Below are 53,612 nucleotides of genomic sequence, written 5' to 3'. Positions count from 1 at the left end.
ACCGCCGCTTGAAACCGCCGAGGCGGGATACCGCCACGTCGGCGACCTGGAGTCGATCACGCCCTCGCCAGCGAAGGGTCGGGACACCGGTCGGGCCGCTTCGTCGACCGCCACGGCGAGATCGCTTGGTCCTGAGGGCGAAGCCGTTAGCCTGCCAGGGTGGCCCGCCTGCTGCTCATCGAGGATGACCTGACCATTCGTACCCCGCTGATCCGAGCATTGCGGGAACGCGGCCATGCGGTGGCTGCGGCCTCGACCGCGATGGCCGGGCTCCGCGACGCGCTCGACGACCGGCCCGACCTCGTGGTGCTCGACCTGGGCCTGCCCGACCTGGACGGACGCGAGCTGCTGCGGATGCTGCGCGCGGTCAGCTCGGTGCCGGTCATCGTGGCCACCGCCCGCGACGACGAGGCCGAGATCGTGCGCGTGCTCGATGCGGGCGCCGACGACTACGTGGTCAAGCCGTTCACCGCGGCGCAGCTCGACGCCCGGGCCCGGGCGGTGCTGCGGCGGGGACCCGCCGGCGCCGACGCGCCGGACCCGGCGCTCGTCGTGGGTGGGCTCCGGATCGACCCGAGGGCCCGACAGGTCGCCCTGGACGGGGTGGCGGTCGAGCTGACGCCACGGGAGTTCGACCTGCTGCACCACCTTGCCGGCCGGCCCGGCCAGGTGGTCACCAAACGTGAGTTGCTCACCGAGGTCTGGCAGATCCCGTACGGCGGCGCCGACAAGACCGTCGACGTGCACCTGTCCTGGTTACGCCGCAAGTTGGGGGAGAGCGCACAGCAGCCTCGCTACCTGCACACCGTGCGCGGTGTCGGGGTGCGGCTGGAGGCACCGGCGGCGCAGCCGTGAGGGCACGCCTCGCGCTGCTGGTCGCCGCGGTCAGCGTGCTCACCCTCATCGCGTTCCTGGTGCCGCTGGCGCTGCTGGTCCGCACCGTCGCCGAGGATCGGGCCACCGTTCGGGCCACCGCCGATGCGCAGAGTCTGGTACCGGTGGTCGGCACCGCCGACGCGGCGACAATCCGACTCACCGTCGAGCAGCTCGCCGCGGAGTCCGGACGACCGGTGAGCGTCTTCCTACCGGACGGCACGGTGCTCGGCGCCCAGACACCCCGTACGCCAGCGGTGGCCCTGGCCGCCCGTGGGCAGAGCCTCACCGGGGAGTCGGCGGCCGGCCGCGAGGTGGTCATCGCCGTGCAGGGACGGGCGGACGGGACCGGGGTGATCCGGATCGTGGTGCCGCAGCACGAGCTGACCGCCGGGGTGACCCGGGCCTGGTTGGTGCTGGCGCTACTCGGCGTGATCCTCGTGCTGATCGGGCTGCTGGTCGCCGACCGGCTGGCGCACACCCTGGTCCGGCCGATCAGCGACCTCTCCGCCGTCTCACACCGGCTGGCGAACGCCGAGCTGGACGCCCGGGTCACCCCAGCCGGCCCGGCCGAGCTGCGCGAAGTGGCTGGTGCGCTCAATCATCTCGCCACCCGGATCCAGGTGCTCCTGGTGCAGGAGCGTGAGCAGGTCGCCGACCTGTCGCACCAGCTGCGTACGCCGCTGACCGCGTTGCGGCTGGAAGCGGAGTCGTTGCGCGACCCGGACGACGCCGCCCGGATCACCGTCGCCGCAGATGGCCTCGAACGGGCGGTCACCGGGCTGATCCGGCAGGCGCGGTGGCGCAACTCGCCGGCGGGGGGCCCGGCCACCTCGGACGCGGCGGCGATCGTCGCCGACCGGGTCGCGTTCTGGTCGGTGCTGGCCGAGGACACGGGCCGGACCGTCACCCTCGACCTGGCTGCCGGCCCGATCCCGGTCGGTGTGGCCGCCGACAACCTGACGGCGGCCGTGGACGCACTGCTCGGCAACGTCTTCGCCCACACGCCCGACGGCACGCCGTTCGCCGTCCGGCTCGCCCGCGAGGTGGGGGAGGTGGTCCTCACGGTCGCCGACGAGGGCCCCGGAATGCCGGCGGGCGCGGTGCGGCGGGGCGCCAGCGCGGCCGGGTCGACAGGTCTCGGCCTGGACATCGCCCGGCGTGCCGCGCAGGCCGGCGGCGGTCGCCTGGAGTTGCGGACCGGCCCGGGCGGCGGGGCGCAGGTGCTGCTCCGGCTCAGGCCGTCGACGTCGCCCCGGGAGGCAGCGGCGCTGCGCCTCCGGGAGGCGTAGGCGCCTGCGCCCCCGGGAGGCATAGGCGCCGCGCCCACGGGTAGCTGCCAGTCATGGCGCGGTATACGAAACCCGAGCTCAGAGAGCAGATCAAGGAACAGATCAAGGCTTCCGACAAAGGCGGCCGGCCGGGGCAGTGGTCGGCGCGCAAGTCACAGCTGGTCACTCAGGAGTACAAGAAGCGCGGCGGGGGATTCCTGGGCGAAAAGGACGAGCGGCAGAAGTCGCTGCAGCGCTGGGGCAACGAGAAGTGGCAGACGAAAGAAGGCGACACCCGTGCGCGTAAGGGCGCCACGACGAGTCGTTACCTGCCCAAGAAGGCCTGGGACGAGATGTCGGAGAGCCAGAAGCGCGCGACCGACACCAAGAAGCGCGAAGCGTCCCGAATCGGCAAGCAGTACGTCGCCAACACCGGGCCCGCCAAACGCGCGCGTCGAGATGCCACCACGGCCGGTCGGATGTCGGAGATGTCGGTCGCCGAAGCCGCCAAGCTGGTTCGTGGCCTCGACACGCGGCAGCTCAGGACCGCTCTGCGTAACGAGCACGCCGGCAAGGACCGCAAGACGCTCGTCCAGCGGCTCGAGGCGGAACTCAACCGGCGTGGCTGACCCAGCCCTCGACCGCCTTAATACTGCAACGGCAGTAGGCGAATCGAGTTCGGCTCGCGTTCGTTGGTCTGCCTGTGACGGACGTTGATGTCGATCAGTGGCATGGGGAGTTGGACCGGTTGCATGCCCGGATCGGGCCTCGGTTTCGCCGCTCGGAGCCGCGGCGGCGGGCGCGGCAGTACCTGTGCGGGCTGGTCTCCGGCCTGGGCCGCAAGAACGGCTGGACCCTCGCGGAGCAGGCCGGGACATCCTGTGACATGAATTCCGCTCCTGTGAGCTATGACGCGGCCGCGGTTCGGGCGCCCCGGGCCGGCAGGCCTACCCTAGGCCGGGACGGAGTCGCGCGAGTTGAGAACACCAACCTCACCGGAACAACCGGCTTAGAGTCCCGCGTTCACGTCGGCGGTGGCGAGCGCCAGCGTTTGGCCGGGTGGTACCCCCTCGCGCAACGGCAATACGCCGTGGAGCGCAGTCAGAGATACGACGCCGATGCGACGTGGACGGATGACTCCGGCGGCATGCTCGCTCCGTGCATCAACATAGGAGCGCAACACACCCGACAGCCATCGTCGTCTATCCGGCGGGGAGGCCCCGCCGTGCGTGAGACACCATTCGTGGCCTCTCGGCTGTACGCCCTGAGTGGGTTGCTGTACGTCCTGTCGTTCGCCGCCGCGATGCTCCTCCCAGGGCTAATCAGTTCACCCGGCGAGCCGCTGGTTACGCCGTACTCGTCCGACGCCGATGTCCAACAGTTCCTCAACAGCGGCTCACCCAGTGCACCGGTTGGCGCGTTCTTCCAGGCGCTGGCAGCGGTCGCACTGCTGGTGTTCACCGCGTACGTCGCCGTCACGGTGCGCCGGCGGGGCGACATCGGCCGAGCCGCTGGGCTGGCGCATGCCTCCGGTGCGGTCGCCTCCGCGCTGCTGCTGTCGTCGGCGGCCGTTCAATGGATCATGTCTCGTCCCGGCAGCGGATCGGATCTGCGGGTCTTCCGGTTCGCCATGGACCTCGCCTTCATGACCGGCGGTCCCTTGCACATCGTGACGCTCGGCCTCTTTGTCGGCGCCGCCTCCGCCGCCATGCTGCGGACCAGGGCGCTGCCGAGCTGGCTCGGAAGGCTGGGGATCGGCATCGCGACGCTGTGCGTACTCGCGATCTTCTCGCTGCTGGCCTCCGCGGCGTCGGTCTTCATCCCGGCCGGAAGGTTCATCGGCTTCATCTGGTTCGCCGCCGCCAGCGTCCTGCTGGCACGACGCGGCCGACTCGCACCCGATCCGGTCGACCTGGCGAGCACGCGATGAGCGGACGAGCTCCTACCGCCCTGCTCGTCACGGCCCTGTTAGTGACCATGACTCTCACGCCAGGCAGCAGCGCAGCGGGCGCGTCGGTGGCGCCATCGGAGGTATCCACGGGTCCGGCGTGGGTCTCTGGGCCGAGCCCATTCGGCGCCTGCCCTTCGGCCGCTCTTGACGATCTCCTACCCGCCGGCGCGCTCGAACCGACCGTCGCCGCCAACCCCCTGAAACGTCAGCAGCTGGTGTCGGTGTGGACACAGGACCGGTTCAGAGGACTGGTCGCTGGGGTGAGCGCCGACGGCGGCCACAGTTGGCGGCGGGTGCTGATTCCGGGGACGAGCCGATGCACGGGCGGGACCTTCGACTACGTCGATGACGTGTGGCTGTCATTCGGCCCAACCGGCATGCTGCATCTGTCGGCGCATGTGTTCGACGCACCCGAGACCACACCCAGCGGACTCATCACGGCCCGATCCCTCGACGGCGGTCTCACCTGGAGTAAACCGGTCCTCGTGGTGGCGGAGCGCGATCCGGACGGCGGGACGTACGTCGGTGGGGCGGTCGTGGCTGATCCGAAGGACCCCGCACGCGTCTACACGGTCGTACCGAAGATCATGGAACCCGACCAGGAGGGCGAGCCGTTCCGCGGAGCGGTGGTCTTCGCCGCCAGCGGTGATGCCGGACGCACCTGGCGGGCGCGGCAGATCTATGAGCCGGGGGAGAACCGGCTGACCACCGGACACCAGATCGTGGTGCTCCCCAACGGGACCCTTGTCGACTCCTTCACCCTGTTCGACCTCACCGGCGAGCGGCCCACCCGGCACGTTGCCGTGATGCGGTCGCAGGACCGTGGCGCCACCTGGTCACCTCCCCACCTGGTAGCCGAGATGCGGTCGGCCGGCGTCAGCGATCCGCAGTCGCCGGGGGACCAGGTCTCCAGCGGCAGCGCCGCGCTCATCGACGCGGCGGTCGATCCGGCCAGCGGACGGATCTACCTGGTCTGGCAGGACGCCCGCTTCAGCGGCGGGCAGGCGGACGCAATCGCACTGTCCGTGTCGGACGACAGCGGGCGCCACTGGTCCACGCCGGTAAAGGTCAACCGCAGCCCGACGTACGTCCCGATCGGCAACCAACAGGCATTCACCGCATCGGTTGCAGTCGCCGCCGACCATACCGTCGCGGTCGACTACTCCGATTTTCGTCACGACGACCCCGCCGGGGCGCTATGGACCGATCGTTGGCTGGTGACCTGTCGCCCGACACCCAAGCTTGATTGCGCGACCGGGGTTGGGTTCGACACCGAGGTAAGACTCACCAACGAGCCATTCGACATGCGGCATGCCCCCTTCCTGAATGAAGTCGGCCCCCCGGGCTTTTTCCTCGGCGACTACGCCGGCCTGACCAGTGCCGGACCACACGACTTCGTCGCCACGTTCTCCCAACCCGACCCGGTGGCGTCCCCGCGCGTCGCCGCCGTACGGGTCCGGGACGCCAACCGATAGCCGCGTTGTGGCTGGCCGTGGGCCGGGCGGGACCGGAAACCGGTCCGGTCCGGTCCGGCCCTACCGGTTGATGCCCGGCCCGGCCGCTGGCCGAGGGCACTAGTACTGCGACGGCAGTAGGCGAATCGAGTTCGGCTCGCGTTCGTTGGTCTGCCTGTGACGGACGTTGATGTCGATCAGTGGCATGGGGAGTTGGACCGGTTGCATGCCCGGATCGGGCCTCGGTTTCGCCGCTCGGAGCCGCGGCGGCGGGCGCGGCAGTACCTGTGCGGGCTGGTCTCCGGCCTGGGCCGTAAGAACGGCTGGACCCTCGCGGAGCAGGCCGGGGACGTGTCGCCGGACGGGATGCAAAGGTTGTTGCGGTGGGCGGACTGGGACGTCGACGCGGTCCGTGACGACGTGCGGGACTACGTGGTCGAGCACCCCGGCGTCCCGGCCGGACTGCTGATCGTGGACGACACCGGGTTCCTGAAGAAGGGCACCCGGTCGGCCGGGGTGCAGCGCCAGTACTCCGGCACCGCCGGGCGGACGGAGAACTGCCAGGTCGGGACGTTCCTGGCCTTCCGCTCCGCGAAAGGCCACGCACTGATCGACCGGCAGCTCTACCTCCCGGCGTCGTGGACCGATGACCGGGACCGGTGCCGAGCGGCGGGGATCCCGGACGAGGTGCAGTTCGCCACGAAGGTCCAGATGGCCCGGGAGATGCTGGCCCGCGCCTTCGATGCCGGGGTGCCGGTCGGGTGGGTGACGGTGGACGAGGCCTACGGGCAGTCGAAATCCCTGCGGGTCTGGTTGGAACAGCGGGATGTGGGTTATGTGGTCGCGACCCGCCGCAACGACGACATGATCACCACCAGCATGGGCACCGCCCGCGCCGACCAGCTCATCGCTAACCTTCCGGCCCGCGCGTGGTGTCGGCTGTCCGCCGGCGCCGGGGCCCACGGCCCCCGCGAGTACTGGTGGGCGCGGGTGCCCGTGCGGATCTGCTGGCAGCCCGGCCGGGGGCACTGGCTACTCGCCCGGCGCAGCATGACGACCGGGGAGATCGCGTACTACGTCTGCTACGGACCCCGCCGCACCCGCCTGGTCGACCTGGCCCGCATCGCGGGGGCACGCTGGGCGATCGAGGAGTGCTTCCAGCAGGCCAAGAACGAAGCCGGCCTCGACGAATACCAGGTCCGCGACTGGCGAGCCTGGTACGCCCACATCACCCTGTCCATGGCCGCCCACACCTGGCTGTCTGTGGCCCGATCCCTTACCGCAAAAGGGGATCCAGCCCTGACGGCGACATGATGATCGGCTACACCGTACCGGAGATCCGAAGACTGCTCACCGCACTCATAGTGCGATCAACCCACCCATCAGAGCGTGTCTGGGCCTGGTCTCGATGGCGCCGACGACGCCAACACCAAGCCCGAACCTGCCACCACCGACGACACGGCTACCCCTGACCCAGCCCTCGACCGCCTTAACCCGCCCTTAGCGTCCGGACAGCGCGGTGCTATCCCGATCCGGACGATCCTCGGAGTCGACAACCGAGGAAAGGTGGACACCACGATGAAGCGCACCAATCTGCTCCTGGCGTCGGTCGGCGGGTCGGCGGTGCTGGCGGTGGCCGGGGTCGCGCTCGGCGTCAACGCCGCGAACGACTCGCGGACCGGCGGCACGGCACTCGCTGCGGCAACCGTCGCGCCGACGGTCACCGACGCGCCGGGAATCACCGGTTCGCCGTCGGCCGGCACCCCATCGGGTACGCCGTCGAGCGGTACGCCGTCCGGCACGCCGTCGACCGGCAGCGCGCCTGCGGGCAGCGCGGTCGACGAGAAGCGCGCCGGTGAGATCGCGCTCGCCAAGGCCGGTGGCGGTCAGATCGTCGAGGTCGAAGCCGAGCAGGAGAACGGCCGGCCGGTCTGGAGTGTCGAGATCGTCGCAGGAGACACCGAGCACGAGGTGGACGTCGACCGGGACAACGGGTCGGTGGTAAAGGCCGAGCAGGAGCCGGCCGACGACGATGACAACGATGACAACGACGACAACGACGCCGACGACAATGACGACGACGCCGACGATGACGACGACTGACCGTCGTCGCCGCCCACTCCGGTTGCTTCCATGGGGGTGGGCGGCGGCGCGCTGTGACGCGGTGGTCGGATCGTCCCTCGTGGACTGACCGACCACCGCGTCCGTCTGAGGTGCGCGCGGACCCTCAGATGCCGACCCGTTGCTCCCGCACCGTCGGCTGTTCCTGGTCGAACTGCGTGCGGTACAGCTCCTGGTACCGGCCGCCTGCGGCGAGCAGGTCGCTGTGTCGCCCGCGTTCGACGATGCGTCCGTCTTCGACGACGAGGATCTGATCTGCCGCCCGGATGGTGGAGAGCCGGTGCGCGATGACCACGCTTGTCCGGCCCGTCAGGGCTTCGGCGAGGGCCTCCTGCACCGCGGCCTCCGAGGTGGAGTCGAGGTGCGCGGTCGCTTCGTCGAGGATGACCACGCGCGGACGGGCCAGCAGCAGCCGCGCGATGGTGAGCCGCTGCCGTTCTCCGCCGGACAGGCGATAGCCGCGCTCACCAACGACGGTGTCGAGACCGTCCGGAAGTGAGCGGATCAGGCCGTCGAGCCGGGCCCGCCGCAGCACCTCCCACATCTCGTCCTCGGTCGCGTCCGGCTGAGCGAACGCCAGGTTGGCACGGATGCTCTCGTGGAAGAGGTGCCCGTCCTGGGTCACCACGCCCAGCGCGGTCCGGATCGACTCTGCCGCCAGATCGCGTACGTCGATGTCGGCGAGCTTCACCGCCCCGTCCTCGACGTCGTAGAGGCGTGGCACGAGCTGCGCGATCGTCGACTTGCCCGCTCCGGACGAGCCGACGAGGGCGACCATCTGCCCCGCTTCGGCGCGGAACGACACGCCGTGCAGTACCTCCTCGCCGCCGCGCGTGTCGAGCTTCGCCACATCCTCCAGAGACGCGAGCGACACCTTGTCCGCCGACGGGTAGCCGAACCGTACCCCGTCGAACTCCACCGCGACCGGCCCGTCGGGGAGCGGGCGGGCGGTGGACCTGTCGAGGATCAGTGGCTTGAGGTCGAGGACCTCGAACACCCGCTCGAAGCTCACCAGCGCGCTCATCACCTCGACGCGGGCGCTGGCCAGCGATGTCAATGGTGCGTAGAGACGCGACAGGAGCAGTGCGAGGGCGACCACGGTCCCGGCGTCGAGGCTGCCCCGCAGGGCGTAGACGCCGCCCAACCCGTACACCAGGGCCAGCGCCAGCGAGCCGACAACGGTGAGCGCGGTGATGAAGACCCACTGCAGCATGGCGGCTCGGATGCCGATGTCGCGTACCCGTCGCGCCCGCGCCGCGAACTCGGCGGACTCCTCGGCCGGACGTCCGTACAGCTTGACCAGCGTGGCGCCGGGTGCGGAAAACCGTTCCGTCATCCGGGTGCTCATGGCGGCGTTGTGCTCGGCCGCCTCACGCTGCAACTGGGCGAGCCTCGAACCCATCCGCCGGGCCGGGAGCACGAAGACAGGCAGCAGGACGAGAGCCAGCAGCGTGATCTGCCAGGAGAAGGTGAGCATCACGGCCAACGTCAGGATCAACGTGACCGCGTTGCCGACCACACTCGACAGGGTGTCGCTGAAGGCCCGCTGTGCGCCGATCACGTCGTTGTTCAGACGGCTGACCAAAGCACCCGTGCGGGTCCGGGTGAAGAACGCCACCGGCATCCGCTGCACATGGTCGAAGACCGCCGTCCGTAGCTGGACGATCAACCCCTCACCGATGCTTGCGGAGAGGAACCGCGTCACCAGACCCAGGCCGGCTTCGGCGAGGGCGATCAACGCGATCAACACCGCCAACCGGATCACGACGCCGCTGGCGGCGCCGTCGACGATCGCATCGACGACCCGACCGGCGAGGACGGGGGCCGCCACCGTGAGAACCGCGGTCACCACGCTCAGCAACAGGAACCTGATGATCAAAGACCGGTGTGGTCGCGCGAACTGGGCGATGCGCTTCAGGGTGGCCCGTGACAGCGGTCGCTCGTCCTGCGCGTTCATCGCGTGGTGCAGGGACATCCACGCGGTAACTTCCATGCTCATGCCGTACCTCCAATACCGGAGGCTAGGACCTCACCCGAGCTTGAGGTCAAGTCACCGCGCCGCCACGACCACACTGGACGGCACGGCGACGTTCAGGTGGTCGGCGGCGTCCTCAGCGTGGTGCTCTCCTGGTTCTGGCGGGCACACCGTGCTCACCGCCGTCGTTCAGGGCGGGGGAGCGCAGGGCGGCGTACGTTGCTGGTGGTGCAGATCTGCCCGCCTGATGTCATGCACGAGCGTCGCTGCCTCACCGCGATGCTGCTGGCGGGGATGACCGGCTACGGCGGATCCGAGGTCCTCGGCCAGCCCACCGCAGTACCTGTGGTGGGGTTCTCCTGAGGTCGTCGCTCGCCGGTCCCACGCGGGTGATCTCTGCTGGTCGTGTTTATCTGCGTCGGTGGTAGTGGTTGCGGCGGGGGAGTTGTTCGGGGTCGAGCCAGGCGGGTGGGGTGAATTCGGGGTGGCCGTCGTTGGCGAGGTGGACGGTCCAGTTGCTGTGGTGGAGGTGGCGGTGGTGGTGGCCGCAGAGTAGGACGGCGTTGTCGAGGCTGGTGGTGCCGCCGTCGGCCCAGTGGTGGATGTGGTGGGCGTCGCACCAGCGGGGTGGTCGGTCGCAGCCGGGGAACGCGCAGCCGCGGTCACGCAGGACGAGGGCGCGTCGTAGTGGGCCGGTGATGAGTCGGCGTTGCCGGCCGACGTCGAGTGGTTGGCCAGCTCCGCCGAGCACGGCGGGCAGGATGTTGGCGTCGCAGGCGAGGCGGCGCACGGTTTCCGGGGTGAGCTGGAGGCCGGTATCGAGGGTGCCCGCGTCGAGGGGGAGGCTGCTGTCGAGGGTGCCCGCGTCGAGGGGGAGGCCACTGTCGACGGTGTCGGCGTTGAGGTGTCCGACGAGGCCGTTGTAGCTGGTGGTGACGACGATCTGGGCTGGGTCGCCGCCGTGTTGGGGTAGTTCGCCGGTGCGCAGGGCGAGTCGGCACACGTCGGCGAGGGCGTCGTGCCGACGCTGCCCGGGGGAACGCGGGTCATCTGGGCCGGATGGTGCGGTCAGCGGGTCGAGAACCGCGCGCAGCAGGCCGGCGGTCTCGGTGTCGAGGGTGCCGGTGAAGCGCAAACGGCCGCCGGTCTGCTCGGACAGGGTGAGGTGGCGGTCGCGGGCTGCTCGGGCTGCCTCTGCTTCCAGGGCTGCTGCTGCGGCGGCGTCGGCGATGTCGGGGGCGACGTGGTCGAGGATCCGGGTGCCGAGTTTGCGCAACCCACCGGCGTCGAACTGGCCGGCCCAGTGGACGAGGACACCGACGGCCTTGTCGGCGGCCTGCGCCCCGGCGGCGGCGTGGACGGTCTCGATCGTCTCGGCGATGACCCGGACCTGCTCGACGTCGACCGACCCGCTGGCCAGGGCGTCCCGCACCGCGGCTGGGCCGGTGTCGAGTGTTGCGGCGAGCGCGACGAGTCGGCGGGCGGCGCCGACGCCGAGGCGTAGCCGGTCGCGTAGCCAGACGGCCGTGCAGGACGCGCCCTGGGCACGGGCGGTGCCGCGGCCGTCGAGCTCGCGGACCAGGGCGAGTTTCACGGCGGCGAGGCGTTGCTCCAGGTGGTGAGCGGCGTCGAGTGCCGCGATCAGGTCGTGCTCGGCCAGGGCCCAGGAGGCGGCGTCGACGCAGGCGGCGACAGCGTCGTCTGCCTGCGCCAACTCCTCAACCATGACCCGAGATTAGAACAGGCGTACGACAATCTCACTCGGCTTCCGCGATCGGGCGGCAGGTCTCTTCAGCGACGCCAGAACTGGCGTGGAGCGAATCCCTCACGTCGCAGCCAATGCTCGGTGTAGACAATCCGCTCCGCTTCGATGACCACGAGGGTGTCCTCGGGCGGCTCGGACAGCCGTCGCCCCCGCTCGGCGTGCTCATTCTCCCAGCGGAACGCCGCCCAGTAGTGCGCGTGGTCCGGATGCTGCGGGTCGAGCACCCTGGCCGATCCGAACAGTTGGGCACCGCGGCTGCTGGCCAGCCCGACCAGCGGCGCGAAGATGCCGACAGACACGCGGGCGTCGGCCGCGATGTTGCGCATCTTCGGCGAGCGTGGCGCGGCGGTGAAGAGCACCGCGAAGCCGAGCGGGTAGTACCGCACCGGTGTGGCCAGCGGCCCGTCCGGACCCGTGGTCGCGAGCACGCACATGTTCTGCGACGACAATAGGTTGAGAATGCGTTCTTCAAGCCGTTCACGATCGAGCCGCTTGACCGGCGTGGGCCCGGACAGCCACGGATTCGTCAACGGCATGCGACGGCCTCGATCATGGCGAGCACCCTACCCGGGTCACGGCCACCAAGATCGGCAGGACGCCCCGGCAACGGTCAGAGGCCGGCGTGCATGGTCAGGCTCTGCCGCAGGTGGAGTTTGGGCCTGGACCCGACGACCGAGCCGACGACCTGGCCCCCACGGAACACCAGCAGCGTCGGCAGGGGCATGACTCCGTAGCGCCGCGTGGTCTGCGGGTTGTCGTCGGAGTTGAGCTTGGCGATGACCATCCGGTCGCCGAACTCCTGTGCCAGCTCGACGAGGCTCTTCTCGATCATCTTGCACGGCGGGCACCACTCCGCCCAGAAATCGACCACGACGGGCCGGCCGCTGGCCAGCACCAGCTCGGCGAACGTGTCGTCGGTGACGGTGATCAGGGAGCTGACGCTCGTTTCCTGGGGCATGTTTCCTCCCGGTGCGCGATGGCGTGGGTGAGCTGGGTGTGCAGCTGCTGACGGACCGCTCCGAGCCGATCGAGGTAGTCGTCGACCTCGGCGAGCTTGCGTCGCAGCACCAGCACGGAATCCGGACAGACGCCACCGGAGGCGTTGCCCGCCCGCAGACAGGCGACGAACGGACGGACGTCGTCGAGGCCGAAGCCGACGTCGAGCAGCGCCCGGATCTCCTGGACGACCCGCAGCTCCGCCTCGTCGTAGACGCGGTAGCCGTTCGCCGAGCGCTGCGGGTGTACCAACCCGTGGGCTTCGTAGTAGCGCAGCGTCCGGGTGCTCGTGCCGGCCCGTTCCGCCAGCTCGCCGATCAGCATCAGACCTCCTCGACCAGCCTGTCGCGACCAGGCTAAACCTTGTCGTCAGCGTCAAGGCAAGGCAAAGGCAAGGCAAGGCAAGACAAAGGCAAAGGCAGGGGCAGGGGCAGGGGCAGGGCAAGACAAAGGCAGGGCAGGGCAGGGCTGCTCCCGGTCCCGAGCACGGCTCAGGGCGCCGCGAGGCGGCGCCCTGAGCGTGTGCGGGCTTCGGACTAGCTGATACGGAACTGTTCGCCGTAGACGGCGAACGCGAGCGGAGTGTTCAGGTTGAAGTTGCCGTTGTTGAGGAAGACCCGCTGGGCCGTGTCGACGCGGGAGGTGTCCGAGTGGGCCTCCTCCTTCTTCATCTCGATGACCCGCTCGTCGAGGAAGGCGTTGAGCCAGGTCCGCTCGTCGCCACCCTGCGCCGGGGGCTTGGCCCGATTCAGGGCGCGGTTGCGGATCTGGCGCATGCCCTCGTACCCGTGCATGACCGCCGCGTCGTAGTAGGCGAACTGCCCGAGCGCCCGGACCTGGTCGTTCTTGCCGTCGCGTACCGATGGGTTGAAGTAGACCCGGTCCCGCTCGGCCTCCTGGGCGGCCCGGAACACGGAGTCGTTGGCGGCGGTCCGCCAGTCGCGGGGGAAGTTCGGGTCGAGGCCCGCGTGCGAGGGGGTGCCGTTGACGGCGCGCAGCGCCGGCAGGTACGCGGCCAGCACGTTGCCCGGCTTGGTCCTCGTGTACGCCTCGACCAGTTCGAGCATGTCCCCGGTGCCGGAGCAGAAGCCGATGATGCCGGCGGTGTACCCCCGACCGTCGCCGATGTCCTCGATGTAGGAGAACTGCGCGCGCCAGTCGAGCGACGAGTTCTCCGCGGCCGAGACGAGCTGCATGGCGACGTCCTTCTTCGCCGGATCGTCGAGGTTGGTCCCGGTCGGGGTGGTGGGCGTGGGGGTGGTGGTGCCACCGCCGGGCAGGGTCCACCGCTGGTTGGTGGTGCCGCCGCAGGTCCAGATCTGCAGCCGGGCGCCGTTGGCGGTGCTCCGGTCGGTGACGTCGAGGCACTTGCCGGACCCGGTGTTGACGAGCGCGCCGTTGCTGGCGGTCCACTTCTGCGCGGCGGTGTTGTTGCAGTCGTACAGCTGCACCTTGGCCCCGTTGACTGTCGAGGCCGCGGTGACGTCGAGGCACTTGCCAAGCGCGCGGATCGAGGTGTCGGTGTTGCCGACCGTCCACGTCTGGGCCGCGCTGCCGTTGCAGTCGTAGAGCTGGACCGGCGTGCCGTTGGCCGGGTTGGCGCCGGCGACGTCGATGCACTTGCCGCCGAGGCCGGTGATCGGACCGGCTGTCGCGGCGCTCGCCGACGGCAGGCCGTAGCCGACGGCGGCGACGCCGATCAGCAGGGTGCCCACCACGTAGGCGGCTGTTCTCTTGTGAACCATGGTGTTCCTCGGGGAAGGGGCGGCATGCCGCCGGCCGGTCGGTGGCCCGGCGCGGCGGTTCAGCCCCGGCGGGCACCGCGAGCATCAGGAAACTGTATTAACAGATACCAGTACGTCGATGTGCCGTCAATCGGTGACCGCAGGGCGTGACGAAGCCTGTTCACCTCGTCGTTGGCGGGGCGTGCGGATGGGTGGCTATCGTCGGGCGGCAACGAATCAGCGGGCCGGTCCAGCGGAACCAGCGCCGCCCGACGGACAGAGAATGGTCATGGAGTCGAGTCTGCGTGCGCGGGTGCGAGCCGGTGATCCCGGCGCGTTCGCCGAGCTCTTCGACACGTACGCGCGCTCGGTGTACAACCACGCGTTCCGGCTCACCGCCGACTGGGCAACGGCGGAGGACGTCATGGCCGCCACCTACCTGCAGGCCTGGCGCTCGCGGGAGCGAGTCGGCGAGGAGGGCGGGTCGCTGCGGCCCTGGCTGCTCGGCATCGCCACCAACGAGGCCCGCAACCACATCCGCAGCAACCGCCGGTACCGCAGGGTGGCCGCCGCGCTGCTCGCCGCCGACGTCACGCTGCCCGATCACGCCGACGAGGTCGCCGGGCGACTCGACGACAGCCGACGCATCGCCGCCGCGATCGACGCGTTGACCCGGCTGCGCCGGCCCGAGCGTGAGGTGCTGACGTTGTGCCTGTGGGAGGGCCTCGACTACGAGTCGGCCGCCCAGGCGCTGGGTGTGCCGGTCGGCACCGTCCGGTCCCGGCTGTCGCGAGCCCGCGCCCGGCTTCGTACCCTCGTCGACGCCCCGCCGCGCGCCCCTCGCCCGCGGGTCGTGGACCCCTCGCTCGTGCGGGAGGGCCGCCAGTGAGCACGCCGGACCCGGCCGAGTGGGCGGACCTCGCCCCACATCCCGGTGACCACGACCTGCCGGCGGGCCGGCACGAGCTGCACCGGAGCCGCCTGCTGGCGGCGATCGCGCAGGAGACGCGTACCCGGGAACCGGCCCGTGCCTCCCGGCGTCCGGCGCTCGCGGTGGCGGCGCTGGTCCTGGTCGTGGCGGGGGTCGGTGCCGGGCTCGCCACCACGTCCGGCGACGAACCGTCGGCCGCGCTCCCGTCGGCCGCCGCGAGCAGCCCCGCCGCGAGCGGCCCGTCCGTGCGGTCCGCGCCGCCCGGCGCGGTCGGCAAGATCCGCGGGTACGGCACGGTGCGCCAACTCACCGACACGGCCGACCTGGTGGTCCGCGGCGAGGTGGTGTCGGTGGCCGATGGGCGGGCCGTCTACCGGGTGGCCGAGGTGCTCTACCGCGCGCCGGACGCCCCGACGTCCACCGACATCACCCTGGTGGCGGGGTCGGCCGGGATGCCCGGCCAGCCGACCGTCCTCTACCTGGCGCTCAACGACCCGGGGGCGCACGGCTACGCCCCGCTCGGCGGTGACTTCGGGATCTTCGACATCGCCGGGGACCGGGTCACCAGCCGGTCGCCGAGCAGTTCGGTGACCGGGCTGCGCACCGAGGACCCCACGTCGGCGGGTCGGGCGTTCGTGACCACGCTGGCGGAGCTTCGCCAACTCGCGCGAGAGCGGGGCTGAGCCCGAAAAAAAGATGGAACTCGGTGCCCGGACCGCACAGATAGATGGCGTAAGCAGTGCCACGGTCCGGGCGCGACGACCCGGGCGGCACCGAGACGCAAGGAGCGTTCCATGGCAGTCGACCTCCGCCGTACCCGGCCTCTGTGGGCCACGGCCGCCGCCGTGCTCGCCGTGGCGGCGTTGTCCGCCTGCGGCAGCACCGAGGCCGCCGACCCGGTCGCCGCACCCGCCACGAGCAGCGCCGCCACGCCCACCGACGCCACGCCCACCGACGCCACGCCCACCGACGCCGCGCCGACCGCCGCCGCGCCCCCGCCGGTCACGGGCAAGCTGCGTGGGTACGGCACCGTGCGGCAGCTCAGCGAAACCGCGGACCTGGTCGTACGCGGAGAGGTCGAGGCGGCCGGGTTCCGGGTCGACGAGGTGCTGCGCGCGGCGACCGGATCGTCCGTGCGGGCCGGGGAGCGGATCACGCTCGCCAGCCTCGACGGGGGTGTGGCGGACATGGCGCACATGTCCAAGCTCGAGACGGGGCAGGTCGTGGTGCTCTACCTCGCCCAGGACCCGGCGGCCTCGGCGTTCCGGACGCTCAGTGGCGACTTCGGCGTGTTCGACGTGACCGGATCCGGCGACGACGCGGTTGCGGCGAGCCGTTCGCAGGCGATGGCCGTCAGTGGCCTGCTCGCCGAGGACCCGGCCGCGTCCGGCCACGGTTTCCGCACCACCCTCGGCCAGTTGCGCGCCGTCGCCGCCCAGGTGAAGTAGCACGGTGGGAACGCGGACGGCACCCGGGCCGGGTGCCGTCCGCGCGGTCAGTGCTCCCGGTAGGTGGCGCGGTCGAAGTCGGCGTACACGCCGTCGCCGCCGAGATCCTGCACCCACAGGCCGACGAACGCCCCGGTGAAGCCCCAGGCCGCCGGTTCGCCGTCGATGATCAGCGCGGCGTGTTCGTCGGACAGGATGGTCGCGTCCAGGTCGACCGCCAGCCGCTGCCAACCGGCGCCGAGGTCGTACTCGAAGCGCACCACCGGCCCGTCGAACTCGGCCCGCAGACCAACCCGCGTGACACCGCTGGCGTCCACGGTCAGCTCGGGGTACGGGGTACGCCGTCCGTTGTCGGAGCTGAGCAGCTCCAGCACCGTCCGCCCGTCGTCGGCGCGGGTCAGGTAGAGGTGGTGCCAGTTCAGGGTGTTGTAGTAGGCGGTGATCCCGGCGAGCTGACGGTGGTCGGCCGGGTCGAACTCCACCACGGTCTCCAGCGAGCAGTGCGTTGCTTCGACGCGTCGCGCGACCAGGCTGGGGGCCTGTCGACCGACGGGTGACTGCCCGCCGTGGACGCGCAGGTGCGACGGGCGGGACCGCAGGTCGATCCAGTCCGGGGTGGCCGGCCGGCGCAGCGTCGACCAGCACAGACCCAGCTCGGCGTCGTCGAAGTCGTCGGTGGCGGGCTCCGCCGGCCACGGGTGCGCGGGCAGGTCGGGTGCGATGACCTCGTCTGCCGGCACCCCTCCGGCGATCAGGGGCCAACCACCCGACGGCCACTCGACCCGCTGGATCGCGGTCTCCCGGCCCAGCACGCAACTGCCCAGCGGCGAGTAGGGGCGGCCCACCAGGTGGGCCAGGTACCACTCGCCGTCCTGGGTACGAACCAGGCTGCCGTGACCGGCCTTCTGCAGGCGCAGGTCGGGCCGGCCGACGGAGGTGAGCAGCGGCCCGTCCGGGTCCACCTCGTACGGCCCGAAGAGCTCCCGGGACCGCGCCATGGTGACCTGGTGCTCCCAACTGGTGCCGCCCTCGGCGGTGATCAGCCAGTACCAGCCGTCGTGGCGGTACAGGTGCGGGCCCTCGGTGACCCCGACCGGTGTGCCGGTGAACAGGATGCGGGGCCGGCCGACCAGGCGGCGCGCGGCCCGGTCGTACTGCTGGATCTCGATACCGCCGAAGCGGTCCCGGCCGGGTCGCCAGTCCGCGCTCATGCTCAGCAGCCAACTCGTGCCGTCGTCGTCGTGGAACAGCGCGGCATCGAAACCGCGCCCGTGCAGTTTCACCGGGTCCGACCAGGGGCCGGCGATGTCGTCGGCGGTGACCAGGAAGTTCTGTGGGTCCCAGTAACCGCTGGCGAAGCTGGCCACGTCGCTGTAGACGAGGTGGAACTGGCCGTCGTGGTAGGTCAGGTCGGGTGCCCACACCCCGTTGGAGTCGCCGCAGCCGCGCAGGTCGAGCAGGCGGCGGTCGGTGATGATCCCGCCCAGGGTGCGCCAGTTCACGAGATCTCGCGAATGGTGCACGCGCACCCCCGGGTACCACTCGAAGGTCGAGGTGGCCAGGTAGTAGTCGTCGCCGACGCGCAGGATCGACGGATCCGGGTGGAACCCGGCGAGGACGGGATTGCGGATCGACCGGGCAGCGGTCGCCACGTTAGCGATGTCGGTCGACACGAGGTCTCCTCCGTGCGGCGTTCGGAACTTCCGGAAAATTGCGGTCCAGGATCACTGGAAGTGCTGCCTACGCTAGCCGGTCTTATCGCAATAGGACAGAGGTCTTGACCGTTGCGGCAGCAGCTCGTAGCGTGCCGGCCATCGATCGGTATTACCGGCGTTGTAGTGAAAGTTCCGGAGATCCACGTTCGCACCCTGCCAGCGTTACCGGCGTCCGCGCATCCCCGTGAGCCCCGACGGGATGACACCGCACCGCCGCGAGCAGACCGGAAGCTTCCAGCGAGACGAAGGGGGGACCGTGGGCGCCGAGAACGGCCGAAACGTCACCATCGCCATGATCGCGCGGCTGGCCGGTGTCTCCGTGCCCACGGTTTCCCGGGTCATCAACGGCCGCTCCGACGTCGCTCCCGACACCCGGGAACGCGTCGAGGCCCTGCTCAACCGGCACGGCTACCGCCGACGGTCACCGGCCCGGCGCACCGACGCGGCCCTCATCGACCTGGTCTTCAACGACCTGGACAGCCCGTGGGCCGTGGAGATCATCCGCGGGGTGGAGGACGTCGGTCAGACCAGCGGCGTCGGCACCGTCGTGTCGGCCATCCACTGGCGCATCTCCTCGGCCAAACAGTGGCTCGACAACATGCGTACCCGCTCCACCGAGGGGGTCATCTTCGTGACCTCGATGGTGAACCCACCGTTGCAGGCCGAGCTGCGCCGGCTCCACCTGCCCGTGGTCATCATCGACCCGGCCGGTGTCGACCCGCAGGAATCACCCACCATCGGCGCCACCAACTGGGCGGGCAGCCTGAGCGCCAACCAGTACCTGATCAGCCTCGGCCACCGCCGCATCGGCTTCATCGCCGGCCCACCGCACCTGATGTGCAGCCGGGCCCGGATGGACGGCTACCGGGCTGCCCTCGGCGCTGCCGACATTCCCATCGACGACGCCCTCATCCGCCCCGGCAACTTCTACCACGAGGCCGGTTTCAGCGCGGGTACGCAACTGTTGGCCCTGCCCGACCCGCCCACCGCCATCTTCGCCTCCAGTGACCAGATGGCGCTCGGCGTCTACGAGGCGGTCCGCAAACGCGGCCTACGGGTGCCCGACGACATCAGCGTGGTCGGCTTCGACGACCTGCCGGAGGTCCGGTGGTGCTCCCCGCCGCTGACCACCGTCCGTCAACCCCTGGCCGAGATGGGCATGCTGGCCGCGCGGACCGTGTTGCGCCTCGCCGGCGGCGAGAAGACCGAAAGCGCTCGGGTTGAGCTCGCCACCGAGCTCATCGTGCGCGACAGCGCCGCCCCACCCCGGCGACCGTCGGCGTCGTGACCGTCGTCAGGCGGCGCGGAGGGCGTCGTCGACGCCCGTCTCCCGGCGACCGAGGTGCGCCGGGTCCCGACCGGAGAGCAGGTCCAGTGCAGCCTTCAGGCAGGCGCCGTTCTCGCGGGACGAGCTGACCCGCCACGTCTGGGCGTAGCGCCTCGCGGTCTCGTCACCCACCCCGGTGGCATCGATGCCGAGACGCCTGCACAGTGCCACCGCGCGGGGGAGGTGGAAGGACTGGGTCACCACCGTCGCGCGTCGCACCCCGAAGATGCGCTCAGCCCGCGCGCACGAGTCGTACGTGTCGAAACCGGCGTGGTCGAGCACCACCTTGCGCGCCGGGACGCCCCGGTCCACCAGCCAGCCCTGCATCGCGGCGGGCTCGTTGTAGTCCGCGTTCATGTTGTCACCGGACACCAGGATCGCCCGCACCTTTCCGCTCACGAACAGCCGTCGGGCGATCTCCAGTCGGGCGGCGAGGAACGGCGACGGGGTGCCGTCCGTGTCCACCTTGGTCCCGAGCACCAGGGCGACCGGCGCGTCCGGCACGGCAGCCTCGCTGTAGATGTGGCCGTCCGCGGCGTCGCGGATCCACCGCACGCTGGCCAGCGTGCCGCCGGTCAGCAGCACCGCGCCGATCACCAGCGCGACGAGCGTGCGGCGAACGATCGGCCGGCGTCGCGCGTACCACCGTTTGAGCACACCGAATCGTCCCCGCATGTCCGTGAGACTAATCGGGCGTAGCCCCGAGGGGTACGACGCCGACGCGGGGGACTCAGCTTCGGGTCCACCGCTGGCTGTTTGCGCCGTTGCAGGTCGAGAGGATCACCTGGGTGCCGTTGGTGGTGCCGGCGGCGTTCGGCGTGAGGCACAGGCCGGACTGCACTCCGGTGACGGTGCCGTCGGAGTTGAGGTTCCACTGCTGGTTGGTGCCGCCGTTGCAGTCCCAGATGATCGCCCGGGTGCCCGGCGTGGTCCCCGCACGTTCGGCGTCCAGACACTTGGTGCCGTACACCTGGAGTTGCTTGGCCGCGGTCGGCGTCCACTGCTGGTTGGTGCCGCCGTTGCAGTCCCACAACGTCATCTGGGTGCCGTTCGTCTGCGACCGTGACGGGACGTCCAGGCACCGACCGGCGTTGGTGTTGCGCAGTGGTCCGGCCGTGCCGCTCGGCGGCGGAGTGGTCGGGGGTGGTGTGGTGGGGCTCGTGGTGTCGAAGCCGAGGAACCGGACGGCCTGAGCGGCGTCGAACGGGATGGAGTGGCCGTACCCCTGGAAGCTGATCGCCTCGACCGGCGCGGTGCCGCCGGTGCCGCCGTAGCGGGTGCGGGTGGCGCTGGTCTGCGGGGAGTCGGTGTAGCTGGGGGTCTGGGACACGCCCTGCACGTTGGTCCACTGCTTGACCTGTTCGCCAAAGTTGACGTAGCTCAACGTGGTGTCGGTGGTGCCGTGCCAGATCTGCACCCGGGGACGCTTGCCGGTGTAGCCGGGGTAGGCGTTGCGGACCAGGTCACCCCACTGTTGGGGGGTCTTGACGATCCGTCCGCCGGAGCACTCGCTGTTCCACTCCGCGCCGTTGGTGGTGGCGAAGCAGCCGAACGGGACCCCGGAGGAGCTGAATCCGGCATTGAACAGGTCCGGGTAGAGGCCGAGCATGACGTTGGTCATCATGGCGCCGGAGGAGAACCCACCCACGGCGATCCGGTTCGAATCGACCGGGTAACGGCTCCGGACGTAGTCGACCATGGACTTGAGGCCGATGGGGTCGCTGCCGCCGTCCCGCCGGAGCGCCTGCGGGGAGGAGACGTCCCAACACTTGCTGCTCCGGGTCACCGACGGGTAGATCACGATGAAGCCGTGCCGGTCGGCAAGGGAGCTGAGCCCGAAGCCGGTGTGCACCGCGGGGCCGCTGCCGGTGCAGTAGTGCAGGGCGAGCAGGAGGGCCGGCTGGGACGCGACCCGGTCCGGCACGTACAGGTGCATCTGCAGGTTCGTCGGGTTGGTGCCGAAGTTGGTCACCTGGGTGAGCGTCGCGGCCGAGGCCGGGGTGGCGACCGTGACGACGGCCGTCATCGTCGCCAGGGCCGTCGCCAGCGCGGCGGCCAGCAGTGCGATCCTTGATCTCATCGGCGCTCCCTCATCAAGCCGTAATTCGGAACGTTGCCGGCCGGGATGCGTACCGCGAACGGCCCAGAAGACGTGCGTCGTCCGCCGCGCGTCGCCGGCGGCTGCTGAACATGCCCTGATGCGACGCCCGCATGCCGTGGGGGACGTCGTGTAGCGGAGGTTCGACCAGCGAGGGCTCTCCCGGTGAGCCGCGAACTGTCCGCTCCGCCATCGACTGTGAGCGATAACATGTCGTTAGTCAAGATGTAACGTATGACGTCAGTTGAGCGGTCGTGGCAAGGTCGCTCGACCGGGCCGGAGCGGGACGCGGACACCAGCGCAGGGCATGATGACCAGATGCCTGACGACTCGCTCTGTCGGACTCCGGTGACGAGGTGAATCGTGGGCGCCAGCCATGATCCCAGAGATGTCCACGTGGTCGGCGTCGGCATCGACCGGTACGCGGCCGGGAGCGACTGGAGTCTGGTCGGGCCGGTCGACGACGCCATCCGGTTCGCCCGCCGGTTCGTCGCCAGCGGGGTGCCGCCGGAGCAGGTGACTCTGCTGCTGGCCCCCGATCCCGATCCGACCGTCGTGCCGCCGGGAGTCGTCGTGCGCTCCGCCGACCGCGCGACCGTACGGGACGTGCTGCTCCGGGAATTGCCGACCCGACGCCAATCCACCCTCTACGTGATCTGGGGCGGCCACGGCTACGTCGATACCGGCCGGCACCGGCGGCTCTACTACGCCGACGCCACCGCCACCGACGCGGGCGCACTCGACCTGGATTCCATGCTCGCCACGTTCGCCTCCGATCTCGTGGAGTCCTTCGACCGCCAGTTGTGGATCGTCGACGCGTGCCAGTTGCACGACCGCTCCCACGCGGTGCGCACACCCGGCAACGAGACCTTCCCCGCCGGGGCACCGGCCGCTGGCCGGACACAGGACGTGCTGTTCGCCGCCGGGCTCGGTCAGGCCGCGGCCAACCTGCGCGTACGGCGCACCGGGCTGTTCAGCCGGGAGGTGCTGCGGTTGCTGGAAGCCGGGGAGGTGGACTGGCTCGGCGACCCGGCTCGGCTGGTGGCCGCGCTGCGGGAGCGGTTCACCGAGTTGCGGGCGAGTGGGCTCACCGGGCAGACACCCACGTACCTCTGGTACCGCAACGCGCTCGGCGACGAAGGCCTCGTCCTCGGCCGAGCCCAGGCGGGGCGGCCGGTGCCGCCCGCTCCGGCAACCCCGCCACCGGCCCTGCTGGCTCCCCTCGTGGATGCTCTGCTGTCGATTCCGGAGTTCCTGCGGCCCGGCGACCGGGAGGAGATCCTGTCGCTACTGCGGGGCCACGTGTACGCCGCAATCCGGCGCAGTAGCGCAGCACGGGTGGACGCCATCAGCGTCGTCCGGACCTGCCTGCGGTATCCGGGTGCCCTGGCGGAACTCGTGGAGGCGGTTCGCTTCTTCGCCAGTGACGACGCAGCGATGGCCCGCGTGGAGGATGGCGCCGAACGGCTGGCCCCGTACACCTGACTCGCACGTCATGCCGTCCATAGCGGACACTGTCGCCGCCGTATCCGGGTTGCGGTGGACGTCGCTCGATGTGACGCTTTCGTTGCGCTCCAGGCATAAGCGATGATGGAGCTACTGAGTGCCATCGTCGAAGGGTTGCCGTTCATGGAGGAAGGCCTCGCCGGTATCGAGTCGGAATTGCTCGATTTGTCAACGGTGGACATTGCGTCCTTGCGATCCGTCGACCGCACCGGCATGACTGCGGCTATCTCGCGGGTGCAGGAGAGAGTTGCCGATTCGGGAGGCAGTATCAGCGGCTACAACGGCTCCTTCCCGAGTCGGATACGGCCTACCGGGCCGGATTCGGAGGACCATGTCGTGTGATGCCGTGTCGATGGGCCCGACGTACCTTGATCCCGAGCACTTCCATGCCCTTGCCCGCGGCGCTGGCGACGAACGGACCATCACGGCGCTCTGGCGGTCCGAGCGCAGTTGGCGGCTGATCGTGCTGCGGGCGCTGCTGGACAGCTGCGCCGCGCGGCCCGACGCCACCGGTCCGCTCGTTTCGGTCGCCGACGCCTGGCAGCTCCTGGCTGAGGCGCACGCTGCTGATTCAGCCGCCACCGAGGATGTCCTTGCCCAGCCGCAGGTCGGCATCTGGGCCGCGCACACCTTGCGTCGGCTCCTCGGCGATCCCGACCCCTCCCTGCCGCTGTGGATGGACGTCGGATACCTGCACGCCCTCGCGGCGGCGAGCGCCGTACGAGCGGGCCTGTCCTTCGACCTCGACATCCCGGTGCGAGACGGTACGGCCGTGCTACCCACCGTGGGTGCCGCCTCGATCCGGCCGGACGTCTCGGTCGTCCGGGCGCGGGCCCGTGCCGGGCAGGTCGAGCTGGTGAGCGCCGCCCGGACGATCCGATGTTCGGCCGCCGACCCGAACTGGCACGCACCGATCATCGTCGAGGCCCACGCGGGCGGCGTCGAACTCCGAGTCGAGCTGCACGATCGTGACGTGTACCGCGACCTGCGGGGCCCTTCGGCGCCCCAGCCGCTGTCGGCGGACGAGATCGTCCGTTGGCGCGCGCTCCTCGCCCGAGCCTGGGAGCTGCTGGTCAGTCAGGAGCGCGATCGGGCCCAGGCGATCGCGGAGACCCTGCGCAGTGTGGTGCCCGTGCCGCGCCGGGCCCGTTTCCGGCAACTGTCCGCATCCGGTGCCGAGGCCTTCGGCGGTGTGCTGCTCTCCGAGCCTGACGACGCGGCACAACTGGCCGTCACCCTGGTGCACGAGTCGCAGCACCACAAGCTCGGTGCGCTGTCCCATCTGCTCACCCTCGTCGAGAGCAGTGGGGACATCCGCTACTACGCCCCCTGGCGGGACGACCCCAGACCCCTCGCCGGCCTCCTCCAAGGCGCGTACGCGTTCGTCGGCATCACCCAGTTCTGGCGGTCCCACCGACACCACGCACCGTCCGGCGAGCGGGCCGCCGCGGACTTCGAGTTCGCACTGTGGCGACGGCAGACCCTCGGCGTCCTGCGGGTGCTGGCGGCGTCCGGCCGGTTGACCGGGCACGGCCAGCGGTTCGTCGACACCCTGTACACGGAGCTGGAGGCGTGCCAGAAGGACCCGGTTCCCGCCGCCGCGCTCGACGCGGCGTGCGCCGTCGCCGTCGATCACCGCGCGATGTGGCGTGGCCACAACATACGCGTCGACCCCGCCGACCGGGAGGCTCTGGCGGCAGCCTGGGAGCGCCGTGACCCGACAGCGAAGGCTGTCGTCGGTCGCACGGTGCTGGCGGCGCCACCGGAGGGCTTGCTCGACGCCCGGGCCGTGCTCCGGAGGTACCTGCTGGTCGATCCGGCCGCTTTTGGCCGACTGCGCGCCGCACCGGACGAGGTGGGGGCCAGGGTAGCGGGCACCACCGCGGCCGACCTCGCCCTGGTGGCCGGGGACCTGGACCGGGCGCGCGTTGGCTACCTCGATGAGCTGCACGAGGACGCGTCCAGCGTGCACGGCTGGGTGGGTCTCGGCCTCACCCAGCTCGACCGCCCTGCCGACCCGGTGACGCGAGCACTGCTGGGCTGCCCGGACCTCGTCCTCGCCGTCGTCGACGGACTACGGTCGCGGGGCCACCGGACGGTCATTCCGGACCCGATCGAGCTGGCCACCTGGGTCGGCGGTCTGGTCACCGGTCAGGATCTCGACTCGGTCGACCCGGCGGGTTGGCTGGCCGCCTGACCCCGCCGGGTCGACCGTGCGCCGCTACAGGGGCAGCGGGTCGATGTCGCAGTTGGCCCGGACACCGGCGCCGATCGCCGCGACCGCCGGGTGACGTACGCCGAGGGTCTGCCGCAGTTGCTCAAGGCCCTTGTCGAACAGCATGCTCGCCTCCGCCTCACGGCCGAGGTCGCGCAGATCCATGGCGAGGTTGAGCGCACACACGAGCGTGGTGGGGTGGCTGCTGCCGAGCACCTGTCGGCACAGCGCGAGCGTGTCCAGGTCGAGCGCGTGGGCTTCGGCGTACTCGCCCAGCTCATAGTGATCGCTCGCGAGGTTGACTCGGGCGGCCAGCACCAGCGCGTGCGACTCGCCGAGCCTGCCGGTCAACCGTCGCACCGAGCTCTGGTTGAGATCCCTGGCCTGTGCGCACTCGCCCAGGAGCCGGAGCGTCACCGCCAGGTCAACCTGGGCGCCGGCGGTGTGCGGGTGGTGCTCGCCGTACAGCCGGCGCAGCCCCTCCACGGCGATCTCCGCCGCTTCCCGCGCGGCGCGCAGGTCGCCGCTCAGCCGCAGGTCGATGGAGAACGTCAGCCGGGCGAGCACCGTGTCCGGGTGGTTGTCGCCATAGCGGGTCCGGAACCGGCGGAGCACGTCACTGGACAGGTCCAGCGCGTCATGGTGGTGACCGGCCTTGCGCCGGAAGCTCGCCAGCATGTGGCTCTGCCGAAGCAGGTCGGGGTGGTCGTCGTACCTCAGCATGCGACGGGCCGTCGCGACGACGTTCTCCTGGTTGGCGTGCGCCGCCACGTAGTCGCCGAGTTCGCGGCGGTCGAGGTTGATGCCGCCGAAGGTGCTGAGGCTGTCCGGGTGGTCGGTGCCGTAGATCTGCACCAGACGCTGGTAGGTCTGGTCGTCGAGCTGGAGGGCTCGTCCGAAGAGACCGGACAGCCGCATGCTCACCGCGAGGTTGTGCGCGGCGCGCAGGGTGAACGGCTCATCCTCGCCGAAGTTCTGTTTGGCCTGCTCGTAGACGATGAGCGAGCGATCGAGCGCGCCAGCGAAGTCACCGGCGACGCGGTGGTCGGCGGCCACGGCGCCGATGGCGTCCAGGGTCTCCTCACGGTCTTCACCGAGGGTCTGTCGGTACAGCTCGAGCGTCCGGGCGTTCAACGGTGCCGCGGCGGCGTAGTCACCGACGACGAAGTGCATGAAGCCGAGCCAGCTCGCCATCCGAAGGCTGTCCGGGTCGGCGCCGTCCGAGCCGGTGGTCCACGCCGTCCACGCCCGCTGCGAGAGATCACGGGCGCCGTGGTGGTCACCCCAGCGCCAGAGATACTTCGCCTCGTTCAACACCATGTCCCGCACGAGCTCGTTCGAGCACCACTCGGCCCCCGAGGCGATGATGTGCGGGTACAGCTCGGCGTACCGCGGCCAGTGCTCGGCATCGTCGGGCTGATCGGGGTCGTTGCCGGCGAGCAGCATGTGTGCACCGTGTCGCATCGCCTCCCGGTCGTCCGGGTCCATCTGGTTGATCAGGACGCGTTGCACGAGGCGGTGCATCTGGAACGAGTTCGTCCGGTGGTCGATCCGGGCCAGCGACAGTCGGCCGATCGTGCGGATCGCCCGGTTGAGGCGGATCGGGTTGCGGACGAGCGGATCGAGGTCGGGGTGGATGCGCAGCGCACGCGGTTTCGAGAGCAGCACCTTGCCGATCGGCTCGGAGGCGAAGTACGAACACACCTGCAGCAGGCGGAGCGCCGAGCGGTCCTGCTCGCGCAGCCAGTTGAGCGACACGTTCCACGCCGCGGCGACGAGGTCGGGGTAATCCTGCTGCGACGTCGTCTCGTCGTCGAGCACCGGACGACTGGCGTTGAGCAGTTCGAGGTACTCGTCGGTCGGCATCTTCGTCTCAGCGCGCCACGCCGCCGCCTGCTCCATGGCCAACGGGAGGTCGCCCAGGGCCGCGGCGAGCCGGTCGGCGTCGGTGACGGCCAGGTCCGGGCCGCGACGACGGAGCAGTTCGATGCTCTCCTGGCGCTCGAACACGTCGACCGCGAGGCTGTTCGCGATCTCCCGCCACTCGCCGTTGCGGGACGTGACCACGATGCTTCCCGGCCCGCCCTTCGGGAAGAAACGCTCCACGTCCATCGGATCCTCGGCGTTGTCGAAGATCAGCAGCCAGTTCGAGTGCGGACGGCCCACGCGCAGGGCCTCCAGCACCGCCGGCACCGCCGTGTTGGCCGTCGACGGCACCGGCAGGTTCAAGCGCGCCGCCAGGTCCACCAGCGCGGACTGGATCTGGGCCGGACGCTCGGCCGGGATCCACCAGATGAGGTCGAAGTCCTGCTGGTGCAGGTAGACATATTCGATGACAAGTTGCGACTTGCCGACACCGCCAGCGCCGTGCACCGCCTCGGGCAGCACGGCGGTGGTGCCGGCGCGCAGGCGTTGATGCAGCGCGTCGAGCAGCTCACGTCGGCCGGTGAAATTTGTGTTCCGCAGGGGCAGGTTGCCGACGACTGCCGGTAACTGGCCGTCGAGCCGCTGCGCGGGCGGTAGGTCGCGGGTCGACACGCTCGGGGCGGTGCCCGCCTCGACGTCCAGCATGGTGTGCGGCGCAGTGCCGAGCGGTGCCGCCGAGTCCGGCGATTTCACTGTGTCAGACATTCCGGACTCCATGGTCCTGTGAGCGGTAACGGAAGAGGGCTCCAGTACTCGACGTACCTGCCGTGGAATGGGTGAGCCGAGCGCCTGGCCCAGCCGCGCGGCCGCGACGAGGTTCGGCCCGCCCAGTGAGAGGTGAACAGCCAACTCGACCCGCAGGTAAGGCTCTGCGGCCGGGGTGACGCGTTCGTACGACGTGTGGCGCGGATCCTTGATGCGAAGGGTCAGGTTGCGCACCGCCTCGACGTCGTGTGCCAGCTCGTACTCCACCACGTGCTGGACCTCGACGGTTCGGTCGCGGTACCCGAGCGTGAGGAGCCGCTCGCGGACGCCGTGCGCGAACTCGTACCTGATGCGGGTGTCGCTCGTCGGCGCGGCCCGCTGCAGGACGGGACGCACCAGGTCGCTCGTCAGCACCTCGGTCAGCTGCGCCGGCCCCGATCGCACCACCGTCTTCAACAGGGCGCGGACCACCCGGGCGTTGAGCGGAGCGGCCGCCAAACGGGTCGCGAGGGCGAACGATGACGGCGACACGGTGGCCCGGAAGCGGGCGACAACTTCGTGTGCGGTCGGTGTCCGGCTGACCGGGCGGGCGATCTCGCCGTCGGGCGGCAAGAGCAACGCGGGCAGTCGTACGTCACCGGTCGGCGGTTCGGCCAGCAGACGGCTCCACTGCTGCAACCAGTCGGTGCCGCGCTCGATGACCGGGACCGCCGTCAGCCGGGAGTCGTCCTGCTCGTCGGTAGGGCGAAGGTCCAGGCCGCTGACCCGCCACGACCACCGGCGCGTCACGGAACCCAGGGCGTCCGGGCTCCAGGCCACCTCGGTCGTCTCCATCCGCCGCTCGCGCCAGCGCTGCTGGGGCAGCAGGTTGACCACGGCAATCGTCATGCTGGCGGCCCACGAGACGAGGACGGGTTGGATGAGGCCGCCGCGCCAGGCGTCAGACCCGCCGTGGGTCAGCAGGAAGACGACGCGCTGCCCGGCCGGATCGATCAGAGCCGAGGGCGCGGCGGGAGCGCTGTCGGCACCGTCGATCACCACGAGCGCGCCGTCGTCCACGGCCAGCCGCCAGACCTCGACCGAGCTGAAGCCCCGTTGGGCGCGCAGCACGGCGACGTAGGTGGCGATCTCGTCGGCCCAGAACTCCATCACCGGGTCGTCGTCGACGACCACCACAAGATCCCGGCGGTGCCGCGTCGGATCGAGCCCCAACCCGTCGGCGGGACGCGTCGCGGAGTCGAAGGTCGAAGGCAGCGACTGTTTCATCACGGCCCCGTCGTCGATACGGTCCGCGGCAGCGGCACTGGGCGGTACCGGTCGAAGGCGGGTGTGCCTGGCCGGTCTGTGCGCCGCCGGGCGGCGCTCCTTGTCCTCCGCTGGCCGTTACCGCTCATGCCAGGACCCTTCGCCTGTCGTCGTCGGCGGAGTCCGCCCCACCGGGCTGCCGATCCGGATCGTCGAACAACATCACAAAACCGTGCCCGACGTGCTTGTCGAGCCCTTCGGGGTCTTCACTCCAGGCCGACTGCCGCAGGTGCGCGGCACGATTCGGAAGGTCTCTCACACCTGTGCCTGACGTCCGATCGCCGACCATCGACGCAACAGTCTGGCATAGATCCTTTATGGACGGTGGATCTCGGTGCCACACGATCGCTGGCACACCGGAGCGCAGCCCGATGAGCAACTGCCGCTCGCCGAGGCTGTCGACGGTCGGGGACTCGCTGAGCACCAGCACGACGACAGCGCTCTCGCGTTTGAGAATCGCTTCGAGCTGCACGTCGGCGTGGTGCTGCGCCGCGCAGTGGATCAGTTTCCGGTCGCTCGGGTGATCGGTGACACCTCGCCAGCGACTGCGCCACAGCCGGTGCCACTGGCTGGCGCGGATCCGCTCCAGACTTCTGATCACCAGGGGATACTCCGTGGTCAGCGGGCTCGGCAACCCGGACTGAAGCTCCTTGCGCCAGGTGTCGACCGGTTCGTTGATGAGCTGCCAGGGCAGTACGAACTCGATCGTCACCGCTCCGGCCCGCGCCGCCCAACGACGTTCGGCCTCGTTGATGACCCGGTCGACGGCCGCCTCGAGGTCGCCGTACGCGACGTGGTGGTCCTCGCCGCGGATCGGCTGCCACTCCGGAGACGCCCACTGGTACCAGTGGGACATGATGTACGTGTCGTCGTCGCCGCCGTACTTCTCGAACTGGATCACCAGGTAGGCGGAGGCGGTGGGGATCGGTGCGGTCGGCTGAGTGGCGTCGAGCTGATCCGCGACCCCCCAGTCTGTCGTCAGCTGCGCGCACAGCTGGAGCAGCCGGGGCAGCGTTGCCGGCGGCACGGCCGTCGCCAGCCGGCCGAGCAACTGGAGCCACGGTGGCACCTCACCGTGCGCGTTCGCCGAGGTGAGGTGAGCGAAGAGCTCCCAGGCGCTCTCGCACCAGGCCGGGGCGGGGGTCGCGCGGATCTCGGCGACGAACCGCCGCAGGTCGTCGGTCACGTCGAGCGTGGACAGCACCCCGCGCAGCCAGGTGACGTCGTAGTCGGAAAGCAGCTCAAATGCCTGCCAGTCGTCGGCCAGGCGCAGCAACGCCATGGTCTGTTTGCTGTCCGGCTCGAGCAGCTCGAGGCATTCGGCGAGGCAACGCAGCCCACCTGGCCGGTCCACGCAGACCGTCACCAGCGCGATGATCTGGGGGCGGAGCAGACCCACCTCGCGGTAGCCCAGTGCGCCGCCCAGCGCATGCCCCAGCTCCTGAAGCAGTAGCTGGCGGCTGCTCGGGTCCTGGATGACCGACGACCCTTCCAGCACGGTCGTGATCTGTCCGACGAGTCGGCGGCGTTCCTCCGCTACGGGTGGCGAATGAAGCCGCGGGGCCTCACGCACGAGCCTCGGGTGATCGCTCGTTGCCACAACCGCGCCGAAACGGTGCGCCGGGCGTCATCAGGATGGCTCCGAGTCGAACGGGTCGAGCGTTGTCAACGCCTGCACCACGTCGGCCGCCTCTCCGGTCACCTCGGCACGCCGCCGCTCGGTGCCGTTGTCGAAGATCGCGACCACCCGGAGCTGGCCGCCGCGACGACGCAGCAGCGTCTGCAGGGCGTACCAGCCGGCGGATGATCCGATCCCCACGCCGATCTGGAGCAGGGAGTCGGTCAGTACGCCACGGGACGAGACGAACTCGCACTCTGCGGGAGGGTGCCAGGTGCCCGCCGTCAACCCGGCGGCCAGTAGTTCCTGGATCAGTTCGGGAGCGGAGTCGTCGTAGACCGGAATGCCGTCGTCGTCGGCGAACGGCAGAAAGGTCACGTCGGCGCCTGGTCGTGGGCCGGGCTCGCGGTGGCTGTCCGTGGCGACAATCGAGACCTTTGGTGACATGCGCTTATGGTATTAGTGGCGGCGGCGGCCAGGGTGTCGCCGAAGTGTCGCCAACTTGACACCTCGCAATGCGCCCAAACTGGACCTGCGCTTCGTGACCGGCTGGCAGCGGGTGCGCCAGCGGGTGGAGCGCCACCTGGGAGCGGGTTGGCACGGCCGTGCGGGTCACCCCCCACCGACGACAGTCGGCAGATCGCCGCGGGTGGGGCTGACGCTGACGCCGTGCTCCGGCTGGCTCGAACGGGGCTCGCGGAATGCGCCGGGGATCTTGACAGGTCTCCGCTGAGGGGCGAGCATCCTTCCTGGATTGAGACAACGTTGTCACGGCTGAGTGCGACGGCCCCGGCATGGAGAAGCGCGTGACGGTGTTCCCGTCGGGCTTCGCGCACACGGTCGTTAATCGAAGGGCAAGTACTGTGTCAAACCCAACGGCTCGTGCGGTGCAGACCGCGAGACGCCGAACTCTCGCCGCTGTCGTGACGACGGCCGTAGCCGCGCTGGCGGCGGTCAGCGCGGGCTCGCCCGCCTCGGCCGCCCCCGGCCCGCGGCTGGTCACCGACCCGGCCGCGTACGTCAACCCGCTGATCGGCTCGACGAACCTCGGCAACACCTACCCCGGAGCGGTGCGTCCCTTCGGCATGCTGGCCTGGAGCCCGCAGACCACCAGGGGCGCCCAGGTCTCGACCCCCGCGCCCGGTGGGTACGAGTACGGGGCGACCCGGATCCGTGGCTTCAGCCTCACCCACCTCAACGGCGTCGGCTGCAACGGAGGCGCCGGCGACATCCCGATCATGCCGTACGTCGGTGACGTCACCTCGTCACCGAGCGTCGACACCTCCGACGCGACGTACGCGAGCGACTTCTCCCACGAGAACGAGACGGCGCGTGCCGGCTACTACCGGGTCGGCCTCGACAGCGGTGCGTCGGCTGAGCTGACCACCACTGCCCGCACGGGCTCGGGCCGGTTCGGGTTCCCGGCCAACAAGCCCGCCAGCATGCTGTTCCGCACCTCCAACTCGGAGACCGGCAGCACCGACGCCACCGTGCAGGTGGACGCCGCCGCACGGACCGTCACCGGTTCGGTAACGGCCGGCAACTTCTGCGGCCCGCAGAGCGAGAACAACCGCAAAGCCCTGTACACGGTGCACTTCACCGCCCACTTCGACCAGCCCTTCGCCCGGTTCGGCACGTGGCAGGACGCCGCCGTGACGCCGGGCGCCTCGACGGCCTCGGGCGGCACGGGCGTCGACACCGGCGGTCCGGTCCCGGGCAAGGGTTCCGGCGCCTACGTCACCTTCGCCGAGGGCACCACGAAGGTCGGCGTGAAGGTCGCCATCTCCTACGTCGGCCTGGACAACGCCGAGGCCAACCTGCGGGCGGAGAACCCGCAGAAGAAGACCTTCGACGCAGTCCGGTCCGAGGCCACGGCGGATTGGCAACGGCATCTGAGCAAGATCAAAGTCGGGGGCGGCTCCGCCGACCAGCTCAGCACCTTCTACACGGCGCTGTACCACTCCATGCTCGAGCCCACGCTCGCCAGTGACGTGGATGGCCGATACCTCGGCGCCGACGGCAAGCCCCAGCGGCTGGCCAAGGGCCAGGAGGCGCAGTACGGCACCTTCTCCGGCTGGGACCAGTACCGCGCCCAGGTGCAGCTGATGACGCTGATCGACCAGAAGGCGGGTAGCGACTATGCGCAGTCGCTGTTCAACTACGCCACCCAGCGTGGCGGCGAATGGGACCGCTGGCTGCTGGTGCACGGCAAGACGAGCGTCATGTCCGGTGACCCGGCGGCCCCGGCGGTCGCCGGCATCCACGCCTTCGGCGGGCGGGACTTCGACGTCAAGGGCGCTCTTCGTTCGCTGATCACCGCGGCGACGGTGCCGAACGCGAACGACTCCGACAGCGCCGGCTGCAACGTGGCCTGCGTCGGTCAGCGTCCCGCGCTCGACAAGTACCTGCAACTGGGCTACGTACCGGCTGATGGCTGCTCCTGCTGGGGTGGCGCGGCCGAGACGATGGAGGACGCGGTCGCCGACTTCGCTCTCGCCGAGCTCGCCGGCCAGGTTGGCGACCGGGCGAACGAGCGGACCTTCCTCAAGCGGTCGGGCAACTGGAGCAACGTCTTCGACGTGACCGCGACCCCGCAGGGTGGCTACATGCGCTCCCGCAAGGCCGACGGCACCTGGGCGGACCGCACCTTCACCCCGGCCACCGAGAGCGGGTTCGTCGAGGGCAGCAGCGCCCGCTACACCTGGATGGTCTACTCGGACGTCGCTGGTCTGGCTCGCGCCATGGGTGGCAACAAGGCCGCCGAGCAGCGGCTCGACGCCTTCTTCCGCACCCCTGACGGCACTTTCGACTTCTCCGCCCGGGACCTCAACCGGTACGACCCGACCAACGAACCTGACATGAACGCGCCGTACCTCTACAACTACTTCGGCGTGCCCTACAAGGCGCAGGAGACGGTCCGGGCGGTAGTGGACCAGCTCTGGAGCAACACCCCGGGCGGCATCCCGGGCAACGACGACGCCGGCACCATGTCGTCGTGGTACGTCTTCTCCGCGCTGGGCATGTACCCGCAGAACCCGAGCCGGGCCGACCTGGTGCTCTCCGCACCGCTCTTCCCGCGCGCGGTGATCGAGGCCGGGCACGGCCGCACGATCACGGTCAACGCCCCGGACGCATCGTCCAAGAACAAGTACATCCAGTCGGTCAAGGTGAACGGCAAGAAGTCGAACCGGAGCTGGGTCCCCGACACCCTGGTCAACAAGGGCGGCACCGTCGACTTCGTGCTCGGTGCAAAGCCGAACAAGTCGTGGGGCAGCGCTCCCGCCGACGCGCCGCCCTCGTACGGCGACGGTCGGCAGCCGTACCTGGCCGGGGCGAGCCCGCAGACGCTGAAGGTGGAGCCGGGCAGCACCGCGGCTGCGACGTACAAGGTCCAGGCGCTCACCGACAAGCCCACCGCCGTGCGCTGGAAGGTCAGCGCCCCCGCCGGACTGACCGTCACCCCCGCTCAGGGTGACTTCAAGCTGACCGGTGACGGAACGGGTAGCAAGGCGCTCACCGTTTCGGCGGCGGCCGACCTCAAGGCCGGTCCGTACACGGTGACGGTGACCGCCACCACCGCCTCCGGCGCGGTGCTGCCCACGGTCACGCTGCCGGTGACGGTCGCCGTCCGGGACAGCGTGCTGTGGAACCTGAACAGCAACGGCATCTCGGCCGACGACACCAACCCGCAGGCCAACTTCGACACCGGGGGCTGGAGCTACTCCGCCAAGGCGCTCGAAGCCGCCGGGGTGACGCCGGGGTCCACCGTGTCAGCCAACGGGTTCGACTTCACCTGGCCGAACGTGGCGCCCGGCGACCCGGACAACATCCTGGTCGGCGGTGGCGGTCAGGTGCTCAGCGTCCAGGAGGCCGAGGGCGACACCAAGCTGAGCCTGCTGGGCAGCGCCGTCTTCGGTGCCGCGAGCGGCACGGTGACGCTGACCTACACCGACGGCAGCACCCAGCAGGCGGTGATCGGCTTCAGCGACTGGACTCTCGGTGGTGGGGGCGATCAGCCGTCGTTCGGCAACGTGACGGCGGTACACACGACCTACCGCGACAAGATGGGCAGCGGCATCGAGCCGGTGGCTACCTACGTCTTCGCCACCGCCCCGATCGACCTGCAGCCGGGCAAGCAGCTCGCGAGCCTGACACTGCCGGCCACCACCGAGGGCGACGCCGTCCTTCACCTCTTCGGTGTGGCGACGGCCTGACCTTGGGGCCTGTCGCTCGGATAGCCAATGACCGGCGTCGCGTGAGCGGCGACGGATGACGTGCGGGCCTGCTCTGCCGCGAGGCGGAGCAGGCCCGCACCGCCTGAAGGGGCCAGCGAGGTGGCTCCGATCGGCCACGGGCATCGAACGGGTGAGGTGCTCGCGTTCGCGTCTCGCCGGGGGATCGGTGGCCCGTAGCGTGCGGACGTGAACGGATCACGTCTGCCTCGCCGGCTGCTGCTCACGGGGGCCGGCTCGGCCGCCGTGGCCGCGCTCACCGCCTGCCAGACCGCTCGAACCAGCCTGCCCACGCCGCAGCCGACGCGCGCCGCGACGAGCGGTACGCCGGACCAGGCAGCGCTCCGGCGGAAGATCGCGAGCCTGCTCGTGGTGGGCTTCCGTGGCGACCGGGTGAAAAGCAGCGACTGGATCGTCAGGGCGATCAGAGACGGTCTCGGCGGGGTGATCCTCTTCGACCGCGACCTGGAGACCGGGGCCGCTCGCAACGTCCGTTCACCGCAGCAGGTCACCACGCTGGTGCGGGAGCTCAAGAAGGCCGCGCCGGGCCGGCTGATCGTGTCGATCGACCAGGAAGGCGGACGGACCGCGCGGCTCAACCCGAGCAACGGGTTCCCCGCCACCAGGTCCGAGGCCGAGATCGGCGCCGAGAACTCGCCGGCGGCGACGCGCGAGTGGGCGCGGGGATTGGTGGAGAGCCTCACCCGGGTCGGGGTCAACCTCAACTACGCGCCCGTCGTCGACTTGAACATCGATCCGGCGAGCCGGGCGATCGGAGCACTGGACCGTAGCTTCTCCGCGGATCCCGACGTGGTCGTCAGCAACGCCACCGAGGAGATCCACGCCCACCGGGCCGCCGGCGTCAAGACCTCGCTCAAGCACTTCCCGGGCATCGGAAGCGCTGCGGGAAACACCGACTTCGAGGTCGTCGACGTCAGCGCCACCTGGCGGCCCATCGAGCTGGAACCGTACCGACGGTTGATCCGGGCCGGCCTGGCGGATTCGGTGTTGGCGGCGCACGTGCTCAACAAACAACTGGATCCGAACCGGCCCGCCTCACTGTCGCCGAAGGTCATCACGGATCTGCTCCGCGGTGAGCTCGGCTGGCAGGGCCCGGTGGTCAGCGACGACATGCAGGCGGTGGCCATCACGCGCCAGTACGGCTCCGCCGAGGCCGTTCACCTGGCGCTGCAGGCCGGCGTCGACCTGCTCGTCTTCGCCAACCAGCAGGTGTACGAACCGGACATCTTCGAGGAAACGCTGAACGTGGTGGTCGGGCTGGTCGAGAGCGGAAAGCTGAGCCAGGCGCGCATCGACCAGTCCGTCGCCCGGGTCGACACCCTCCGCCCGAAACGCTGACCGGGCGCGCTCACGGCGGTGCCGGGCACCTCTGCCGCCTGCAGCACGCGCGGAAGCGCCCATCCCCAACGTGGGGACGGGCGCTTCGCGGTGCCGGCTCCGTCAGGCGACCACCGACCGCAGCGGCACCTTGGCGTCGTGCAGCGCGCGCACCAGATCCCTCGCGAACGGGTGCTCGTCCACCTGGAGTCCCTGGGGGTTCGGGATCACCACGTACGCCGAGCCGTTCTTCGCGGACGCCTGCGCGTCGCTGCTGAAGCGTTCGACGATCGCCCGGGTACGCGGTAGGTCCGCCGCCGCCACCTCGATGGTGATCGGCCGCCATCCGCCGCCCAGGTCCGCCGCCACCGGCGCGGCGGCGGCGCTGGCGCGCGCCGGGTCGACGCCGGCCTTGCGCCGGGCGTCCGGCGCCGCGCCCGCCGGGTAGAGCAACGCGTTGGCGACCAGGTGCAGACCATTTTCGTTGTACGCCCGGAAGAGCGGATTGAACGCGAACAGCACCGCCCGACCGGCGCCGGTCGGCTCGTCGACCACCGCGGCCGTCCCCTTCAGCGTGTCCGCGCCGACGGTGTAGCCGTTGGCCCAGAACGTGTCGCCCGCCGGGTAGCTGAGCACATTGGTGCCGGTGGTGCTCGGGTTGAGGATCGGGTCGCTGTTGTTGAACTCGAAGTCCTCCGCGGGGCGGCCCAGGGCGACCGGGCTCGCGGTGTCCACGTCGACCCGCAGATGCGAACCGATCACCAGGTAGTCCGCCGGCTTGGTCTTCTCGGTGGTGGAGGTGAGCCCGGCGGCGCGGGCCACCCGGGTGCCCTCGTTGCGCAGCCCGATGTACGTGTGACCCTGGGCGATCCAGTCGCGCAGGTTGGCCTGCCCGGCGGCGGTCAGACCGCCGGTCGCGCTGCTCCCGTCCGGCACCAGCAGCACCGTACGTCCGGTGAACGCCGCGGTGTTGTCGTTGATGTCGGCAGTGGTGACCGGGGTGAGGTCGAGCCCCCACCGCTTGCCGAGCACGTACCGGGCCTCGCCGTGGGAGCCCGACGTGGTGGAGATGCCGGTGCCCTGGAACAGCCCGACATCCGGCCGGGCGAGCGGGGTGCCGGTGGGACGTCCGCCCGGGGTGAGAGTCACCCCGAGGGACTCGGCCAGCTCGTCGACCGTACGGCTCAGCTTGGTCGCCGGGATCGCGACCCGGCTGGTTCGCAGGTCACGCACGAGCGGGACGCCGCGCCCGAGCAGGGTGAAGGTGAACTCCGCCGCGGCGGCCGAGTCCAGCGGGTACGTGTAGGAGCCCCACGGCACCGCTGGCGCGGCTCGACCGCCGGAGATGTCCCGGACCAGTTGGGCCTTCGGCCGGACGTTGTCGCCGGTGTAGATGGTGGAGACGCCCATCAGCAGCGGATTGCTCCAGGACGACACGTCGTAGAAGTACGGGAACGGGACGTACGGATCCTCGCCCATGATGGCCTGGATCCAGTGCTTCTGCGGTTGGTCCATCGGGATCCAGTACGCGCCCTTCGGCACCGTCACGTTGGTGGCCGTCCGGCCGCCGAAGACCCGCGCACTGGGCACCTTGGTGGGCTTCTGCACCTCGTACACCTCGACGTCCATGCGCCGTAGCCGTTCGACGAGCTGGCGGACGTCGGCGAGCTGCCGGTCGGGCAGCAGGAAGTACGAGCGGACCTTGATGTCGGGCACCGGGAACTGGACCTCGTTGGTGGGCTGTACCACCTCGTTCGGCTCCAGCGTGCCCGCCCTGCCCTGAGCGAGCGCGTCGGTCCAGATGTCGAAGTAACCGCTCAGCACCTCACGCTTGTTCGCGGCGGCCCAACCGAGCGTCGACCACTGGGTGTTGAACTGCTGCTGGACCCGGTCGGCCACCGCCGACGTGCTGCCCTTCTCGTACGTCATGCCGGCCGCGCCGAAGCCGGTGGTCGGCACCGTGTCGCCGTAACCCATGAAGAACATGTCGTACGTGTCGTAGTTGAAGTAGCACTCGGTGGTGACGGTCTCGTCGCAGGCGCCGTTGAAGCCGAAGCCGGCCTTGTTGGCCTCGCCGATCCGGTTGATCCAGTCCACCGCCTCGCCGGCGATCTCGTGGTGGATCGGGTCGGCGTTGGGCGGGAAGAAGTACTCGCGGCCACCCATCTCGTGGGCGTCGATGAAGACCTGCGGCGGGTAGCGGCGCAGCAGTTCGAGTTTGCCGTCCGTCTCCTGCTGGGTGCGGGCGAACCAGTCCCGGTTCAGGTCGAAGCCGAACTCGTTCTGCCGCCGGGTCGCGTCGCGCCCGTCCGGGTTCTGCGTGGGGACGATGATGGTGACCAGGTTGTCGTTGCGCTGCTCGACCGCGCAGGACAGGCCCGCCGCCAACTCGTACAGCGTCTTGAGGGCGGCGTCGGCGCCGCTCTTCTCGCCGCCGTGCACGTTCGCGGTGACCCAGACGATGGCCGGGCTGTCCTTCGCCGTCCGGGCGGCCGTCCGCGCGCTGGTCCGGCGCGGGTCGCGCAGGTCCCGGACGTCGTCGGCGATCTCCCGCAGGGCGGCGGGCCGCACGTTGCGCTCGTTGGACACCACCGCGTACGGCAGCGGTTGCCCGAGCACGCTGGTGGCGAGCACGCCCGTGACGACCCGGTTGGAGGCGCTGTCCACGGCCCCGAGGTAGGTGCGGACCTCGTCGTTGGTGACGACCCGCTCCTGACCCACCCCCAGTGGGAAGCCGAGGATGGCCTCCGGGCTGGGCACGGTGCTCAACCGGGCGGTCGGGTCGTTGCGGCAGGGGGACGGCCGGGCGGCGCTCGCGGCGGACGTGCCGCTGAGCAGGGGAGTCATGCCGACTAGGAGCGCGATCGCGGCGGCGCCCGCCAACCGTCTCGGGAGGACCGTCCAGATCGGACGCGACGATGGAGCCATGTCTCGGGGTCCCTTCTTGGGGGAAAGCCTCGCAGTGGCCGGAGCCTATGAACCGCCGATGCGGTGGTCAAGGTCTGATCGACTTCGGCGACTTTGCGGGCTGCCCGGAGTCGGCGTCGGCTGGCAGGATGACGGTGTGGGGTTGTCCTCGCCGGAAGGAGAAGACGTTGCCCGCCTCTCAGGAGACGATCACGCTCTCGGTCCATCCAGATCTTCCCTCCGCCGCCGCTCGGCGTTCCCTGGCGTCCTGGCTGCGCAATGAGGACCGGCTCCGCGGCACGGTGACTGCCGCACCCGCCGTCGGTTCGACGGCACCACCCGACGAGATGTCGGCCGAGGACGTGCTGCTGGTGGCCGTCGGCAGTGGCGGCGCCGTCATGGTGCTGGTCCAGGCGATCGCCGGCTGGCTGACCCACCGCCGCGACGACGTGACGGTGACGCTCACCCGGCCGGACGGCTGGTCCGCGGAGCTGGACGTCCGCCGGGCCCGGGACATGGACCAGGTGACCGCGCTCATCGAGGCCGCCGTACGCGCGGCCACCCCCGAAGAGGGGTAGCCCGGCCCGCCGCCGACCGAGGAATCGGCCGGCGACGGGTCAGGTCGAGGGGGGTACGCCTACCAGGTCGTCAGCCCGAGGCCGATCGTCTTGGTCAGCGTGGCGTTGTCGTCGTCGCCGTCCAGCGACCAGATCATCGCGCCAGCCAGGCCGGCCCGTCGGATGTAGAGCATCTTCTGCAACACGACCGCCGGATCGTCGTACGTCCACAACGTCGTACCGTCGAACAGCCAGGCATGCCCGGCACGGAGGTCGCGGTGCACGGCGAACCCTGCACCGGCCAGGGTCTTGAGCTTCTTGTAGTCCTCGTACCCGGCCTCGAAGGTAGCCGGCGCGGGCGCGGCGGCGGGCTGGAACAGGCCGTTGCCGCCCCCGGTGACGCCGGTCCAGCCCCGGCCGTAGTACGGGATGCCCAGGACCAGCTTGTCGCGCGGGGCACCACGGGCGATCCACCCGTCGATGGCAACCTCGGCGGAGAAGTCCGGGTCGTCCGGGGCGCCCGCCGGCACGCGCAGCGCCGACTGCTGGTTGGTCACCGCGTCCCAGCCACCGTGGAAGTCGTACCCCTGCACGGTGGCGAAGTCCAGGTACTTGAAGATCTTGCGGCCCTCGTAGCCGGCGTCCATCGTGGCGGGGTTCGCCGGCAGGAAGGCGGTCAGCGGGTGGTGGGTGCGGGTCGTGCGGCCGTACGCGTCGAGCTGCCGGCGGAACTCGGCGAGCAGCTTGGTGAAGTTCTCCCGGTCCTCCGGGCGGATGACGTTGCCGGGCTCACCCGCCCAGTTGGGCCACTCCCAGTCGAGGTCGATGCCGTCGAAGACGCCGACGGCCGCGCCCGGGGTGCCAGGCAGGTTGCCCTTGAGGTAGAGGTCGATGCAGGACGCGACGAACGCCTTGCGGGAGGCGTCGGTGCGGGCTGCGTTCGAGAAGTACGTCGACCAGCTCCAGCCGCCCAGCGAGATCAGCACCTGCAGGTCGGGGTGCTTGGCCTTGAGCTTGGCGAGCTGGCCGAAGTTGCCGTTGAGCGCCTGGCCGGGGGCGTCCGCGACACCGTCGACGCTCTCCTCGGCCGGGACGGGGCGCTGGTAGTCGGCCCAGGCGTCGCCCTCGGCCGGCCCGCCGTCCAGGTAGCAGCGTCCGTCCTCGCTGACGTTGCCGAAGGCGTAGTTGACGTGGGTGAGGCGGCTCGCCGCACCGGAGGTGTCGAGCTTCTTGACCGGGAAGGCCCGGCCGTAGATGCCCCACTGGGTGAAGTAGCCGACCCGGTGATAGCCGGCGCGGCGCTGGTGGTTGTCGCTGGCGCTCGCGGCGGTGGTCGGTGCGGCGGTGACGAGCAGGGTCGCCAGGGCGACGGCGGCGGTGAGACGGCGGTGGCGGAATGGTCGCATCGGCACACTCCCACGACGGTTGGAGCACAATCAGTAAAGACACTTATCTGATTGATGAAGTTAAGCTCACCACCGTCTGCGGTCAAGAGCCGACCAGCGACGGCCGCCGGGGTCGACGGCGACCTGCTGTGGCCCGGTCGGCCGCTTGGCTGACCGGGCCAGCCGGTCAGCCGACCTGGCTGTTGTCCTTCTGCGCGCCCCAGCCGTGCCACCGGTCGATCTCGATCAGGGCACTGACCCGGGCGCGCTCACGCCGGGGGTACGCATTTCCGGTGTAGTGCTGGGACAACCGGTCGATGTCTACGAGGTCCTCGTCCGCGCGCAACTCCGTGACGCGCCCCATGATGCTGACGTGGGTGTACCACCCGGCCTCGTCGAGCACGGTGAGAGACACCCGGGGGTCGTTCCGGACGTGGTCCAGCCGGCGGCGGCTCTCGTCCATGTTCACCAGGATCCGGCCGTCTTCCCACAGGTACCAGGTCGCGGCGGACACCGGCTGACCACCGTTGCGCAGTGTGGTCATGACAGCCGGGTTCGGCTTCTGCAGCATGGCAACCGCGGCCTCGGGAAGTGGTGGCTTGGACATGAGGTCTCCTCGTCGGTTCAGCGTTTACCCCTGCACGTTACGCACCCCCGGCCGGTCTCGCGCTGCGTTCGGATTCCGGGCCGCACCCGCCCGCAGGGCTCAGACTGTCTCCGGAGAGGATGAGGTCATGAGTAACTCCGCACTGCCCAGGCGTGTCGTCGTCACCGGCGCCACCGGCAAACTCGGTCGCGCCGTCGTCGCCCACCTGCGCGCCGTCGGCGTCGACGTGCTGGCGGTGGACCGCGCCGGCGGTCGTGACCCCCGTGACGTGGCCGGCGAGTTCCTCCTCGTCGACCTGACCGACTACGGGCAGGTGGTGGAGGCGTTCACCGGGGGTGCCGACGAGCACGCCGGCGGGGTCGACGCGATCGTGCACCTGGCGGCCGTCCCGGCCCCCGGGCTGATGTCGAACGCGACGACGTTCGCGAACAACTCCGCCGCCACGTACAACGTCTTCGCCGCGGCACGGGCGGCCGGCATCAAGCGGGTCGTGTGGGCGTCGAGTGAGACGGTGCTCGGGCTGCCGTTCGACAGCCCGCCGCCGTACGCGCCGGTCGACGAGGAGTACGCGCCGCGGCCGGAGTCGACGTACTCCTTGAACAAGGCACTTGAGGAGGAGATGGCGCGGCACTTCTGCCGTTGGGACCCGGAACTGGTCATGGTGGGTCTGCGCTTCTCCAACGTGATGGACGTCGAGGACTACGCGCCGTTCCCGTCGTTCGACGCCGACCCGCGACTGCGGCGGTGGAACCTGTGGGGCTACATCGACTCCCGCGACGGCGCCCAGGCGGTCGAGCGGGCGCTCGTCCACGACCAGCCCGGCGCCGACGTCTTCATCATCGCCAACGCCGACACGGTCATGACCAGGTCCAGCGCCAGCCTGATGGCCGAGGTCTACCCGGGTGTGGAGATCCGCAAGGAGTTGGGCGAGCACGAGACGCTGCTCAGCATCGACAAGGCCCGACGGGTGCTGGGGTACGAGCCCCGGCACTCATGGCGAGACCACGTCGACTTGCGGTAGGTCAGCGGGCTGCCTGGTAGGCGCGGCCGACGGCGGTCACCTCGCTGCCGGTGCGGAAGAGCCCGGTCTGATCCTTGTCGGTGGCGGGCAGGCCGAACCAGGCGTACCGGTGCAGCCAGGACAGGCCGCCCAGCATCCGGGTCGCGGCGGTGAGGAACGCGGCCTGCTGTGCCTGGCTCGGGAAGCGCACGCCGTTGGAGAAGTCGATCAGGGCGAACTCGGTGAGCCAGATCGGCAGCTTGTACCGGTCGTGCACCGCCTGCAGGTACGACCTGAGCTGGTTGACCGCGTTGGCGGTGGTGAAGTCCCCGCCGTACCAGTGCAGGGCGATGAAGTCGACGCGGTAACCGCGCTGTTTGACGCCGGCCATGAAACGGTCGAGCCACTCGCCCGGCCGGTCGCCGCCCCAGGCGACCGCCGGGCTGCCCAGCGGAAGGCCGGTGGCCTGCAACTGCGGCCACAGCTCCAACGCCTGCTCGACGGTCATCTCCGCCTGACCGGCCAGGTCCGGCTCGTTGAACCCGAGCAACTGCCGACCGTTCCTCTTGGCCTGCTGCAGGTTGCTGGCGGTGACGCTCTTCGCCCCCCAGATCATCGGAACGAACTCCGCGCCCTTCGGGCTGGTGACGCCCGGGTGGGCCACGTCCCAGGTGTAGTACCAACTCGCCCCGGAGCTGGCCAACGCCGCGCTGACGCCGTCGAAGGTCCACACACCGACGCCCTTGCGCTTCGCGCTCACCGCGGGGGCCGCCGGGGCAATCGGACGGCCCGTGGTCGGCTGCGCCGTCGGCGTCGGCGTCGGCGTCGGGGTCGTCGGGCTCGTCGTGGCGCTGGGGGCGGTCGCGGTGGGTGGGCCGGGTTCCGGGCTCGTCGGCGGCAGCGCGTCGGCCGCCTGCGTCGCCGCGGGGGCGGGCGCCGGCCCGGTCGGTTGCACCACGACGATCACCCCGGTCACCAGTACGGCCACCACCGCGGCCACGGTGACGGGCCACAGCAGACGCCTCGCGCCGAGCGGGAGGTGACCGCGCAGCCCGCGTCGGGGCTCCGCGTGGACGCCCCGGTGCCTCTTCGGCGCGTCGGCTTCACCCTGGCCGGTTGCGTGCATCGTCGACTCCTTCGTGTGGTCGCATCGCTACTCGATGCTGTGTTGGCGGGAATCCCGCCAATGCCTCACTTCAGGAGACTCGCCAGCCGTACCCGGATAACACTTCCGGCGGTGTTGCCGCCCGTTCGCGCGGCGGACGCGCCCAGCGGATCCCGAAGCCGTGCTGCAGCGCAACGGTGGTCACGGACGCCCCCGCGTGCCCACGCCTGCGCGGTCGGAGCCGACCGGGTATCTGCCATAACCACCAGGATCCTCACATAAAGGCGATAAAGTACGCCGAAGGTGTTGAGTGGAACAGGTTGGCGAGGAGGCTCGGGTCGATGGCAGCGGGGCAGGTCACCGAGCGCCTTGGCACTCACCTCGGCGTGCCCGTTCCGGCCGGTTCGGCTGGTTGAGCTGTCCCGCCGTCCGTGCTGACGCGCACCGGGTTCCGCGGGCTCGGGGACAGCCGGAGCACACCCTCGGCGACCGTCCTGGAGCTGCTGTTCGACATCGTCTACGTCTTCGCGCTCGCCCGGCTCGCCGGGCGGGTCGCGGACGACCTGACCATCGTCCGGCACACGCTGCTGTCCGAGGCGGGCCAGACGGTGCTGTTCTTCACGGCGATGTGGATGATCTGGTCGCTCAACGCCCTCCTGGCGAGCACCTACGACCCTCGGCGTCCTGACCTGCAGGTCGCTCTGCTGGTGACGATGTTCGGCACGCTGGTGCTGGCCGTCTCGTTGCCGGAGGCGTTCGGCGAGCGCGGCGTCGTCTTCGCCTGCACGTACGTTCTCATTCAGATCGGCCGACCGCTCTTTCTGACGTTCGCCCTGCGCGGGCACCCGGGTCGGATGTTCGCGATCCGGGTGCTGGCCTGGCACACGGCGTCCAGCGTGCTCTGGATCGGTGGCGGCATCAGCGGCGGCCTCGGCCGGGGCATCTTCTGGTCCCTCGCCCTCGCTGTCGAGCTCCTCGGCGCCGCCACCGGGTGGCCGGCGCCGTGGCCCGGCGGGAAACGGTTCAGCAGGACGGCGGTCGTCGTCTCCCAGGTACACCTCGCCGAGCGGTACAACCAGTTCTTCATGATCGCTCTCGCCGAGGTGGTGCTCGAAGCCGGTGCCGCCGTGAGCACCCCGGGCTTCACCGCCGAGGGGAGCATCACCCTCGTCGCGGCGTTCGCGGCGGTGGTCTCGTTCTGGCGGATCTACTTCTACCACGCCCGATCCGGTCAGGCCTCGACCTCCGGTGGCGAGGGCACACGTCTCTCCCGGTGGGCGAGCTACGGCCTGCTGTTGATCGTCGGGGGCATCATCTGCACCGCGGTCGGCTTCGGGCAGATCGTCGAGGATCCGAACCCGCCGATCGACTGGGCTCTGGTGGCCATCCTCTTCGGCGGCCCGGTGCTGTTCCTGCTGGGGCGGAGCTTTCTGGAGATGGAAGATCGCACCAAGCCGCGCTGCCGGACGCTGTACCTCGGCGCGCTGGCCCTGATCGTGGCCGCCCCACCGATGGTGCTGCTCCCGCCGGTCGCCGTGGCGGCCGCCACCGGGTTGATCCTGGCCGGCATCGCCGTGCTCGACCAGAGAGGTCACCGGCGTGGGTCGGAGACCAACCCGACGCTGTGACAAGCCCGTTGCGGGCCGGCGACCACTCCACGTATGGTCTTTTGGCACGCCGTCGAGCCGGGAGGAGGTCAGAACAATGTCCGATGTTCTGCGCCCCCTCCGCGCTCCGGCGTCCGCGCGGACCTGACCCGGGGCGCTCGCTTCCCGGAGGACCAAGCCATGACTGATCTGGTCATTCGTCCGCTCGTCGCGGGCGAGGAAAATCTGTTCGACTCGATGCCCGACCCGCTGCCCCAACTGCGGCAGATCGCGTACGCCGACGGCGTCGCCGGCGGCGGCTACCGGCCCGAGAACACCTGGGTCGCCCTGCGCGCCGGCCGGGTGGTCGGCCGGGCCGCCTGGCTTCTCCCGCCGGGCGCCGTTGGTGCCCCCTGGCTGGACCGGTTCGATCTGGACGCCGAGCCGGAGGTGGGTGCCGAGCTGCTGCACGCCGCCCACGACGCGTTGGGCGGCCCCGGCCTCTACTACGCGGCCCTGCCGGCGCACTGGCGGCGTCGTGCAGAGGTGCTGGCCGTGGTGCGGGCGCCGATGGAGGCGGCCCGGCTCGCCGGACTGATCGAGCGGGGGGAGCGGCTGAGATGCTCCTGGATGACGGGCACGCCCCTGCCGGCGTCCTCCGGGCGCTACGACTTCCGTCCGCCCGCCGACGCGGCGGAGATCAATGCTCTGGTCGCCAGGATCGCCGTGCCGGACGTGCTGACCGGCGTCGAGATCGCACGGGCGGTCGGCGGCGTCGACCTGGCCACGGACCCTCTGGCCTGGCTCGGGGATGCGACCGAGGAGTGGCGCGTCGCGCGGCAGGCAGGGACGCCGGTGGGGCTGGTCGGCACGGCCGGGGACGCCTGCTACCCGCTCCTCGCCTACCTGGGCCTGCTCGACGAGGCGGCTCGGCCCGAGCTGCTGGCCGAGGCGGTCCGGGTGCTGGCCGCCGGTGGTGCCCGCGAGGTCATCGCCGACGTGGACGCCCACCAGGTAGCGGTGCTGGCGGAGTTGGAGCGGACCGGGTTTCGGCAACTGCGCGCCAGGGTCGTCTTCGCGCCGTCGAACGCTCCGGAATAGCTGATCGGGGTGCGCCCTGTCACCGGGGCGCACCCCTGCGGAGGCGCCGAATGCCTCCGCTGCCAGCATCTGCTCCATGCCGGAGATCATCGCGCTCATCGTCGGCGTGTTCGCGCTGGTCGTGCTGGCGGTCGCCGGGCTGTACCTCTGGCCGACAAGCCGCCGTGGGTTGTCAATCGCACCGGCGCAACCGCTCGACTTCGACACCGCCACCGGCGTCGCCGAGGCCGTCGTCGCGGCCGAGACGGCGGATCCGGAGGTCCGCCCGGAATCGCGCAGCCGCCTGCTGAGCCACGGCTCCCGGACCGGGAGGGTCGTGCTGCTGCTGCACGGATACACCCTCGCGCCCGACCAGTACGACGCACTGGCCGAGGAGTTCTTCGACCGTGGGTACAACGTCTGGATTCCACGGGCTCCCCAGCACGGGACCGTCGACCGCCGGGCCCACCACCGGGTCCGGACCGCCGAACTGACCACGTACGCCGCGCAGGCGTTGGCCGTCGCGGCGGGCCTCGGAGACGAGGTGGGCGTCGTGGGGATCTCCGGTGGCGCGGTGCTGGCCACCTGGCTGGCCCAGGCCCGGAACGACGTCGTCCGGCGTCTGCTGTTGCTGTCGCCGTTCTTCGGCCCGGATCCTCGCCAGGCACCGGGCTTCGCGGTGAAACCGCTCATCGTGTTGTACGGGCACCGCATCCTCCCGGATCGCGTCACGTCGCGCGGCTACTCCCTCTCCGCCGTCACCCAGTACCTGTCGATCGCGCGTAGTCTGCCGAAGCCGTCGCGACGCACCGGTCTGCGAAGCGCGGCGGTGGCCATCAGCCCGCTCGACGGTGTGGTGGACCTGGCCGCGGCGGTGGACGTGCCACGCCGGATCGCCGACGCGAACGCGATCCCGCTGCGGGTCCACACCCTGCCGGAGGCGTTGGGTGTCGGCCACAACATCCTGAACCTCACCGCGCTCGGCGCCGAGGGGTCCGCGTTGCGCCGGCGGTACGTCGCGCTCTACGAGGGCGATCCGGCACCGACGTCCCGACTTGCCACAACGGCCAGCGCCGACGAGTGAGCGTCGACGACGCCGAGGTCGTGGGGACCGCGCGTTTCTGCGTCAGCGTCTAAACTGCCCGCGCGCCGCGCGTCGTGCGGGCACGTCACATCTGACCGGTAGGGCGAAGGTCCCGTTGCCCGACCCGAAATGTTAGCGTTAACACGTCGCGCTGCCGCATTGACGGAACGCTCTGCGGTGGTTGTCACCCCCGACCCGAAAGGCGCCATCTTCGATGAGTACGGCCGGATCAGCAGACCTGCGTGCCGCAGTCCTCGCCGCGAACCGCCTCATCCCCCAAGCCGGCCTCGCCGCGCTGACGTGGGGCAACGTGAGCGGTGTCGACCGAGACGCGGGCATCTACGTGATCAAGCCCTCCGGCGTGGCATACCAGGACCTCACGGCCGACCTTCTGGTCCCGGTGGATCTGGAGACCGGGCAGGTCGTCGACGGAGAGCTGAAGCCCTCCGTCGACAGTGAGACCCATCGGGCGTTCTACCTGCGCTGGCCGTCCATCGGCGGAGTGACCCACACCCACTCGACGCACGCCGTCGCCTTCGCCCAGGCAGGGCGGGACGTGCCGGTGCTCGGCACCACGCATGCCGACACCTTCGCCGGCCCGATCCGGGTCACCCGGGACCTGACGGCCGACGAATGCGCCCACGACTACGAGTTCAACACGGCGCGCGCGATCATCGAGCTGATCGGGGAAGAGGCCGAGGCGCTGGCCAACCCGGCCGCCCTCGCCGCCAACCACGGCCCCTTCACGTGGGCGGCGAACCCGCTCAAGTCGGTGGAGAACGCGATCGTCTGCGAGGCGGTCGCGGAGATGGCCCTGAAGACGCTGTCGCTGAACCCCGCGGCAGCCGCGCCACAGTGGTTGCTGGACCGCCACTTCACCCGTAAGCACGGTGCCGGCGCCTACTACGGCAACCAACTCCCCGAACAACGTCAGCCCTGAGCGGGGCCGCCGAGTTATTCTTGCGGCCGAGTTGCCGGAGATCGGAGCAGGCGTGGCAGGTGACGACGACATCTCCGGGTGAGCACCCGGACCAGCCGCCGACGGGCGCGTAACCGCGCCACCGTCGCTGCGGCCCTGTCGTCATGCCCTGCTCATGCCGGGCCACCCGTGTGCGCCCGGATCTCCCTTCCCCGAGGTCCCCATGTCTGTTCGACCCGCACTCATCGCCCATGACCTCGTGCGCGTCCGCGGCACCCGCCGAGTGCTCGACGGTGTCTCCCTGACCGCCGCACCCGGTCGTCGGATCGGCCTGATCGGTGAGAACGGCACCGGCAAGACAACCCTGTTACGGGTTCTGGCCGGCGTCGACGAACCCGAGTCCGGCACCGTCGTACGCCCACCGGACCTTGGCTTCCTGCACCAGGAGTTGCCCTTCACCCCGGCCGCGACCGTCGCCGGAATCCTCGACGACGCGCTACGGGAGGCCCGAGCCGACCTCGCCGAGCTGGACCGGATCGCTGTGGCGCTCACCGATTCGCCGGAGGGCACCGAGGAGCATGACCGGCTGCTGGCCGCGTACGCCGAAGTTCTGGAGCGCGCGCAGGACCGCGACGCCTGGGACGCCGACCGGCGTGCCCGGACGGTGCTCGCCGGCCTCGGCCTCGGCGGCATACCCCACGACCGGACGCTGGCCGCGCTCTCCGGCGGGCAGCGGGGCCGCCTCGCCCTCGCGGCGATGCTGATCCGCCGGCCGGGCGCGTTGCTCCTCGACGAGCCCACCAACCACCTCGACGACGCGGCGGCGGCGTTCTGCGAGGACCAGCTCCGCGCCCTGCCGGGGGTGGTCGTGCTGGCCAGTCACGACCGGGCCTTCCTGGACGCGGTCTGCACCGACATCATCGACCTGGACCCGGCCGTCGACGGGCCGGTCCGCCACGGCGGCGGCTACACCGAGTACCTGGCGGCCAAACGCGCCGAGGCCGAACGCTGGCGCCGACGCTACGACGACGAGCAGGCGCTCCTCGCCGACCTGCGCGAGGCCGCCGCCTTGACCGCGCACCAGGTCGCCCACGGCCGTCCCCCGCGCGACAACGAAAAGATGGGGTACGGGCGAACCGCCGGCCGCGTCCAGAAGCAGATCTCCCGCCGCGTCCGCGACGCCGCGCGCCGACTGGAGACGAGCGAGCGCGACCAGATCCCCGCGCCGCCGCAACCGTTGCGCTTCCACGCGTCCGTTCTCGCCGCCGGCGACGGCAACGAGGCCATCGTCACGGCAGACCAATTGGAGGTTCCGGGCCGACTGCGGGTGGCGCACCTTGAAGTCCTGGCCCGCGACCGGCTCCTGGTAAGTGGCCCCAACGGCGTGGGCAAGTCGACGCTGCTCGCCGTCCTCGCCGGCCACCTGACCTGCACCGGAGTCGTCTGGCGGCGACCCGACCTGCGGGTTGGCCTACTCGGCCAGGACAGTGTCTTCCCGGATGCGCAACGGACGGCCCGGCAGGTCTTCAACACGACCGTCGGGACCGAACGGGCCGAGGTGGTGCCGCTGTCGTCACTCGGGCTGCTCGCCCCGACGGACCTCGACCGTCCGGTGGCCGAACTGTCGGTCGGACAACGCCGTCGGCTCGGCCTGGCGGTGCTCGTCGCCGACCCGCCCGAGTTGCTTCTGCTCGACGAGCCGACCAACCATCTCTCGCCGCGGCTCTGCGACGAACTGGAGGAGGCGCTGGGCAGCGGACCGGGCGCCATCGTCGTCGCGAGTCACGACCGGCGGCTCCGTTCCCGGTGGCAGGGCCGGGAGATCACCCTCGCCGCCGGACCGGTCAGCGGGGACGCCGCGTAAGCCTGGGCGTCGGTCGGATCGTCAGGCCGGTGCGGCGGTCTTCGACTCGTCAGGCCGGTGCGGCGGTCGTCGACGGTGGAGCGAGGCGATCGAGCCGTGCGAGGTTGGCGGTGCCGTCCCGGACCACGGCCGCGGCCAACGCGGTGGTGGCCGGGTGGACCCCGTTCGCCCGCTCGGCGCTGGCGACCCGGACCGACTGCGTCAGATGCGCCCGCAGGTGCTCGGCGAGCAGCCGGAGAAACGGCTGCCCGCTGGCCGACCGCAGCGCGGTCAACTCCTCGGCGGTGACCATCCCCGGCATGTCGTGGCCCTCGTGCGGGTTCGTCGTCGGCGCACCGGAGTCGCCGAGGAACCGGCGGGCCTGGTCCAGGTCGGCACGCAGGGTTGCCCCCACCGGCCCGGTCAGGTGCCGCCAGGCCGGGTCGGTGGTCCGCGCCGGCACGAGATCGAGTACGGGTAACACGCGTTCGGCCATCGCCACCGTCAACTGGAGCCAGGCGATGTCGGTGGGGCTGAACGCTCCAGTCGTACCCATGGGTGCTGGCACTGCCGTCGCGGACAGCGCGGTTGCGGGGTGCGCGGTTGTGGTTGGTGCGGTGTCGGCGCCGTTCGGTTGCTCGCTGGCGTGCGGCGGCTTCGTGGCGTTAAGTGGCTGCGTGGCGTGCGGTGACTCGGTGGCGCAACCGGCGGCGAGCAATGTCGCCACGAGCAGGGCGGTCGGTCTGGCGGTGCGCATCCGGCCCCCTTTCACCTTGGGGGTGGCGGGCCCGGTAAGGGTCGGGCCCGCCACCGCGGTGTGAGACTGTTGCTCAGATCGGTCGGCCGTCGTGACCGCACTTGATGACGGGACGGATGCAGTCCTGGACCCGGCGGGCCATTTCCGCCACCGGCCAGGCGTTGAAGAAGTCGCCGTGCATGGTGTAGCCCGGTCCGGAAGCGAGCCGGAAGCCCGACGGGTTGCCGTTGACCGGGTAGCGCAGCACCTGCCGCAACTTCGGGACGTGCACGGGGTGGGTGCTCGGGCAGGCCTGGTTCACCGGGTAGGCCAGGTGGCTCTTGTGATCCGGTGAGTCCAGGTCCCGACCGTTCCAACACTGGGGGAAGTCCAGGTACGACTCCAGCATCGTCCCCGCCGGGCAGGTGACGAAGTCCTTCGACGGCGCCACCTGCCCGGCGTGCAGGCACGACCAGCGGGCGATGCTGTCGTTCGGCCCGGTGGCCCGGGCGTTGCCGGCGACGAGTCGCAGCCCTTGCGGGAACGGCTGGGTGTTCGCGACGACGTCGGAGCGCACACCCTCGCCCAGGTAGTAGAACGTCACGATCGCCGGCTCCACCGGCTGGTTGTCGCGGTACAGGGTCGGCACCCAGTAGGACGAGACGTCCACCGATGGGTTGCAGGTGGTGGGGGAGCGGACCAGGTCGGGGAGAGTGGTGTTGGCGTTCGTCACCGTGCTGCCGAAGAAGCTGTGCATGTGCGAGGCCCCGGGCAGGCCGGGAAAGATGATCGGGTCGTCCGGCAGCCGGTGGCTGTAGGTGCAGTCGGCGGGGAACTCGGCAACCCGAATGGCGTTGACGCCGATGGCGGGGTTAACGCCGGCGCCGACGGCGGCGTCGGCCCTTGCGGTGGTGGACACGACGTACGTGCCGAGTAGTAGCAGCAGTGCGCCGATCGCCGTGGCGAGGCGCAGTCGGCGGTGGATGCCGGAGAGGGGTGCGGCCCTGTCCATCGTGTGACTCCTGTCGGGGGGACGGGTCCGGGGCAGCTCCGACGCCGCCGCCGAAGACATCGGAGTTTGCCCTGGCCAGACTGGTGGTGGCCGGTTGAGCCGAGAGTGAGAGAGCGCTCTCAGCGTGGCTCCAGCCTTACCCCCGTGTCGAAGCTTGTCAATACGCACCGCAGTTGATGGAAATGACGACGCCGACGGGCCCGGCTGGCGGACTGGTCCGACTGACGCCGAAGGCCTGGCCTGGCCTGGCCTGGCCTGGCCGGGCCGGGGTTGAGGGGCCGGGCCGGGCTGGGGGTCGGGTCGGGCTGGGGGTCGGGTCGGGCTGGGGGTCGGGCTGGGTCGGGGCTGAGGGGTCGGGCCTGGCCGGGCCGGGGCTGAGGGGCCGGGCCGGGGCTGGCCTGACGCCGAAGGGCCTCGCCTGGCCTGGCCGACGTCGAAGGGCCGCGGTCCAGCCTGGCCCGGCCCGGCCGACGCCGAAGGGCCGGGCCCCTGGTCGCGGGGGCCCGGCCCTTCGGTGCTGGTGCTGGTGCTGGTGCTGGTGCTGGTTTTGCTGGTGCTGGTGGTCGCGGGTCAGTTGGTGGCGTAGCCGCGGGTGGCGATCCAGTCGGCGAGGTGCTCGACGGTGATGTCGTAGGAGGCGGTGTTGGGGTCGGCGGAGTCGGCGATGGTGACGGTGTTGCCGTTGTCGTGGTAGCCGACGACGCTGATGTAGTGCCCGCCTTCGTAGGAGTGGGTGTTGCCGTTGGTGTCGGTGCTGGTGCCGGCGATGTTCGCGACGACGGCCCGGCCGTTGTCGACGGTCTTGACGACGTCGGCGCGTAGTTGGTCGGTCTGCTTGGTGTCGGCGTCGGGGTTGCTGATCTCGACGCTGTGGTAGGCGTTGTTGCCGGTTTCCTTGTTGAGGACGGGGGTGATGTCGTTGATGGAGTTGGTGCCGGCTTCGGTGGTGCCCATTTCCTTGGCCATGTCGTCGATGTTGATGTCCTTGCCCTGCACGGACAGGGCGTTGCGGGTGGCGGCGGGGCCGCAGTCGTAGAAGTTCGGCTGGGCCTGGTAGCGGACGTTCAGTTCCCGCTCGCTGGTGGGCTTGCGGTCGCCCTGGGTGTGGGCGTCTGCGGCGTACGCGGCGGCGACGGGGCCGGCGATGGCGCCGCCGGTGAAGGCGAGTCCGGCAGCGGTGAGGGCGGTCTTGCGGATCAGATCGGTACGCATGATGGCGTGCTCATCTGCGATAGGGGGGCGGCGAGGCACAACCGGGGGAGGGGGCGCGGCGGGGAAGGCGTTGCGGGGGTGCGCG

42 protein-coding genes and 1 pseudogene are annotated in these 53,612 nt (G+C 70.5%); 24 read left to right on the top strand and 19 right to left on the bottom strand.

The annotated features are described in order from the left end of the window. Positions 1-159: 159 nt before the first annotated feature. From C7C45_RS31685 to C7C45_RS31655, 8 genes and pseudogenes are all read left to right on the top strand, one after another. Positions 160-855, top strand: a complete 696-nt coding sequence (locus C7C45_RS31685) for a response regulator transcription factor (RefSeq protein ID WP_110568402.1) — start codon at positions 160-162, stop codon at positions 853-855. Beyond that, positions 852-2,165, top strand: coding sequence for a sensor histidine kinase (locus C7C45_RS31680; protein ID WP_110568400.1), 1,314 nt, complete (start codon positions 852-854; stop codon positions 2,163-2,165). The genes C7C45_RS31685 and C7C45_RS31680 overlap by 4 nt, the downstream gene beginning before the upstream one ends. A 53-nt stretch (positions 2,166-2,218) precedes the next feature. Next, on the top strand, positions 2,219-2,773 hold the full coding sequence (locus tag C7C45_RS31675; protein ID WP_110568398.1) for a DUF5872 domain-containing protein: 555 nt from the start codon (positions 2,219-2,221) through the stop codon (positions 2,771-2,773). 74 nt (positions 2,774-2,847) lie between these two features. Further along, a pseudogene (locus C7C45_RS35335) lies at positions 2,848-3,018 on the top strand (IS701 family transposase); the annotation flags it as partial. Between the two features lie 351 nt (positions 3,019-3,369). Then, on the top strand, positions 3,370-4,074 hold the full coding sequence (locus C7C45_RS34300) for a hypothetical protein (protein WP_167454893.1): 705 nt from the start codon (positions 3,370-3,372) through the stop codon (positions 4,072-4,074). Between the two features lie 281 nt (positions 4,075-4,355). Next, complete coding sequence (locus C7C45_RS31665) at positions 4,356-5,570, top strand: sialidase family protein (RefSeq protein WP_167454892.1); 1,215 nt, start codon at positions 4,356-4,358, stop codon at positions 5,568-5,570. Between the two features lie 156 nt (positions 5,571-5,726). Then, complete coding sequence (locus C7C45_RS31660) at positions 5,727-6,863, top strand: IS701 family transposase (protein WP_110568394.1); 1,137 nt, start codon at positions 5,727-5,729, stop codon at positions 6,861-6,863. 264 nt (positions 6,864-7,127) lie between these two features. Next, a complete protein-coding gene (locus tag C7C45_RS31655; RefSeq protein WP_110568407.1) occupies positions 7,128-7,652 on the top strand; it encodes a PepSY domain-containing protein in 525 nt (174 codons plus the stop codon). Positions 7,653-7,776: 124 nt separating this feature from the next. Here the strand turns inward: C7C45_RS31655 and C7C45_RS31650 are convergent, their stop codons facing one another. The 6 genes from C7C45_RS31650 to C7C45_RS35630 form a co-directional block, all read right to left on the bottom strand. After that, positions 7,777-9,669, bottom strand: a complete 1,893-nt coding sequence (locus C7C45_RS31650) for an ABC transporter ATP-binding protein (RefSeq protein ID WP_110568392.1) — start codon at positions 9,667-9,669, stop codon at positions 7,777-7,779. A gap of 385 nt (positions 9,670-10,054) precedes the next feature. After that, positions 10,055-11,371: an HNH endonuclease signature motif containing protein gene (locus C7C45_RS31645; protein WP_110568390.1), complete on the bottom strand. Its 1,317-nt coding sequence runs from the start codon at positions 11,369-11,371 to the stop codon at positions 10,055-10,057. A gap of 65 nt (positions 11,372-11,436) precedes the next feature. Then, positions 11,437-11,946, bottom strand: coding sequence for a pyridoxamine 5'-phosphate oxidase family protein (locus C7C45_RS31640; RefSeq protein ID WP_110568389.1), 510 nt, complete (start codon positions 11,944-11,946; stop codon positions 11,437-11,439). Between the two features lie 74 nt (positions 11,947-12,020). After that, positions 12,021-12,368 carry a thioredoxin gene (gene trxA, locus C7C45_RS31635; protein WP_110568387.1) on the bottom strand — a complete coding sequence of 116 codons (348 nt, stop codon included), beginning with the start codon at positions 12,366-12,368 and terminating at the stop codon, positions 12,021-12,023. Further along, entirely contained in the window at positions 12,338-12,730 is a 393-nt protein-coding gene (locus C7C45_RS31630) for a MerR family transcriptional regulator (RefSeq protein ID WP_110568386.1), read from the bottom strand. The genes trxA and C7C45_RS31630 overlap by 31 nt, the downstream gene beginning before the upstream one ends. A gap of 212 nt (positions 12,731-12,942) precedes the next feature. Further along, positions 12,943-14,151 carry a chitosanase gene (locus tag C7C45_RS35630; protein ID WP_167454891.1) on the bottom strand — a complete coding sequence of 403 codons (1,209 nt, stop codon included), beginning with the start codon at positions 14,149-14,151 and terminating at the stop codon, positions 12,943-12,945. A gap of 268 nt (positions 14,152-14,419) precedes the next feature. Between C7C45_RS35630 and C7C45_RS31620 the strand changes: the two genes are divergently transcribed. The 3 genes from C7C45_RS31620 (at position 14,420) to C7C45_RS31610 (ending at position 16,509) form a co-directional block, all read left to right on the top strand. Beyond that, positions 14,420-15,019: an RNA polymerase sigma factor gene (locus C7C45_RS31620; protein ID WP_110568405.1), complete on the top strand. Its 600-nt coding sequence runs from the start codon at positions 14,420-14,422 to the stop codon at positions 15,017-15,019. Further along, positions 15,016-15,744: a hypothetical protein gene (locus C7C45_RS31615; RefSeq protein WP_110568382.1), complete on the top strand. Its 729-nt coding sequence runs from the start codon at positions 15,016-15,018 to the stop codon at positions 15,742-15,744. Before C7C45_RS31620 ends, C7C45_RS31615 begins: the two co-directional genes overlap by 4 nt. Before the next feature lie 111 nt (positions 15,745-15,855). After that, entirely contained in the window at positions 15,856-16,509 is a 654-nt protein-coding gene (locus C7C45_RS31610) for a hypothetical protein (RefSeq protein ID WP_110568380.1), read from the top strand. Positions 16,510-16,556: 47 nt separating this feature from the next. Here C7C45_RS31610 and C7C45_RS31605 read toward each other — a convergent pair whose 3' ends face one another. Further along, positions 16,557-18,182, bottom strand: a complete 1,626-nt coding sequence (locus C7C45_RS31605) for a glycoside hydrolase family 43 protein (RefSeq protein ID WP_110568378.1) — start codon at positions 18,180-18,182, stop codon at positions 16,557-16,559. A gap of 298 nt (positions 18,183-18,480) precedes the next feature. On the opposite strand from C7C45_RS31605, the gene C7C45_RS31600 reads away from it, so the two are divergent. Next, positions 18,481-19,512 (top strand): LacI family DNA-binding transcriptional regulator, encoded by a 1,032-nt coding sequence (locus C7C45_RS31600; protein WP_110568376.1) that lies wholly within the window; start codon positions 18,481-18,483, stop codon positions 19,510-19,512. Between the two features lie 6 nt (positions 19,513-19,518). Here C7C45_RS31600 and C7C45_RS31595 read toward each other — a convergent pair whose 3' ends face one another. Next, positions 19,519-20,226, bottom strand: coding sequence for a SanA/YdcF family protein (locus C7C45_RS31595; protein ID WP_110568374.1), 708 nt, complete (start codon positions 20,224-20,226; stop codon positions 19,519-19,521). Positions 20,227-20,281: 55 nt separating this feature from the next. Next, positions 20,282-21,631, bottom strand: coding sequence for an extracellular catalytic domain type 1 short-chain-length polyhydroxyalkanoate depolymerase (locus tag C7C45_RS31590; RefSeq protein WP_110568372.1), 1,350 nt, complete (start codon positions 21,629-21,631; stop codon positions 20,282-20,284). 381 nt (positions 21,632-22,012) lie between these two features. Between C7C45_RS31590 and C7C45_RS31585 the strand changes: the two genes are divergently transcribed. The 3 genes from C7C45_RS31585 (at position 22,013) to C7C45_RS31575 (ending at position 25,352) form a co-directional block, all read left to right on the top strand. Then, positions 22,013-23,134, top strand: a complete 1,122-nt coding sequence (locus C7C45_RS31585) for an effector-associated domain 2-containing protein (protein WP_146247466.1) — start codon at positions 22,013-22,015, stop codon at positions 23,132-23,134. 102 nt (positions 23,135-23,236) lie between these two features. Further along, positions 23,237-23,497, top strand: a complete 261-nt coding sequence (locus tag C7C45_RS31580; RefSeq protein WP_110568368.1) for a hypothetical protein — start codon at positions 23,237-23,239, stop codon at positions 23,495-23,497. Then, on the top strand, positions 23,487-25,352 hold the full coding sequence (locus C7C45_RS31575; protein WP_110568366.1) for an HEXXH motif domain-containing protein: 1,866 nt from the start codon (positions 23,487-23,489) through the stop codon (positions 25,350-25,352). Before C7C45_RS31580 ends, C7C45_RS31575 begins: the two co-directional genes overlap by 11 nt. Positions 25,353-25,376: 24 nt before the next feature. On the opposite strand, the gene fxsT is transcribed toward C7C45_RS31575, so the two are convergent. The 3 genes from fxsT to C7C45_RS31560 all read right to left on the bottom strand — a co-directional run bounded on the left by fxsT (position 25,377) and on the right by C7C45_RS31560 (position 31,371). Continuing rightward, entirely contained in the window at positions 25,377-29,267 is a 3,891-nt protein-coding gene (fxsT, locus tag C7C45_RS31570; protein WP_110568364.1) for an FxSxx-COOH system tetratricopeptide repeat protein, read from the bottom strand. A 124-nt stretch (positions 29,268-29,391) separates the two neighbouring features. Continuing rightward, positions 29,392-30,879: a VMAP-C domain-containing protein gene (locus tag C7C45_RS31565; protein WP_146247465.1), complete on the bottom strand. Its 1,488-nt coding sequence runs from the start codon at positions 30,877-30,879 to the stop codon at positions 29,392-29,394. A 57-nt stretch (positions 30,880-30,936) separates the two neighbouring features. Then, positions 30,937-31,371 carry a hypothetical protein gene (locus C7C45_RS31560; RefSeq protein WP_146247464.1) on the bottom strand — a complete coding sequence of 145 codons (435 nt, stop codon included), beginning with the start codon at positions 31,369-31,371 and terminating at the stop codon, positions 30,937-30,939. A 476-nt stretch (positions 31,372-31,847) separates the two neighbouring features. On the opposite strand from C7C45_RS31560, the gene C7C45_RS31555 reads away from it, so the two are divergent. Together C7C45_RS31555 and C7C45_RS31550 are read left to right on the top strand one after the other, a co-directional pair. Then, positions 31,848-35,138, top strand: a complete 3,291-nt coding sequence (locus C7C45_RS31555; protein WP_244200667.1) for a GH92 family glycosyl hydrolase — start codon at positions 31,848-31,850, stop codon at positions 35,136-35,138. 207 nt (positions 35,139-35,345) lie between these two features. Continuing rightward, on the top strand, positions 35,346-36,515 hold the full coding sequence (locus tag C7C45_RS31550) for a glycoside hydrolase family 3 N-terminal domain-containing protein (protein WP_244200666.1): 1,170 nt from the start codon (positions 35,346-35,348) through the stop codon (positions 36,513-36,515). A gap of 102 nt (positions 36,516-36,617) precedes the next feature. Here C7C45_RS31550 and C7C45_RS31545 read toward each other — a convergent pair whose 3' ends face one another. Beyond that, entirely contained in the window at positions 36,618-39,341 is a 2,724-nt protein-coding gene (locus tag C7C45_RS31545; protein ID WP_244200665.1) for a M14 family zinc carboxypeptidase, read from the bottom strand. Between the two features lie 248 nt (positions 39,342-39,589). On the opposite strand from C7C45_RS31545, the gene C7C45_RS31540 reads away from it, so the two are divergent. Beyond that, a complete protein-coding gene (locus C7C45_RS31540) occupies positions 39,590-39,979 on the top strand; it encodes an effector-associated constant component EACC1 (protein WP_110568354.1) in 390 nt (129 codons plus the stop codon). A 59-nt stretch (positions 39,980-40,038) separates the two neighbouring features. Here C7C45_RS31540 and C7C45_RS31535 read toward each other — a convergent pair whose 3' ends face one another. Both C7C45_RS31535 and C7C45_RS31530 read right to left on the bottom strand, forming a co-directional pair. Next, positions 40,039-41,364 (bottom strand): glycoside hydrolase family 18 protein, encoded by a 1,326-nt coding sequence (locus C7C45_RS31535; RefSeq protein ID WP_110568353.1) that lies wholly within the window; start codon positions 41,362-41,364, stop codon positions 40,039-40,041. Positions 41,365-41,530: 166 nt separating this feature from the next. After that, complete coding sequence (locus C7C45_RS31530; RefSeq protein WP_110568350.1) at positions 41,531-41,950, bottom strand: PPOX class F420-dependent oxidoreductase; 420 nt, start codon at positions 41,948-41,950, stop codon at positions 41,531-41,533. A gap of 127 nt (positions 41,951-42,077) precedes the next feature. Between C7C45_RS31530 and C7C45_RS31525 the strand changes: the two genes are divergently transcribed. Continuing rightward, positions 42,078-42,971: an NAD-dependent epimerase/dehydratase family protein gene (locus tag C7C45_RS31525; protein WP_110568348.1), complete on the top strand. Its 894-nt coding sequence runs from the start codon at positions 42,078-42,080 to the stop codon at positions 42,969-42,971. A gap of 1 nt (position 42,972) precedes the next feature. On the opposite strand, the gene C7C45_RS31520 is transcribed toward C7C45_RS31525, so the two are convergent. Next, on the bottom strand, positions 42,973-44,076 hold the full coding sequence (locus C7C45_RS31520) for a glycoside hydrolase family protein (protein WP_110568347.1): 1,104 nt from the start codon (positions 44,074-44,076) through the stop codon (positions 42,973-42,975). A gap of 410 nt (positions 44,077-44,486) precedes the next feature. Here C7C45_RS31520 and C7C45_RS31515 point away from each other — a divergent pair, with 410 nt between their 5' ends. The 5 genes from C7C45_RS31515 to C7C45_RS31495 all read left to right on the top strand — a co-directional run bounded on the left by C7C45_RS31515 (position 44,487) and on the right by C7C45_RS31495 (position 50,588). After that, positions 44,487-45,683 carry a low temperature requirement protein A gene (locus C7C45_RS31515; RefSeq protein WP_110568345.1) on the top strand — a complete coding sequence of 399 codons (1,197 nt, stop codon included), beginning with the start codon at positions 44,487-44,489 and terminating at the stop codon, positions 45,681-45,683. Positions 45,684-45,842: 159 nt separating this feature from the next. Next, on the top strand, positions 45,843-46,742 hold the full coding sequence (locus tag C7C45_RS31510; RefSeq protein ID WP_110568342.1) for an acetyltransferase: 900 nt from the start codon (positions 45,843-45,845) through the stop codon (positions 46,740-46,742). Positions 46,743-46,818: 76 nt separating this feature from the next. Then, a complete protein-coding gene (locus C7C45_RS31505) occupies positions 46,819-47,805 on the top strand; it encodes an alpha/beta hydrolase (RefSeq protein ID WP_110568340.1) in 987 nt (328 codons plus the stop codon). Positions 47,806-48,019: 214 nt separating this feature from the next. Next, positions 48,020-48,745 carry an L-ribulose-5-phosphate 4-epimerase AraD gene (gene araD / locus C7C45_RS31500; protein ID WP_110568338.1) on the top strand — a complete coding sequence of 242 codons (726 nt, stop codon included), beginning with the start codon at positions 48,020-48,022 and terminating at the stop codon, positions 48,743-48,745. Positions 48,746-48,947: 202 nt separating this feature from the next. Further along, positions 48,948-50,588, top strand: a complete 1,641-nt coding sequence (locus tag C7C45_RS31495) for an ABC-F family ATP-binding cassette domain-containing protein (protein ID WP_110568336.1) — start codon at positions 48,948-48,950, stop codon at positions 50,586-50,588. 49 nt (positions 50,589-50,637) lie between these two features. On the opposite strand, the gene C7C45_RS31490 is transcribed toward C7C45_RS31495, so the two are convergent. The 3 genes from C7C45_RS31490 to C7C45_RS31475 form a co-directional block, all read right to left on the bottom strand. Further along, positions 50,638-51,324, bottom strand: coding sequence for a DUF305 domain-containing protein (locus tag C7C45_RS31490; RefSeq protein WP_110568334.1), 687 nt, complete (start codon positions 51,322-51,324; stop codon positions 50,638-50,640). Between the two features lie 73 nt (positions 51,325-51,397). Further along, positions 51,398-52,315, bottom strand: coding sequence for a DUF1996 domain-containing protein (locus C7C45_RS31485; protein ID WP_110568331.1), 918 nt, complete (start codon positions 52,313-52,315; stop codon positions 51,398-51,400). Between the two features lie 570 nt (positions 52,316-52,885). Continuing rightward, complete coding sequence (locus C7C45_RS31475) at positions 52,886-53,527, bottom strand: C39 family peptidase (RefSeq protein WP_110568327.1); 642 nt, start codon at positions 53,525-53,527, stop codon at positions 52,886-52,888. Between the last annotated feature and the right edge of the window lie 85 nt (positions 53,528-53,612).

The sequence above is a fragment of the Micromonospora arborensis genome (assembly GCF_003205615.1).
GTDB classification, from domain to species: Bacteria; Actinomycetota; Actinomycetes; order Mycobacteriales; family Micromonosporaceae; genus Micromonospora; species Micromonospora arborensis.
This window is presented reverse-complemented; position numbering and strand designations above follow the sequence as displayed.

Bases quoted from the DNA above. Each gene is read 5' to 3' on its own strand.
- C7C45_RS31595 (WP_110568374.1), bottom strand. From the start codon at position 20,226: ATGCGGGGACGATTCGGTGTGCTCAAACGGTGGTACGCGCGACGCCGG.
- C7C45_RS31580 (WP_110568368.1), top strand. From the start codon at position 23,237: ATGATGGAGCTACTGAGTGCCATCGTCGAAGGGTTGCCGTTCATGGAG.
- C7C45_RS31505 (WP_110568340.1), top strand. From the start codon at position 46,819: ATGCCGGAGATCATCGCGCTCATCGTCGGCGTGTTCGCGCTGGTCGTG.
- C7C45_RS31630 (WP_110568386.1), bottom strand. From the start codon at position 12,730: ATGCTGATCGGCGAGCTGGCGGAACGGGCCGGCACGAGCACCCGGACG.
- fxsT (WP_110568364.1), bottom strand. From the start codon at position 29,267: ATGAAACAGTCGCTGCCTTCGACCTTCGACTCCGCGACGCGTCCCGCC.
- C7C45_RS31545 (WP_244200665.1), bottom strand. From the start codon at position 39,341: ATGACTCCCCTGCTCAGCGGCACGTCCGCCGCGAGCGCCGCCCGGCCG.
- C7C45_RS31675 (WP_110568398.1), top strand. From the start codon at position 2,219: ATGGCGCGGTATACGAAACCCGAGCTCAGAGAGCAGATCAAGGAACAG.
- C7C45_RS31590 (WP_110568372.1), bottom strand. From the start codon at position 21,631: ATGAGATCAAGGATCGCACTGCTGGCCGCCGCGCTGGCGACGGCCCTG.
- C7C45_RS31610 (WP_110568380.1), top strand. From the start codon at position 15,856: ATGGCAGTCGACCTCCGCCGTACCCGGCCTCTGTGGGCCACGGCCGCC.
- C7C45_RS31475 (WP_110568327.1), bottom strand. From the start codon at position 53,527: ATGCGTACCGATCTGATCCGCAAGACCGCCCTCACCGCTGCCGGACTC.
- C7C45_RS31495 (WP_110568336.1), top strand. From the start codon at position 48,948: ATGTCTGTTCGACCCGCACTCATCGCCCATGACCTCGTGCGCGTCCGC.
- C7C45_RS31620 (WP_110568405.1), top strand. From the start codon at position 14,420: ATGGAGTCGAGTCTGCGTGCGCGGGTGCGAGCCGGTGATCCCGGCGCG.
- C7C45_RS31645 (WP_110568390.1), bottom strand. From the start codon at position 11,371: ATGGTTGAGGAGTTGGCGCAGGCAGACGACGCTGTCGCCGCCTGCGTC.
- C7C45_RS31560 (WP_146247464.1), bottom strand. From the start codon at position 31,371: ATGTCACCAAAGGTCTCGATTGTCGCCACGGACAGCCACCGCGAGCCC.
- C7C45_RS31535 (WP_110568353.1), bottom strand. From the start codon at position 41,364: ATGCGACCATTCCGCCACCGCCGTCTCACCGCCGCCGTCGCCCTGGCG.
- C7C45_RS31650 (WP_110568392.1), bottom strand. From the start codon at position 9,669: ATGAGCATGGAAGTTACCGCGTGGATGTCCCTGCACCACGCGATGAAC.
- C7C45_RS31525 (WP_110568348.1), top strand. From the start codon at position 42,078: ATGAGTAACTCCGCACTGCCCAGGCGTGTCGTCGTCACCGGCGCCACC.
- C7C45_RS31530 (WP_110568350.1), bottom strand. From the start codon at position 41,950: ATGTCCAAGCCACCACTTCCCGAGGCCGCGGTTGCCATGCTGCAGAAG.
- C7C45_RS31510 (WP_110568342.1), top strand. From the start codon at position 45,843: ATGACTGATCTGGTCATTCGTCCGCTCGTCGCGGGCGAGGAAAATCTG.
- trxA (WP_110568387.1), bottom strand. From the start codon at position 12,368: ATGCCCCAGGAAACGAGCGTCAGCTCCCTGATCACCGTCACCGACGAC.
- C7C45_RS31640 (WP_110568389.1), bottom strand. From the start codon at position 11,946: ATGCCGTTGACGAATCCGTGGCTGTCCGGGCCCACGCCGGTCAAGCGG.
- C7C45_RS31485 (WP_110568331.1), bottom strand. From the start codon at position 52,315: ATGGACAGGGCCGCACCCCTCTCCGGCATCCACCGCCGACTGCGCCTC.
- C7C45_RS31520 (WP_110568347.1), bottom strand. From the start codon at position 44,076: ATGCACGCAACCGGCCAGGGTGAAGCCGACGCGCCGAAGAGGCACCGG.
- C7C45_RS31655 (WP_110568407.1), top strand. From the start codon at position 7,128: ATGAAGCGCACCAATCTGCTCCTGGCGTCGGTCGGCGGGTCGGCGGTG.
- araD (WP_110568338.1), top strand. From the start codon at position 48,020: ATGAGTACGGCCGGATCAGCAGACCTGCGTGCCGCAGTCCTCGCCGCG.
- C7C45_RS35630 (WP_167454891.1), bottom strand. From the start codon at position 14,151: ATGGTTCACAAGAGAACAGCCGCCTACGTGGTGGGCACCCTGCTGATC.
- C7C45_RS31575 (WP_110568366.1), top strand. From the start codon at position 23,487: ATGTCGTGTGATGCCGTGTCGATGGGCCCGACGTACCTTGATCCCGAG.
- C7C45_RS31490 (WP_110568334.1), bottom strand. From the start codon at position 51,324: ATGCGCACCGCCAGACCGACCGCCCTGCTCGTGGCGACATTGCTCGCC.